The following is a 57,671-nucleotide window of genomic DNA, read 5'->3' on the forward strand; positions in this document are numbered from 1 at the left end:
GAAGCCGAAGCTTCTAATTGGATTATCATCAACGAGTGCCCACACAGATTGATAGGTTTATATTGTTAAAGAGCTTTTCTTCTTTGTGACTCACATCACTTCGGAAGAGGCGGTCATTCTAGCGAGTTAAGTTTTAGTGTCAACCACTTTTTTCAAACTTTTTATCAAGCGTTTCCGCTTGGCTAATTGACCTGCTGGCTTGGCTTTCGTTTCTTTCGAAGCGTTGCCGTGTCAGCGAGGGGGCATTATAGAGATCACCATCACATTGGCAAGCCCTTTTTGCAGTTTTTTTTGATTTTTTTGCTGTTTGAGTATTTTCTATTCAAAAGTACCTATTTTCATTACTTTTCTATGTCGTAATAGGCTAGAACACTACTAATAAAGGATAAAAAATGAGCTCACTACGCAGTTACAAAGGTATCCAACCGCAAATCAGCCAACGCGTATATATAGATAGCAGCGCAGTGTTAGTGGGTGACATTAAAATTGGGGATGATTCTAGTATTTGGCCTTTAGTCGCGGCAAGAGGTGATGTCAACCACATCCACATTGGTAAACGCACTAATATTCAAGATGGCAGTGTCTTACACGTTACTCATAAAAATGAGGAGAACCCTAATGGTTATCCATTGATTATTGGTAATGACGTTACTGTTGGTCATAAAGTCATGCTGCATGGTTGCATCATTAAAGATCGAGTTCTAGTGGGAATGGGGGCAATTGTTTTGGATGCTGCAATTATCGAACAAGATGTGATGGTTGGTGCTGGAAGTTTGGTTCCACCGGGTAAGGTCTTAGAGAGTGGCTACCTTTATGTAGGTAGTCCGGTAAAGAAAGCCCGCCTTTTAACTGACAAAGAACGAGCTTTCTTACAAAAGTCTGCCGACAATTATGTACAAAATAAAGATGATTATTTAAACCAAGTAAAAGAGCTTAACTAACCACCTCAATAACACCTTCCGGTGTAAATACTTCTTCTTCGATCAGTGTTTCGGCAAGCTCCTCAATCTCAAAGCGGTTTTGGTTGAAAATCTCAAGGGCTTGCTGTTCCCCCTCTATTTTTGTACCCGCTATTTTTTCCAGCTCTGCGCTTGTGAGTATGCACTCTATAAGCGCACCACTGTATTGAGCAGGAAATCGGATTGTCCGTAGCTCCGCATCCCATGATTGAATGTCAGGAAATAAGATTGACTGATTCACGTTAAATACCTTCTAAGTTCTTACGCAATTCTCGTAAAACTTGTTTTGTACCTGGCCTTAATCCTCGCCACAACATAAAGCTTTCTGCCGCTTGACCAACTAGCATGCCAAGACCATCATAAGCCGCTCCTGCGCCGCTCTCCAAAGCCCATTGATTAAAGACAGTTTGACCAGAACCATACATCATGTCGTAGGCATAGGTATGTGTAGCGAATATGTGGTTGGAGATCGCTGGTACATCACCACTTAAACTTGCAGACGTCGAATTAATCACTACATCAAAGCTGTCTGTAATGTCTTCCATCGCTACAGCCTCTATTTTCCCGAAAGGGGAGAATAACTCTGCAAGTTGCTGCGCTTTAGCAAGTGTGCGGTTGGTGATTATAATTTGAGATGGTTTTTGATCGATTAATGGTTTGATAACACCTCTTGCCGCGCCCCCTGCACCGATCAGTAATATTCGTGCGCCTTCAAGGGGAACTTGATGTTGTAGTAAATCTTGAACCAACCCTTCCCCATCGGTGTTATCACCAATGATGTCACCATCATCCAGCTTCTTGAGTGTATTCACCGCGCCCGCAAGCTGAGCACGTTCTGTCAGACGGGTTGCAAACTGATACGCTTCTTCTTTAAATGGTACGGTAACATTGCAACCTTTACCGCCCGTAGCAAAAAACATTTTAGCAGCACTGGAAAACTCGCCAACAGGCGCCAACTCAGCACTGTAGATCAATGGTTGATTTGTTTGACGAGCAAATAACGCATGAATAAAAGGCGATTTACTGTGTCCAATCGGATTACCAAAAACGGCATAACGGTCTACTTGCTGTGTCATATCCTTACCTACCAAAATGCAAAAGGGTCAACTTAACTTAGTTGACCCTATCACTATTTCATATCAGGAGGAAAGTGTTACCAATCTCGTGGTTTGAGGTAACGCTCGTAAAGCTCAGCTTCAGCGGAACCTGATTCAACTTGATAACCATATTCCCATCGAGCTAAAGGCGGCATCGACATCAAGATAGATTCTGTTCGTCCACCACTTTGCAAACCAAATAGCGTTCCGCGATCATAGACTAAATTAAATTCCACATAGCGGCCTCGGCGATACAGCTGGAATTGACGCTCACGTTCTCCATAGGGTGTCTCTTTACGGCGGTCAACGATTGGCAGGTAAGCTGCTGTGTAACCATGACCAACGGCTTTTATGTATTCAAAACACTTGTCGAATGGCCACTGATTTAGATCATCAAAAAATAGGCCACCGACACCTCGTGTTTCTTCACGGTGTGGCAAGTAAAAATACTTATCACACCAAGCTTTGTGTTCAGAGTAAACATCATGCCCAAATGGTTCACACAGCTCTTTTGCTGTGTTATGCCAGAATTGGCAGTCTTCTTCAAAGGGGTAGAATGGCGTTAGGTCAAACCCACCACCAAACCACCAAATTGGTGCCTCGCCTTCTTTTTCGGCAATGAAGAAACGCACGTTAGCGTGAGAAGTGGGCACATAAGGGTTTTTGGGGTGCATGACTAAGGAAACCCCCATCGCCTCAAAACGGCGCCCAGCCAACTCAGGACGATGCGCTGTCGCTGAAGCTGGCATTTCTTTTCCAACCACATGGGAAAAGTTCACACCACCTTGCTCAAAAATGGCACCTTCACGCATGACACGAGATCGACCGCCTCCTCCTAGCTTATCTCCCGGCTCTCGATGCCAAGCATCTTCGATAAACTCCGCTTGGCCATCCTCTTGCTCCAATTGATGGCAAATGGTGTCTTGGAGCTCCATTAGAAACTGTTTTACGGCGTGTTTATCGATTGTTGACATGCTTTCCTTACCTTAAAAATGCAGAGTTAACCCTGTCTTAATATTTGGGATGTTTTGGCGTCGCGAATTTCACTGGGTTTGTTACGACCACTGGTTTCACCATGTAAGATCGCCACAAGTCGCTCACCTAATTGCAATTCAACTTCTTCTGTCGTCATACAAGGAGGTTGCCCAGTAAGATTGGCACTGGTAGAGGTTAGCGGCTTTCCAAACGCATTACACATTTTTTGCACCAAAGGATGATCCGTTACGCGCACTGCAATTGAATCAAATTGCCCAGAAACCCAATGAGATACCTTATCACTACATGGCATAATCCAAGTCACAGGGCCAGGCCACGTAGCTTGCACGGTGCTTAGCTGCTCAGCGGTCAACTGGGTTTCATCAATATATGGCAATAGCTGCTCGTAGCTGGCAGCAATCAAAATGAGACCTTTTTCTACTGGACGCTGCTTAAGAGTCAGCAATTTTTGGATGGCTTCAGGGTTGTCCGGATCACACCCTACCCCAAATACCCCTTCTGTCGGGTAGGCAATTACTTCTCCTTGTTGGAGTGCGTTGAGTGCTTGTTCAAAATTATCCACCAAGTACTTCCTATGTCTTTATTCGCTGTTATGTTGTTAAGTTTACAAATAATCAACCAAAGAGACTAAATCTATTTGTTTATAAAATGTATCAACCTAAATTAGACCAAGCACGCAAACGTTTGCTTAAGGCTAAAAACCCCGTATAATGCCCACAAAATTTATCTGCTCACCCAATTTTGTAGCTTGAAGGAGTTTGAGATGAAAGTCGGTATCATCATGGGTTCAAAATCTGACTGGCCAACCATGAAGCTGGCCGCTGACATGCTAGATCAATTTGGCGTACCTTACGAAACAAAAGTAGTTTCTGCACACCGTACTCCTCAACTTCTTGCCGATTATGCTTCCAGCGCTAAAGAGCGTGGTATTAAAGTGATTATTGCTGGCGCTGGCGGTGCCGCCCATCTACCGGGTATGGCTGCTGCATTCACGAGTATTCCCGTACTTGGCGTTCCCGTACAATCACGAGCTTTAAAAGGCATGGACTCTCTACTTTCAATCGTACAAATGCCCAAAGGTATTGCTGTTGGAACTCTTGCCATTGGTGAAGCAGGTGCTGCAAACGCCGGGATCCTAGCGGCGCAAATTCTCGGCATTCATGATGAGGCTATTATGGCTAAAGTTGAAGCTTTCCGAAGTGAGCAAACGGAGACCGTACTTGCCAATCCAAACCCAGCCGAGGATTAATCCCATGCATGTACTGGTTTTAGGTGCTGGTCAACTCGCTCGAATGATGTCATTGGCAGGAGCTCCACTCAATATTCAAATTTCCGCTTACGATGTCACAAGCGGTCATGTGGTTCACCCACTCACTCAACATATTCTCGGTCACAGCCTAGAAAACGCTATTGAACAAGTGGATGTGATCACTGCTGAATTTGAACATATCCCACATGATGTACTTGGTGTTTGTGAAGCGAGTGGTAAGTTTCTACCCAGCACAGAAGCAATTAAAGCTGGCGGCGACCGCCGTTTAGAAAAAGCACTTCTTGATCACGCACATGTGCGTAATGCCAAATACTATGTCATCCAAACACGCGAAGACTTTGATCGTGCGATAGAGCATGTGGGTATGCCTATGGTGCTCAAAAGCGCTTTGGGTGGTTACGATGGTAAAGGCCAATGGCGTTTAAAAGAAGCCACCCAAACCGATGCCATCTGGATGGAAATGGCGGAATGTATCGCAGCGACACCGACACAGGCAATTGTTGCTGAAGAGTTTGTTCCATTTAGTCGAGAAGTCTCTTTGGTGGGCGCACGAGGTAAAGATGGTACCGTTGAAGTCTATCCACTGGCAGAAAATATCCATACAAATGGGGTGTTGAGTCTGTCAACGGCCATCGACGCACCTGAGCTACAGGCTCAAGCACAACAAATGTTTACTGCTGTTGCTGAGAGTTTAAATTATGTGGGCGTACTGGCATTAGAATTCTTTGATGTAGACGGTTCTTTGCTAGTGAATGAAATTGCACCACGCGTACACAATTCAGGTCATTGGACACAACAAGGGGCAGAAACCTGTCAGTTTGAGAACCACCTACGTGCTGTGTGTGGCATGCCTTTAGGCAGCACAAAACTGATCCGTGAAACGTCGATGATTAATATCCTTGGCGAAGATGCGTTACCAGAAGCGGTATATCACCAGCCAGGGGTACACGTTCATTGGTATGGTAAAGAAAAACGTACTGGTCGTAAGATGGGACACATTAACGTATGCGGTGACTATTCTGGTGAGCTTCAACGACGCTTAAATGCATTAGCTCTTTCTTTAGGTATTGATAAATTTCCAGCTCTAAAATAAAGACATCCGTGACATCCAATAAAAAGAGATGCTTTAATTAAAGCATCTCTTTTTTTGTTTAGCGTTGAGATATTTGCTTATAAAGTGCGGCGTAATACGTTTCAGGATCATGATGTTGTTTCATCTTGTCCAATAGCGTATTGGGGTTACTAATGAGACTACGATCATCAAACACAGCTTTCACACGCTCTTTAATACCATCAATGATGATACGTCGGTGCTCTTCTCGCGATTGATTAGAAGTGACCACTATTTCTTTAAATTGATTTTGTTCTACCGGAATCAATAGATCTGAGTAGTTAATTTCAGGTAATGCTCGAACATCCGTAGTAATTACAGGCAAACCTGCAGCTTGCATCTCCAACACAGAATAACCATAAGTATCCGCCCACGTTGGTAACAAACCAACATGATGATTCTTGATCATTTCAATAACCTGTTGATTAGGGACTTCTTTTAGCATTGTCATAGAAGGGTGATTGTCGATTATCTTTTCCACACGACTATGAAACTCAGTGCTATCATCAAATTTACCTAACGCATAGTTACTACGTAAATCAAAGCTACCTATCAAGGTCAACTTAAAATCCGAATGTCCAAGAATTCCCTCATTTACTAATTCATCAAAGGCAAGTACAGCTTCGGCTCCACCTTTTCGGTAAAAATCGCGTCCAATATAGATAAACTCAAGGCAGTCATTAAAATTCTTTTCGACACTATTATGGATTAGTTCTTGAGGTGCATGGGTAACCGTCAGCTTATTCGCTATCTTTTCTTTATATTCAGGATAAAAGTCAAGCAATGCTAACTGTATCTTTTTCGCACTTTCAGATAGCGCATTGATACCGAGACAGCTGTCATTTGCCATCGTAGCAATACGCCCCTTAAGAGAAGCATTCGATAGAAATGCAGCATCAATAGAGTTAAAACGATGAAAATCAATAACAGAGTGATGTCTTGGTATCATGGTCTCAAAGATACTGACCCAGTTTTTACGGGTTGGACTCACGTCGTTAAAAAACAGATAAGCATCAATGTCTTTTCTTTCATAGAAAGGGTGAAATTTATACATATCCTGAGGAATAGATAACTTCTGCTTGATGAAACTGAGATAACGTGCAGCATTAAAGTTCCTAAGGTTCACAGTCTCATAATGTGATGTGCCTGTAATACAACGCTTTTCAGGATACCCAAACCTAGATAAACCAATTCTCATGAACAACTTCCTACACAATTACCCATCTAAATCCACTATTACTCCGCTACATTCGACATAAAAGCATAGGAATCAGGGCGTGTTAAAATTTCGCCATAGGTTATCACTTAGAAGTACTCAATAATAAGACAGCCAATTAGATAATTGCTTATCTCAAGCTAGCAAAAAATATCGTATAGAACTTAGTAGAATTATTGAGCCTGCTGACATTTACGCTTAGCACATTGCAGCTTCACACCGCTTGCTAGCTTCTTCTCAACCAGCAAAGGGAAGCCACATACTTCACAGTGGCCTTTTACTGGGGGCAGGTTCACCGCGAACTTGCATTTTGGGTAGTTATCACAAGCGTAAAAAACTTTTCCAAAACGTGTTTTACGTTCAACTAAATGACCTTTACCACACTCAGGACACATATGGCTTTCTTGAGCCGACTGCTCTGGTTCGGGCTGATTGAGGGATTCAATATGATGGCAGTCAGGGTAATTGCTGCACCCTACAAACATGCCATATCGGCCTTGGCGCAATACGAGTTCATGCTGACACTCCGGACAGGCAACCCCGAGCTCCTTAACAATATGTCCATCATTTTGATGTAAAGGGCGAATGTACTCACAGGTAGGGTATTGATTACAGCCCAGAAAAGGGCCGTGTTTACCATGGCGAAGAGTAAGCTCTCCGCCACAGGATGGACAAGGCTCATGTTCTAGTGCATGTTCGTGAGCACTGAACAAGGTGTTATCGATTTTATGGCTCATAATGGAAAATCAGCTCAATGCAAGATACCTTGCTCTTTGGTGTACAGTAGCTCTTCCATTAGCGTATAAGCGTTTTCATTCCCCGGCACATTGAACAGCACCATCAGAACAATCCACTTTAGATCATCCAATTCAAATTCATCAGTTTCTAACCCCATGACTCGATCAATGACCATTTCTCGAGTTTCTGTGGTAAGTACATTGACCTGCTCAAGGAACATTAGAAAGCCACGGCATTCTATATCCAAGCGTTCACGCTCTCGATTCGTATAAATTCGAGTTGACGCTGCACTGCTGACAGAAATTGCCGAATGCTCATCACTTTGCTGCAACGCAGCCAGCTCTTCAAGCCAGATCAGGGCTTTATAAATGTCTTGCTGGTGAAAACCAGCACGTTGTAGCTCTTCTTCGAGCTCGTCCTGATTTACCTGTAACTCCGCATCGCTATGGATGTAAGTCTCGAATAGATACATAAGAATATCCATCATCATAGCTAGCCCCTCCCCTTTCGAATATAGCCACCTGAAACTGCAACAACATGCCCTAAGAGCTCTAACTCTAAGAGCTGCATCATGACTTCTTGAACAGGTATATGGGTCCTGCTTGCAAGAATATCAACTGGTGTAGCCTTACTTCCTACGTTAGCTAACAGCTGAGGAAATGGCAATTCTTCTTTGCTATCAATTTGTTCAAAAAGTGAAGCTTGAATTGGCACTGTTACTGATTTAGACCACTCTAACAGGTGATCAATTTCATTTAAAATATCTTCAATATTCTGAACGAGGCAAGCACCTTGTTTTATCAATAGGTTACTACCTCGGCTCATCACATTGTGAATAGACCCGGGCACCACAAACACTTCTCGGCTTTGCTCTGCGGCATAGCGCGCTGTAATTAACGAGCCACTTTTTTCTGCCGCTTCTACCACCAGCACCCCCATCGACAAGCCACTAATGATGCGATTGCGGCGCGGAAAGTTCTCTGGTCTTGGCTTAGTATCTGGATGAAATTCAGAAATCAACGCACCGTTTTCTAAAATACGCTGTGCGAGTTTTTTATGTCGTGCCGGATAAATATGATTAAGGCCAGATCCCAATACGGCAATCGTCTTACCTTGGCGCCGCAATGCACCGTCATGAGCAAAGCCATCAATCCCAAGCGCCAGACCGCTAGTCACAATCATATTTTGTTCAACTAATTCTCCAGCAAAGTGGGTTGCCGCTTGCTGACCATCAATACTGGCATTACGGCTACCGACAATACCAATTTGAGGCTGGATTAAGCATTCTATTTGTCCTTGAACGAACAACACTGGTGGCGCAGCAGGAATTTGTTTTAGCAGCGGTGGATATTCTGGTGATTCAAGTGTGATGATGTGGCGATCTGGCATAGCATCCAACCATTGCAATGCTGATGTCACCAGCGCATCAGCTTGAGTATGGATGAATGCGATCTGCTTCTCTTTTAATCCCATAGAACGCAAAATCGTGGCATTAGAAGCCACGATTTTTGTTAATGGATTGGCGCTGCGCAGTTTGCTTATCGTTTTAGGCCCAAGTCCCGGGGTAAAATGCAACGTTAACCAAGCGCTCAACTCCTGCTGATTCATAGCATTAATTGGCACTTTCAGCGACAGGCTCCACTGCAACGGTCTCTGCTTCGATGATTGGAGCACGAGCCTCGGTTGCTTTACCAATCGGTTGGGTACTCTGCGTCACCAGCGCTAAACTGAAATGTGGATATGGGCGGATCACCATCAAGTTACCCACTTTGGTATCTGGTAATTTTAGCTTGTCATCACTTGCTTGACTCAGTTGTTGCGACTGATGCTTTTTACCAACCACATGACTACCGATCTCATACAGCTCAAACATACTGCCTTGACGCAAGTCATCTTCTTCACCACGATCGATCACAACAACCTGATTCTGGCCCACATACTGGCTACCATCCAGAGACCCTAGGATATGGGCCACACTGTTCTCAGGTGATGGTACTGGGTAAAACGTGGTTGAAAGATTGAGGATTTCAATACCCACATCAGGCAGCGCAATATCATCCACCTGAACTTCCTGCACCTGATTGAGTACAGACAAGCCTGTCATTCCCTCGTCCGATTCGACCAATTTGGCACTGGCGACTCGCTTTAATGCGATCATCACCTGCTCATCGCGCTCAAACTCTGCAACCGGACGATAAATGCTCCATTCTGTATGTGTATGACTACCACTGATGTATAGCAGCTCTTGTTGCGTTAGATATTTTTTACCTTTACTTGAACCCAAAACGCGTTCGCTTTTATCCAGCTCAGCTTTGTCGATCAAACGATCCGATTCGAGATAAGGAAGTACAAGACCTTTATTAAGCGTCGGTACCGCTTCTTTTTCCAAAACACGAACTTTGGGGCTTAGCTTCACCATCGACTTTAAGCTCAAGACAGGCTGGCCATTACGCCAAATCAAACTCAGCTTATCTCCGGGATAGATCAAATGTGGATTATCGATATCTGGGTTAACTTGCCACAAGCGAGGCCAGAGCCAAGGGCTATCAAGATACATCGCCGAAATATCCCACAGCGTGTCCCCTTTAATCACGGTATAGGTTTTAGGGGCATCCTCCTTGACGGTTAGAGGTGCTTCACTTTCGCCTGCAAATACTGAGGCGGACATAACTAATGAAAGTAATGTACTGGCGGAATAACTCAAAATACGAGACATACCTGCAAATCCTTGGCTAGCTTAACTACATTGTGAGTAAAAAGGTCTCAGCCCAAACCCGGGCAAAGAAAGAGAAACCTGTTCAAAAAACGTAATGATGCTGTCATTTGGGTTGTAAAATGTCTAGAATTGAGCCAACGAGGTTTATCCTGATTCGGCACAGTTCAACATTTCGAGTGTATATGTCTGTATTACAAGTATTAACATTCCCAGATGATCGTCTTCGTACCGTGGCAAAGCCGGTAGAAGCCGTGACTCCAGAGATCCAAAAAATCGTCGATGACATGCTAGAAACCATGTACGACGAAGAAGGTATTGGCCTAGCAGCAACTCAGGTTGATATTCACCAACGTATTGTCGTGATCGATATTTCTGAAACCCGTGATGAACCACGAGTTCTGATCAACCCAGAGATCACTGAAAAACGCGGTGAAGATGGCATTGAAGAAGGCTGTCTTTCTGTCCCAGGTGCTAGAGCGCTGGTTCCTCGCGCAGCGGAAGTAAGCGTTAAAGCCCTAGATCGCGATGGCAAAGAGTACACCTTTGATGCTGACGATCTATTAGCGATTTGTGTGCAGCATGAGCTTGACCATTTAGAAGGCAAACTTTTTGTCGATTACCTTTCGCCTCTGAAGCGTAAGCGCATTCAAGACAAGCTAGCCAAAATTAAGCGCTACAACGAGAAAAACGCAAACAGAGCTTAACCGCTAACTCACAAAAGGAATGTACCTTGAGCAAACCATTAAAAATTGTTTTTGCTGGTACTCCGGATTTCGCCGCCCGTCATTTGGCGGCGTTGTTGTCTTCGGAGCATGAAGTTATTGCTGTTTACACGCAGCCAGATCGCCCTGCTGGTCGAGGTAAAAAACTGACTGCAAGCCCAGTGAAGAACATTGCCCTTGAGCATAATATTCCGGTTTACCAACCAGAAAACTTCAAATCAGATGAAGCAAAGCAAGCGCTTGCTGACCTCAATGCAGATCTTATGGTTGTTGTGGCTTACGGCCTATTGCTTCCTCAAGCGGTACTCGATACACCAAAGCTTGGTTGTATCAACGTTCATGGTTCTATTTTACCTCGTTGGCGTGGTGCAGCGCCGATTCAACGCTCAATTTGGGCGGGAGATAAAGAGACAGGCGTCACCATCATGCAGATGGATATTGGTCTAGATACTGGCGATATGCTTAAGATTGCAACCTTGCCTATCGAAGCCACCGACACGAGCGCAATCATGTATGAGAAATTGGCTGAGCTTGGCCCAGATGCATTAGTCGAATGTTTAGCAGATATCACGGAAGGTAAAGCCATTCCTGAAAAGCAGAATGATGAGCTGGCGAACTACGCGAAAAAGCTAAGCAAAGAAGAAGCACGCATCAACTGGCACGATGACGCAGAACATATAGAACGCTGCATTCGCGCCTTTAACCCATGGCCGATGAGCCACTTTGAGGCGGCAGAAAACAGCATTAAAGTCTGGCAAAGCCATGTTGCTGAGCAAGACAGCACAAAACCTGCTGGTACCATTATCCAAGCGGATAAAAGCGGTATCTATGTCGCAACGGGTAAAGGTGTTTTAGTGCTAGAGCAATTACAAGTGCCGGGCAAAAAAGCCATGCCAGTACAGGATATTCTCAATGCTCGCGCTAACTGGTTTGAAGTTGGCAGCGTACTTAGCTCCATTGAATCCGAATAATCCTTAATTTATCAGAACTTTTAGAGGGCAGAGATGCCCTCATATTTTTATGGTGATCTTATGAATGTTCGCGCTGCTGCGGCCAATGTCCTTTTTCAGGTTGTCGATAAAGGTCAGTCACTTTCCAACGCTCTTCCTGCGGCTCAACAACACATCAAACCCCGCGATCATGCACTGCTGCAAGAGATTTGCTACGGCGCACTACGCTACCTACCTCGTTTAGAGTCTATCGCTGGTCAATTGATGGATAAGCCACTCAAAGGCAAACAACGCGTTTTCCATCACCTGATCTTAGTGGGAATTTATCAACTCAGCTTTATGCGTATTCCAGCGCATGCGGCCGTGGGGGAAACCGTTGAAGGAACTAAGGCACTGAAAGGGCCTCGATTACGTGGTTTGATCAACGCCGTGCTACGCAACTATCAACGCAGCCAAGAAGAGTTGGATGCATTTGCAGTTAGCCATGATGCAGGCAAATACGGTCACCCAGGCTGGCTACTTAAGCTGCTCAAACAAGCCTATCCAGAGCAATGGGAAAACATTGTTGAAGCCAATAACAACAAAGCACCAATGTGGCTGCGCGTAAACCACCAGCACCATACACGTGATGAGTATGTTCAACTCCTAAGCAATGCAAGCATTGAGCACACCACGCACTCACAAGCTGAAGACGCCATCAAGTTAGCCACGCCATGTGACGTGTACAACCTACCGGGTTTTGAAAAAGGGTGGGTATCAGTACAAGACGCGGCGGCACAGCTGTCGATTGACTACCTAAAGCCACAAGATGGCGAACTTATTCTTGATTGCTGCGCCGCACCGGGGGGCAAGACGGCTCACATATTAGAGCAAACCCAAAATGCTCAAGTTGTTGCGATTGATTGTGATGAAAACCGTTTGAAACGGGTGCACGACAACTTGCAACGCTTAAACCTAACAGCGCAGGTAATTTGCGGTGACGCACGTAAACCAAAAGATTGGTGGCAAGGGGAGCAATTTGATCGCATTCTACTGGATGCGCCTTGCTCAGCGACCGGTGTGATCCGTCGTCACCCAGACATCAAGTGGCTACGCAGAGCAGAAGACATTCAAGCGCTGGCCGAATTGCAAAGTGAAATTTTAGATGCGATGTGGCAACAGCTAAAACCCGGCGGTACTTTGGTTTACGCAACATGCTCCATCACACCACAGGAAAACCGCGATCAGGTTAAAGCATTCCTAGAGCGTACCCCAGAAGCTCAGCTTCAAGGGTCCGAGATCGAAAACCCAGGTCGACAAATTCTACCGGGTGAAGACGATATGGATGGCTTCTACTACGCGGTACTGCGCAAGCAGTAAACCAAACATTGGCGCTCACTCTGAGTGCCTCCCCATGTTTTCTGGGGAATAAACAGTGGTAAACATAGAGAAAACAGTATGAAAATCATCATTCTTGGTGCAGGTCAGGTCGGTGGTACACTGGCTGAGAACCTCGTTGGCGAAAACAACGACATCACCATAGTGGATAAAGACAGTGACCGCTTACGCGAGTTACAAGATAAATATGATTTACGTGTTGTAAACGGCTACGCCAGCCACCCAGATGTGCTGCGCGAAGCAGGCGCACAAGATGCCGACATGTTAGTCGCCGTGACCAACATGGACGAAACCAACATGGCAGCATGTCAGGTCGCCTTCTCTCTGTTTAACACTCCAAATCGCATTGCACGGATTCGCTCACCACAATATTTGACCGAAAAAGAAGCCTTATTCCAATCCGGGGCCGTACCGGTTGATCACTTAATCGCACCAGAAGAGCTTGTAACTAGCTATATTGAGCGCTTAATCCAGTACCCCGGTGCATTGCAAGTGGTCAGTTTTGCGGATCAAAAAGTTAGCCTTGTCGCTGTAAAAGCCTACTATGGCGGACCGCTTGTAGGGAATGCGCTGTCTGCACTGCGTGAGCATATGCCGCATATTGATACCCGCGTAGCGGCTATCTTCCGTCAAGGTCGACCGATTCGCCCTCAAGGCACCACTGTGATTGAAGCTGATGACGAAGTGTTCTTTGTTGCGGCCAGTAACCACATTCGCTCCGTGATGAGTGAGCTGCAACGGCTAGAACGCCCTTATCGCCGAATTATGATCGTCGGTGGTGGTAACATCGGAGCCAGCCTTGCCAAACGCTTAGAGCAAACTTACAGCGTTAAGCTGATTGAACGCAGCTACCAGCGCGCCGAAAAACTTTCTGAAGAGCTGGAAAATACCATCGTGTTCTGTGGTGATGCTGCCGACCAAGAACTACTGACAGAAGAAAACATCGATCAAGTGGATGTGTTTATCGCGCTAACTAATGAAGACGAAACCAACATCATGTCGGCCATGCTCGCCAAACGGATGGGCGCGAAGAAAGCCATGGTATTGATCCAACGCGGAGCCTATGTCGACTTAGTGCAAGGTGGCGTAATTGATGTGGCGATCTCTCCTCAACAGGCCACGATTTCGGCACTGCTCACCCACGTTCGCCGTGCTGACATCGTCAACGTATCTTCATTACGCCGCGGCGCAGCAGAAGCGATTGAAGCCATTGCTCACGGTGATGAAACCACCTCCAAAGTTGTGGGTCGTGCCATTGGCGATATTAAACTGCCGCCGGGTACCACCATTGGCGCTATTGTTCGTGGCGAAGAAGTACTGATCGCTCACGATCGCACCATTATTGAACAGGATGATCATGTGGTGATGTTCCTTGTGGACAAGAAATATGTCCCAGATGTCGAGGCGCTGTTCCAGCCTAGTCCGTTCTTCCTGTAATTGTAAGGTGTTGACGTATGGTCAACTTTCGTCCTGTCTTATTTGTTATTGGGTTAGTGCTTTCCAAACTAGCCCTATTTATGTACATCCCGACACTGGTGGCATTTTTTAGTGGCACCAGTGGCTTCTTAGAGTTTGGTAAAGCCATACTGATCACCCATATCGCGGCTTTCGGCTGTTTAACCTTTGGCCGAACAGAGAACTTTCGCCTAAGTGTGCGTGATATGTTCTTGATCACCAGTTTGGTTTGGACCATTGCCAGTGCCTTTGCTGCCTTGCCTTTTGTGTTTATTAATCACATCAGCTTTACCGATGCTTATTTTGAAACCATGTCTGGCATCACCACAACGGGCTCCACGGTACTCAGCGGGTTAGATAATATGGCGCCGAGTATTTTGCTTTGGCGTTCTATCCTGCAATGGCTAGGCGGTGTGGGGTTCATTGTTATGGCCGTTGCGGTCCTACCGATGCTTAACGTTGGTGGCATGAAGCTGTTCCACACCGAATCATCTGATTGGTCAGACAAATCCAGCCCACGAGCGAAAACCGTCGCAAAAAACATCGTCGCTGTGTATTTGGTCTTAACGCTATTGTGCTTACTCGGTTACTTACTGACGGGCATGAGCTTATTCGAAGCGATTAACCACTCTTTCACCACACTGTCGACCGGCGGTTATTCAACATCAGATGGTTCGATGAACCATTTCTCTAACGGTGCTCACTGGGTTGCAACACTGTTTATGTTCCTCGGTGGTTTGCCATTCTTACTGTTTGTCGCCGCACTGCATAAACGCCGACTCAATGTTTTAGTCAGTGATGCTCAAGTACGTGGTTTTACTTGGCTATTTCTATGCTCAAGCTTGATCGTAGCCGGATGGCTGGTGATCCGAGACGGTTATGCCATGATGGATGCTCTGCGGGTTTCAATGTTTAATATTGTTTCCGTTGTTACGACCACAGGCTTTGGTCTGGAAGATTTTACCGCTTGGGGCGCATTGCCGACGACGTTATTTGCGTTTCTGATGATGGCGGGGGCTTGTTCTGGCTCTACATCGGGTGGTATCAAAGTGTTCCGTTTTCAAATCGCGATGACACTCTTAAACAAGCAAATGATGAAGCTCATCCATCCTTCTGGGGTGTTTGTCCAGCGCTACAATCAACGCCCTGTCAATGATGATATTGTTCGCTCCGTGGTCGCTTTTGGTCTCACCTTCTTCATTACCATCATCGTTTTAGCGGGTGGACTGAGTGCACTTGGACTGGATCCCGTAACCAGCATTTCTGGAGCCATTACCGCTGTCGCCAATGTCGGACCTGGCATGGGGGACGTGATTGGCCCAACAGGCAACTTTGCCCCGCTACCCGATACGGCAAAATGGCTGCTAAGCTTGGGAATGTTAATGGGAAGGCTCGAAATTCTCACATTACTTGTGCTCTTCTTCCCGGCTTTCTGGCGAAGATAAGGAAAATCACAATGAAAAAATGGCTGATACTCGGCACTTGGTTTGCCAGTCAATGCATTTTAGCATCACAAATTGTCACCTTGGCGGATGGTCGCCAAGTTCAACTGAATGATGACTTTACTTGGCAATATATCCACGCGGCATCGGCATCATCTGGAAAAGAGACAAGCCAAGTTGCAGCAATTCCACCAGTAAGCATCACAGCGAATACCACCCTAGTGACGGTGGGCAGCGAAAGAAACACTATGCAACTTTCTGATTACGGTGTGGATGTATTATTGGGAGCAGCTCGCTATGAAGACGGAGAATTACACATCCCCGCGTCTTTAACGAATCAGAGCTCTTCTTCGGTCATTTTCGTTGCCATAGAAGTGACATTAATGAGTGCCGACGGGTATCCACTGGCAACTGAAACGATACCAGTGTGGAAATCCATCAAACGAATGGCGGATACCTACCTTCGACCACAGCAGTCGAAGCAAGGGCAAGAGATCAAACTGCCTGTGAAAAACGCCGAACAATTTAAACTGTCGGCTCGCATTATCGAAGTGATCACCCGTTAAACCGGATCCACATAAAAGTAGATCGCCAAGAAATGGCAAGCGCATCCTGCGAGTACAAAGCCATGCCAAATTGCATGATTAAAGGGAATGCGCTTCGCCACATAAAACACCACTCCAAGTGAATAGGTGATCCCACCCGCCGCCAGTAAGGTGAGCCCGCCGACATCAAGGTTTAATGCCAGCTGATAAATCACGATCAGCGACAACCAACCCATCAAAAGATACGTCATCAACGATAGCTTTTTGAAGCGATAAACAAATGCGATTTTCATGATGATGCCAATTAAAGCAATACTCCAAATCACAATCATCAGACCAATTGCCAATGGCGTGCGCAAACTCACCAACAAGAAAGGGGTGTAGCTGCCAGCGATTAATAAATAAATGGCGCAGTGATCAAAGGTCTTGAGCGCGCGTTTTGTTTTTTCGATAGGAATTGCGTGGTAGAGCGTTGAGGCAAGAAACAGCACAATCATGCTGCCACCATAAATGCTCATACTGGTGATGGTGAGTGCATCAGCGTTGTGTTCAACCGCCTTAAGCAGCAATAAGATTAAACCAACAATGCCAAAAATCATTCCGATACCATGGGTGACGGCATTGGCAATCTCTTCTTTAACACAGTAAGGAGCAGATGAAGATGAGGACATAATCGAGCACTCTGGAGCAAAATTAGAGGGATTACTCCAGAGTATCGCATTTTTAGCTTACACTTGTAAGCTAAAATGTTTTAACTTTTTGTTACGTGGAAGAGTCTAGGTAATCCAGCACCATCTGACCCGCATTCTCTCCAGACGTATGCAATGGAATACTCAATTCACGTTTGAGTTGGCCAATGCCAAGTAGACTCGCCAGCATGCCTTTTGCACCATCGCGATGACGATCAACTTCAAACCATAGCTTTAGCTCTTGCTCCGTCCGATACGCAACAACTTCTAACTCACGCCAACGTCCATGATATGGTCCTGTGGTCGGTACAAATTCAAATTCCTGAACAAAGGGCAGTTCAAAACCATCCACCGCTTCACACTCAACTTGACGGATCCGCAGCCCCTGCTCTTCTAATGCAGTAAAAATCCCATCCATCAATGGATCAGGTCTGACCGTGAGAATATCTTTATCTGTTGGATCGATAGCCATAGCGATATCCAAACCGGTTTCGAGCCAAACTTTGGCATCTCCGATCGTCACTGGCGTATTCCATGGCACATCCAGTTCAACGTTAAAGTCTCTGGTTTCACCAGCACCGATGGTAAACGCATAAGGCAATTTCCAACTGGCCAATACATACGTTTGTGGTGCCCGTTTTGTTCGACCATGACGATCGTTGTCATTGTTGTTGGCCGGCACTTCCTTGATATAACGACAACAGAGTTTGACATCAATGTTGTCTACGTCTTGCTCATCCGAACCACCATACACATGAATAGTGAGTGCGACCTTTTGGCCTGGAAAAAGGGTTTCTTGCTGGAGCACAGAATCTACTTTTGCCGAACCAATACCGAAACTGGCGAGGGTTTTCTTAAAAAACGACATGCTCTCCTCCTTGGTAAACTGACATTCATATCACCAGAGCAATACAACTCATCTCTCTATGCTAATCTGCTTTTCTGTCTCATGGCTACCACTTATCTCACACAATTTTAGTTGCCACACAGCAATATAGCTGACGATATATCGATCAAATTCTTATATGGTGCTAATCTATCCTTGATATGCATGCATATCATCAATCCTGATTGATTACTTTGGATTGGCGAGAGCCAGAAGAGCCACCCTTCAGCGATGAAGCTCAACTCATAATTGATCAGGCCATTACATTGGCAATGGATATGCCTGACAAGTTAGGTAACTTAATGCGCCCAACAGCAGTCAGGTTTTCGCACACAAACCGTAGTGCAATGCGTCGTCGCAGTGGTTTTGCCGCAGCGCCAGTCGCAAAAAAAGTGGCTCCAGCAATGACTTTAGTTGAACGTGATGTCATCTTGGCGTCTACGCAAGACAAAGTGGTTAAAGCTGCATAATTAAAAGCGCAGATCTCTGCGCTTTTTTCTTACCTTCACGGCGGTGATTTGTTACCTTAACCCGCAAATCATTATAACTATTGTGGAGAAAGCTCATGAAATGTCACCGTATCGAGGAATTACTCGAACTGCTCGAGCCAGAATGGCAAAAAGATCAAGATATGAACCTACTGCAGTTCATTGTAAAGCTGGCAAATGAAGCGGGTTACGACGGTAAGCTAGAAGATTTAACCGATGACGTTCTGATCTATCATCTAAAAATGCGTAATAGCAGCAAAGATGAAATGATTCCTGGTTTGAAAAAAGACCAAGAAGACGACTTCAAAACCGCGATCCTTCGAGCGCGCGGCATCATCGAGTAAGCCCCCCCTCTCAGTCAAGCGCGTCACTTATGACGCGCTTTTTATTTCCCCACCTCTCAAATCCCATAAAACTCTATTCCAAGTTTTATTACAGCAGCAGTTCTGTTTTGTTGTTAAAGGTTGATAGCGTTAAAGAAATCAAATTGTTATTAATTGTATAATCGCTCGCCACAACCTTTTCCTAAACTATTAAATAATGTCGCAAAGAGTGTGAACAAAAGAAATCACACCGCATGCCCAAGAAGGAAGCACAATGAGTCAGGATAAAATCGACATCAAAGATGTGACTCCGAAAACGTTTAACCCTAAAGCTCACAAAAGCAAAGGCGACCGTTTTAATCCGAGTAACCGCATCTATGTTCGAGAAAGTAAAGGAACTTTCCAAAAACTTCGCCGCTATGGTGGCTGGTTTTTACTGCTGCTGTTTGCACTCACCCCATGGATTCCCTATGGTGAAAGGCAAGCAATTTTGCTCGATATCGGCCATCAGCAATTCAACTTTTTCGGTACCACCCTGTATCCACAAGATCTTACGCTGCTGGCACTACTCTTTATGATTGCGGCCTTTGGCCTCTTTTTCATTACCACCTTTTTAGGTCGGGTATGGTGTGGTTATCTATGTCCTCAAACCGTTTGGACCTTTATGTACATCTGGTTCGAGGAAAAATTAGAAGGCAGTGCCAACAAAAGGCGTAAGCAAGATTCCAGCAAACCCACATTTAAACTCATCCTTAGAAAAACGGCTAAGCACTTAGCTTGGATAGCCATTGCATTAATCACCGGCCTGACCTTTGTTGGCTACTTTGTGCCAATGAAAGCGCTAGTGGTGAATTTTTTCACTTTCGAGGCAAGCTTCTGGCCAGTGTTTTGGGTGCTATTTTTTGCTGGCTGTACTTACGCCAATGCTGGTTGGATGCGTTCAATCGTCTGTATCCATATGTGTCCCTACGCGCGTTTTCAATCTGCCATGTTCGATAAAGATACCTTTATCGTGGGTTATGACGCCAAACGCGGTGAGGCACGCGGCCCACGCTCACGTAAAGCCGATCCTAAAACCATGGGCTTGGGAGACTGTATTGATTGTGATTTATGTGTACAAGTGTGCCCTACCGGTATCGATATCCGAGATGGTCTGCAATATGAGTGTATAAATTGCGGCGCCTGTATCGATGCATGTAACAACACAATGGATCGCATGGGGTATGAGAAAGGTTTGATCAACTACACCACCGAGCACCGTTTATCTGGCCACCATACCAAGGTCATGCGACCGAAGTTACTTGGCTATGGTGCTGTGTTGTTGGTTATGTTTGCCTTATTCTTCGTCCAAATCGCCAGCGTCGACCCGGCTGGGCTCAGCGTATTACGCGATCGCAACCAGCTGTTCCGAGTCAATTCATCTGGCGAGGTTGAGAATACTTATACCTTAAAAATCATCAATAAAACTCAGCAAGTCCAGCAATATAAGCTAGATGTAACTGGGTTGAGTGATGTTTCTTGGTATGGCAAACAAACGGTGCAAGTGCTGCCGGGTGAAGTATTGAATCTACCAATGAGTCTTGGAGTTCTTCCTGATAGTCTCAACTCACCAATTTCGACAATTCAGTTTATACTGTCGGACAGCGAAGACTTTACAATTGAAGTAGAAAGCCGTTTTATCAAAAAACTCTAGCCTGGCCGACTACCCAAACTTAATGGAAAAGGCTCAGCAATGGGCCTTTTTGTTTTTATGCCAAATACTGCTTTTAACTTTGATGCTTTAACTCCAGATTTCATGTGGTATGCCTTGGAGAGTATCGGTATCCGCGCCGAGTCTGGCTTTTTACCTTTAAATAGCTATGAAAACCGCGTCTATCAGTTCACCGACGAAGAGCGACAACGCTATGTGGTGAAGTTCTACCGTCCTGAACGTTGGAGCCAAGCACAAATTCAAGAAGAGCATGACTTCACGCTAGAATTAGTCGAGTCAGAAATCCCTGTCGCCCCACCCGTGCGCATCAATGGCGAAACCCTGCATCATTATCAAGGCTACTGGTTTGCCCTCTTTACGAGCGTGGGAGGACGTCAATTTGAGGTGGATAATTTCGATCAGTTAGAAGGAGTTGGACGTTTCTTAGGTCGCATCCATAAAGTGAGCAGCCGTACCCAATTTCAACATCGCCCAACCCTTGGTTTACACGAATACCTCTACCAGCCAAAAGAAATTTTACAGCAATCAAGTTTCATTCCGATGCATCTCGAAAATGCGTTCTTCAATGACTTGGATTTGCTGATCAAAGCACTGGAGCAACGCTGGCAAAACAGCAGCCAGATCATTCGCCTCCATGGAGACTGTCACCCGGGCAACATCCTTTGGCGCGATGGTCCCATGTTTGTCGATTTGGATGATTCACGTAATGGTCCTGCTGTCCAAGACTTGTGGATGCTGCTTAATGGTGAACGTCATGACAAACTGGCGCAACTCGACATTATTTTGGAAGCCTACCAAGAGTTTTGTGACTTTGACCACTCAGAGTTGAAACTAATTGAGCCATTGCGTGGTCTACGTATGGTGCATTACATGGCATGGCTAGCAAAACGCTGGCAAGATCCTGCATTTCCTGTCGCTTTTCCATGGTTTGCTGATGCAAAATATTGGGAGAGTCAGGTGTTGGCTTTTAAGGAACAAATTGCGGCATTGGATGAACCGCCATTGTCACTGCTGCCTCAATGGTAAACTGAGGCTCATTGAACCAGGAAGCAGACCAGAATAACTATTATGGAGAAAATAATGAAAAAGCTGTTTGCACTCTTTGCAACTCTCATGATGAGCCTTAGCGCTCATGCCGCTCAATTCAAAGCGGGTGAGCACTACAAAGTGCTTAACCTTGAAGCCTCAAAAAAACCAGTAGTAACTGAGTTTTTCTCATTCTACTGCCCACACTGTAATACCTTCGAGCCAGTGATCCAGCAGTTGAAGAAACAGCTGCCTGAAGGGGTCAAGCTGCAAAAGAATCACGTGTCATTCATGGGCGGGAATATGGGTTTATCCATGAGTAAAGCCTATGCCACTATGGTTGCACTAAAAGTAGAAGATAAAATGGTGCCAGTGATGTTTAACCGCATTCACAACATGCGTAAAGCACCAAAGAATGATGAAGAATTACGTCAAATCTTCTTAGATGAAGGCGTGGATGCGAAGAAGTTTGACGCTGCTTTCAAAGGCTTTGCTGTTGATTCCATGGTTCGCCGCTTTGACAAGCAATTTCAAAACAGTGGTCTCTCTGGCGTACCAGCCGTTGTCGTGAACAATAAGTTTTTGGTTCAACCACCACGTGGGTTCTCAATGGATCAATACTTTGAGCTGGTTAACTACCTACTCACGCAAAAGTAATCAAACAAAAAGGGAGCCAAGGCTCCCTTTTTTATTGCTCATTAATTTGCTTTAACTTTTGGTCTTTCTTGTGCCATACATCCGTCAGCCATAGCTGAAACTGGCGTTTGTATTTCTTATCATTGAAATAATCACCAGTGACTTTCTCATCCACAGGCAGCAGCTCAGTATGCACCACTATTTTCGTCACTTTCCCCATCAACAAATCTTTAAACGGCTTGTTTGTGTTTTTGGGATAAGCCAGAGTGACATCGATAATATGATCAAATTGCTCCCCCATCGCCGCCAATGTATAAGCAATTCCCCCAGACTTGGGTTGTAACAAAAACTCAAAACCCGCTTTACTTTTCGCCTGCTTTTGCTCAGTAAAGCGAGTGCCTTCCACATAATTAACCACCGTTGTAGGCGTATTGCGGAATTTGGCACAAGAACGACGCGTCGTTGCCAAGTCTTGCCCCCGTTTAGCCGGGTTTCGCAGCAAGTATTCACGCGAGTAACGGCGCATAAAGGGCATATCAAGTGCCCAACAAGCCATACCGATAAACGGCACATACAACAATTGCTGTTTAAGAAAAAACTTAGGCATGGGGATGCGGTCTTTAAACACGCAGCACAATACAACAATATCGGTCCAGCTGAGGTGATTAGAGATCATCAAATACCAAGCGTCTTTTTTAAGTCCTTCAACCCCTTGAATATCCCATTCAACACGATTCGAAGCTTTTAAAATCCAAGCATTGACGGTTGCCCACACCCACATCATTTTATTTGCCATCGCTGTGGCATAGGCTTTTAATCGTTGTCCGGGCAATATCAGCTTAAATAAAGCAATGATACAAATAGCGAGAGAACAAAACGCGGAGTTAAGGATAACCAGAGCCGCATTCAATACAAGTAACAGATAAGACAGCATAGAATTTAATAAAGCGCGCGTTAATGATCAATAAAACAGCGTGTAATTATACAAACCCCACCAGAGTTTGGAATCTTTGATGATATGGTCAGATTTGTTGCTTTGATCTATCTATCAAGAGCATTCCATTACAGATGGTGATTATTAAACTATTTGCACGGGTTAGTGATCCACCTTTTATACCGCTTGTGCGGTAAGCTGTTTCAATAAGCGATCCATCGCACGATAACCAAGCGCTTCCGCTAAGTGCTCTCGGCGAATGGCTTCGCTGCCAGCTAAATCGGCAATCGTTCGAGCCACTTTGATGATCCGATGATACGCGCGAATGGAAAGCCCTAAGCGATGTAAAGCGGTTTCTAAAAACTGCGCATCGGTTTTTTCTAGATGACAATAGTGTTCAATTTCTCGACTTCCCAGTAACGCATTAACTTTACCAGCACGCGCTAACATCTGCTCTCGCGCAATCAACACTCGCTCTTTCACCGCTTGTGTAGTTTCTCCGCGATCACCACCTTCTGCCAAAGTGCCTTTCGGTAACGCCGGGATTTCTAAAGACATATCAAACCGATCAAGTAACGGGCCAGACAAACGGCTTAAGTAGCGCAAAATCGTTTGTGGATTTGTCCGAGCTTGAGCGCCTTCATGGTAACCCGTCGGGCTGGGGTTTAAGGCACCAATCAACTGAAAACGAGCAGGAAAACGAGTTTTTCCTTGTGCCCGAGAGATAATGATCTCGCCGGACTCCAGCGGCTCTCGCAACGAATCAAGCACTTTACGTTCAAACTCAGGCATTTCATCAAGAAACAGCAAGCCATTGTGCGCCAAAGAGATCTCACCGGGTCTAGGAATTGTGCCACCACCCACCAATGCCGCCATCGAGCTCGAATGATGCGGCGATCGAAACGGTCGTTGTTTCCAGTTGTTCGCATGGATCTCTTGTTGGGTGAGCGAAGCAACAGACGCCGTCTCCATCGCTTCATCATCACTCATTTCAGGCAGTAAGTCGCACAACCTTGAGGCTAGCATGGTTTTACCCGTGCCGGGAGGACCGAGAAAAAGCAGATTGTGATTGCCCGCCGCTGCGATCTCTAGCGCACGTTTACCTTGCTGCTGACCAATGATGTCTTGCAAGTCTCGCCCCGATGGCGGAGTGGCCTTTGTAGTAGGCTGGATGTGTAAACCTAATGCCTGCTGACCACATAAATCACTGCATACCTCCAGCAATGTTTGTGCAGATTTGTGGCATTCCTTCCCCACTAGTGCAGCCTGATCGCCATTATTATGGGGGACCACTAAACTACGTTGAGTTCGAATCGCCGCTAATGCTGCAGGCAATACTCCCTTGACGGGACGCAATTCACCAGAGAGAGCTAACTCACCAATAAACTCTTTACCTTGTAAGTTCGTTGTTGGTATTTGCTCAGATGCTGCCAAAATACCCAGCGCAATCGGCAAATCAAAACGTCCTCCTTCCTTTGGTAAATCCGCAGGCGCTAAATTCACCGTGATCCGCTTAGCAGGAAACTCAAAACGGGAATTGATAATGGCACTACGCACGCGATCGCGAGACTCTTTCACCGTGGTTTCCGGGAGCCCAACCAAAGTAAACCCCGGCATGCCGTTACTAATATGTACTTCAACCGTCACCTCTGGAGCCTCAACACCTACACTGGCACGACTATGCACTATTGCTAATCCCATCCTATTCCCCATTCATACAGCAGTATTAAATGCGTGATCACTCCGCATACTCAGAGGTTGTTGTATAGCGGATCTAACCAGAAAAATAAGATGGAAAAAGCATGGTTATTTTCTGAACAGCCGACAAAAACACAGAAAACGACCTCTGAAAACGAAAATACAAAAGCCAAAAAAACCAACAAACCATAAACAATTCGTCAATTTATAATTCAAACGTAAAAATCTGCTAACGATATATTCTAAAAATATGCATCAAAAATAAGAATTGCAATTGAGAACAATTTTCATTATTGAATGTTTTGAGAGGATTTGTTTTTTTATTAATAAAGGAAATGACTGCATACCAATTTGGATAGAATCTTATATAGGTATTTTTTTAATTAAGCTCAATTTTAATTGATCTAATTTTTATATTTAATCAATTAATAAAACGGAAATAATATGAAAAACATTAAAGTATTTGTCGCTTCAATTCTTGCCGCTTCTACACTTATGGGTTGTAGTACCATTGAAGAGTCTGCAGCAAAAATGGTGCTTGGTGAAAAGTTTGTTCAAGCAAATGAAGCATTGAACCATTGTGATATGTCAGGTATCGCTTACCTAAAACAAGAAGCAAACAGCGACAATGACTTTATGGCTAGCGCTTCAGCACTAGCACTGGGTGCTCATTATGCTTCTATCGGTGATACCGATAATGTAAATACAATGGCCAATATTCTTGCAAAAGCCTCTGCAGGAAAAACTTCATTTTCACAGGCGAAAAAAGATTTATTAGAAGCTGGGAAATCAACAGGCCAAGATCGCATCAACAATGGCTTTACAGCGTCATGTAAATAATTGATGTAAAAAGTAGCGAGAAGGCTATCCTTCTCGTTATTTTCTCTTCGCTATAAAAATGAATTAGTGAATAACGTTTTATAATTCTTTCAAATAACCCACGCAGAAAACAATAAGTATCTCAAATGCATTAATAGTATTTCTATTTACTCTAGTTAATAACTCTGCTCACTTATTTATCTGATAATAAATGAGGAAATCTCATTTTCTTGCCTCACCATTTACCTTCAACCTTATTTGCTTCGTTTTCAGCTCATATGCATTGCAATGATTAAAAACACGCTATTACATATTGAAGTTGTTATGTGGCATAGGCAGTTGCTGAAAGAATGTGAAAAAAGAATGACTTTTTGCTTGTCATTTAACGGAATTCTGTGTTACCACTAGAGACGCAAACATTTTCGTACCATATTTACGCGACACAACATTAAAGAATAACGATGAACGTTAACACTCGCCTAAACACACTGCTTCTCCTGATTATCGTGGTCATTATTGGCACCGCGCGGGGGCTTGTGGGCGAGAAGTAAACACAAGATTAAAAAAAACCCCCGCACTGAAAAGTCCGGGGGTTTTTTACAACTAGCAGACTTAAAAATACGACTCATTGGGTGTGATTACCCCAAGTGACAGGAAGAATGGGAGCGCACATGACGTGCAAAACAACAAAACAGAACTACAACAGTAGTCTAGGAGGCAAGTAATGACAGGAGCCCAGTTAGTCGTTGCAGCCTTACAGCAACAGGGAATCAAAACCGTATTTGGTTATCCAGGTGGCGCGATCATGCCAATCTACGATGCCTTATATGATGGTGGGGTTGAGCATATTTTATGTCGCCATGAGCAAGGTGCCGCGATGGCAGCTATTGGTATGGCTCGCTCAACTCAAGATGTGGCCGTCTGTATGGCAACGTCAGGACCAGGCGCAACCAACTTAGTGACGGGCCTAGCGGATGCCCTACTCGATTCTGTGCCTATTGTCGCTATCACCGGTCAGGTCGCAAGCTCGCTTATAGGAACGGATGCGTTTCAAGAGATGGATGTGATTGGTATGTCTCTGTCATGTACTAAACACAGTTACCTAGTTACTGATATCAACGAATTAGCACCAACCTTAGCTGAAGCGTTTGAAGTGGCAAAAACGGGTCGTCCCGGTCCAGTGGTTGTCGATATCGCCAAAGATGTTCAGCTTGGTGAAGCACCAGTTTCCATTCTTCCTCCCTTTACTCCCCCAGCTTTACCAGTGGCTAGCGATGAAGATATCGCTAAAGCTCAAGCGTTACTGTCCCAAAGTACTCGCCCGGTGTTGTATGTGGGCGGTGGTGTTCAGTTAGGTAAAGCCACTGATGCAGTTCGTGAGTTTCTGCGCCTTAACCCAATGCCAGCAGTCAGTACCTTAAAAGGTCTCGGAACCATTGAGCGTCATGATCCTCATTATTTAGGCATGCTTGGTATGCACGGCACTAAAGCGGCCAATCTAGTGGTGCAAGAAAGTGATCTGTTGATCGCCGTCGGCGCACGTTTTGATGACCGAGTCACCGGTAAACTTGATACCTTTGCGCCCTATGCAAAAGTCATTCATGTTGATATTGATGCTGCCGAATTCCACAAGCTGCGTCAGGCCAATGCTCCCGTTCGAGGTGATATCAACGATATCTTGCCCAAGCTAGAACTGAGCCAAGATATCACACCATGGGTACAGCATAGTGAAAGCCTACGCAGTGGTTTTAAGTGGCGTTATGATCACCCGGGTGATCTTATCTACGCGCCACTATTACTTAAGCAGTTGTCGGACATGATGCCAGACAGTGCAATCGTCTCTACCGACGTGGGTCAACACCAAATGTGGGCTGCCCAGCACATTCAACCTCGAGAACCACAAAACTTCATCACCTCTGCGGGTTTGGGCACTATGGGCTTTGGACTGCCCGCCGCCATGGGCGCAGCTGTTGCACGACCACAAGATCAGTCGATACTTATATCAGGTGATGGCTCGTTTATGATGAATGTCCAAGAGCTGGGAACTCTCAAACGTCGTCAGATCCCGGTAAAAATCGTCTTATTGAATAACCAACGTTTGGGTATGGTTCGTCAGTGGCAATCGCTCTTTTTTGATGGCCGCCACAGTGAAACCATTCTCGATGACAACCCAGATTTCGTCATGTTGGCAAAAGCATTCGATATTCCGGGTAAAACCATCACCAAGAAAGAAGAAGTTGAACCTGCCCTCAAAGAGATGTTGGCAAGCAAAACATCTTACTTGCTTCATGTTTTAATCGATGAAGAAGAAAATGTATGGCCGCTGGTACCACCCGGCGCATCAAACACGGACATGTTGGAGAACACCTAAAATGGAAAGATATCTACTAGACATCAAAGCCGACGATAAACCGGTACTGTTAGAACGTGTTCTTCGTGTGATCCGCCATCGTGGCTTCATCATCAAACAAGTTGCTGCCACGCAAAACCACGAAAGTAAGGTGGCTAGCGTAGAAATCATCGTCGACAGTGATCGCCCAATCTCATTCATCACAAAACAAATTGAAAAACTATGGGATGTGCGTACCGTCGAAGTCACCCAAATCGCCAGTGACGAACTACCGAATAACAATTTACAACAAAAGATTTGTGCATAAGGAAGGCAATAAATGGCAACAAAATCGACTGCAGATTTTATCTGGTTTAATGGAAAAATGGTTCCATGGGCTGAAGCGAACGTTCACGTATTAACTCATGCAATGCATTATGGAACTTCCGTATTTGAAGGGGTTCGTTGCTATAACACCCCAAAAGGCCCGATTGTTTTCCGTCATTTAGAGCACGCTAAACGCCTAAAAGACTCTGCAAAAATTTACCGCTTCCCAATTCCATACTCAGTGGAAGAAATCATGGAAGCAACGCGCGAAACGCTGCGTCAAAACAAACTCGACAACGCTTATATTCGTCCTCTCGGTTTTGTGGGTAACGTCGGTCTTGGTGTATGTCCTCCCGTTGGTACAGAAATGGATCTCATCATCGCCGCATTCCCGTGGGGGTCTTATCTAGGTGAGGAAGCGCTAGAGAAAGGCGTTGATGCGATGATCTCAAGCTGGAACCGCGCTGCACCAAACACCATTCCTACTGCCGCAAAAGCGGGTGGTAATTACCTATCTTCGCTACTAGTCGGTGGTGAAGCTCGTCGCCACGGCTACGATGAAGGTATCGCACTCAGTGTTGACGGTTACCTATCAGAAGGTGCGGGTGAGAACATCTTTGTGATTAAAGATGGCGTGATCACCACTCCACCAGCAACCAGCGCAATCCTACCTGGCATCACACGCGATTCGATCATGACAATTGCTCGCGATCGTGGCTACGAAGTGCGTGAAGCCAACATTGCACGTGAAGCCCTTTACTTAGCAGACGAAGTCTTCATGACAGGTACAGCAGCAGAGGTCGTTCCTGTTGCGACTATCGACAAGATTGAAGTGGGTACAGGCAAACGCGGCCCAATTACCAAAGAGCTACAAGAAGCTTACTTTGGTCTATTCAATGGCACCACTGAAGATAAGTGGGGTTGGTTGGACTACGTATACCCAGAAGACGCGGCAAAATAAGGAAGTAGTAAGATGCCTAAATATAGATCAGCAACCACCACTCATGGTCGCAACATGGCCGGTGCTCGTGCCCTTTGGCGCGCAACTGGGGTAAAAGACGAAGACTTCGGTAAACCAATCATCGCTGTTGTGAACTCATTCACCCAGTTTGTACCAGGCCACGTGCATCTAAAAGATATGGGTCAACTGGTTGCACGTGAAATCGAAAAAGCGGGCGGTATCGCCAAAGAATTTAACACCATTGCGGTCGATGATGGTATCGCAATGGGTCACGGTGGCATGCTTTACTCACTGCCATCACGTGAACTGATCGCCGACTCGGTAGAGTACATGGTCAACGCACACTGCGCGGATGCGATGGTGTGTATCTCTAACTGTGACAAAATCACTCCGGGAATGCTGATGGCGTCAATGCGCCTCAACATTCCAGTGATCTTTGTCTCTGGCGGTCCAATGGAAGCAGGTAAAACCAAGCTTTCTGATCAAATCATCAAACTCGACCTTGTCGATGCGATGATCCAAGGCGCAGACCCGAAAGTATCGGACGAACAAAGCGAGCAAATCGAGCGTAGTGCGTGTCCAACCTGTGGTTCATGTTCAGGCATGTTTACTGCAAACTCAATGAACTGTCTGACTGAAGCCCTTGGCCTCTCTCAGCCAGGTAACGGCTCAATGCTAGCAACGCACGCAGACCGTGAGCAGCTATTCCTCAATGCAGGTCGACGCATTGTTGAACTGACCCGTCGTTACTACGAGCAAGATGACGAATCTGCATTACCACGCAACATCGCGACGTTTGACGCATTTGAAAACGCCATGGCGTTAGATATCGCAATGGGTGGTTCAACCAACACCATCCTTCACCTGCTAGCGGCAGCGCAAGAGGGTGAAGTCGATTTCGATATGGAAGATATCGATCGCCTGTCTCGCCAAGTGCCACACCTATGTAAAGTGGCACCATCAACGCAGAAATATCATATGGAAGACGTACACCGCGCTGGTGGTGTCATGGCTATCCTTGGTGAGCTTGACCGCGCAGGTCTACTTCATAATGAAGCTCGCACGGTACTTGGTCTTTCAATGAAAGAGCAGCTAGCAAAATACGACATTATCCAAACCGAAGACCAAGACGTACTCAAATTCTACCGTGCCGGTCCTGCTGGTATCCGTACCACTCAAGCTTTCTCACAAGATTGTCGTTGGGATCGCCTTGATGATGACCGTGCGGAAGGTTGTATCCGCACCAAGGAAAATGCCTTTAGCCAGGAAGGTGGCCTAGCGGTACTGTCAGGTAACATCGCACTAGATGGCTGTATTGTTAAGACAGCGGGCGTTGATGAGAGCATTCTTAAATTCACTGGCCCTGCCGTGGTATTCGAAAGCCAAGAAGACGCCGTTGAAGGCATCTTGGGTGGCAAAGTCAAAGCCGGTGATGTAGTGGTTATCCGCTATGAAGGCCCTAAAGGTGGTCCGGGTATGCAAGAAATGCTTTACCCAACCACTTACCTGAAATCTATGGGTCTTGGTAAAGAGTGTGCGCTACTGACTGATGGCCGTTTCTCTGGTGGTACATCGGGCTTGTCTATCGGTCACGCTTCTCCTGAAGCAGCAAACGGCGGTGCTATTGGTCTGGTTAAACAAGGCGATATGATCGCAATTGATATTCCAAACCGTTCAATTTCCCTCGAAGTTTCTGAACAAGAGCTTGCTGAACGCCGTGCAAAACAAGATGAACTAGGCTGGAAGCCTATTGATCGTCAACGTGAAGTTTCATTTGCACTTAAAGCGTACGCAAGTATGGCAACCAGTGCTGACAAAGGTGCAGTACGAGATAAATCTAAGCTAGAGGGCTAGCTTATGACTCTGACATCGCAAACTGGCGCAGATTATCTGCGCCAGATCTTAAGGGCTCCAGTCTACGAAGTGGCAACGGTAACGCCACTTCAGGAGATGCCTCGCCTTGCTGCTCGTATTGGTAACAATGTGCAGATCAAGCGTGAAGACCGTCAACCCGTGCACTCATTTAAATTACGCGGTGCCTACAACATGGTGGCAAGCCTGTCTGAAGCGCAAAAAGCCGCAGGTGTAATTGCAGCATCTGCAGGTAACCACGCTCAAGGCATGGCGCTTTCTGGTACTAAGCTGGGTATTAAAACCACCATCGTGATGCCAAAAACTACACCAGACATCAAAGTCGATGCAGTACGCAGCTTTGGTGGTAATGTTGTTCTGCACGGTAGCAATTTTGATGAAGCGAAAGCGGAAGCAGAACGTTTGTCGGCAGAACATGGCTATACCTTTGTTCCTCCGTTTGACCATCCGTTGGTCATTGCTGGCCAAGGCACGATTGGTATGGAGATGCTGCAGCAAAACGGTCATCTTGATTATATCTTTGTCCCAGTCGGTGGCGGCGGCTTAGCCGCAGGTGTCGCAGTACTGGTGAAACAGTTGATGCCTGAAATCAAAGTGATTGCCGTTGAGCCTGAAGACTCTGCATGCCTGAAAGCAGCACTCGATGCGGGCGAACCAGTCGTTCTCGATCAGGTCAGTATGTTTGCTGATGGTGTTGCGGTTAAGCGCATTGGTGAAGAGACATTCCGTCTATGTCAGAAATACATTGATGGCCATATCTCAGTATCTAGCGATGAAATCTGCGCTGCGGTCAAAGACATCTTTGAGGACACACGTGCGATTGCCGAGCCTTCTGGTGCGCTTGCACTCGCTGGCCTTAAGAAGTTTGCCGAACAAAATGAGCTTAAAGGTAAAAACTTAGGTACGGTTTTATCGGGTGCGAACACCAACTTCCACGGTCTGCGTTATGTCTCTGAGCGTTGCGAACTGGGTGAGAAACGTGAAGGTCTATTAGCCGTAACCATTCCTGAGCGTCAAGGCGCGTTCTTTGAGTTTTGTAACTTGATTGGTGGCCGAGCGGTAACCGAGTTTAACTACCGTTATAACGATGACGCACTGGCGAATATTTTTGTCGGTGTGCGTCTGCAAGGTGGTCAAGAAGAGCTGGATAACATCATTCATGATCTGCGCGAAGGTGGCTACCCAGTTGTCGACCTCTCCGATGATGAAATGGCGAAACTTCATATTCGTTACATGATTGGTGGTAAACCATCCAAACCACTCAAAGAAAGGTTATACAGCTTTGAGTTTCCAGAGTACCCCGGCGCTCTGGTGAAATTCCTAAGTACGCTAGGCACACACTGGAATATCAGCTTATTTAACTATCGTAATCATGGTGCCGACTACGGCCGCGTACTGTGTGGTTTTGAGTTAGATGAGTCGGATCTGTCACAGTTTTCCGCGCACTTACGTGAGTTGGGTTACCAGTGCAAGGATGAAACCGACAATCCGTCTTATAAGTTTTTCCTTTCGTGAATCGATAAAGCCAGTCATCCGACTGGCTTTTTTATTGAATCATCGCCTGGTTAATGCGCCTTATGCATACATATAATGCTAAAGTTTCATTTTAGTCATACCTAATTTCAGACTACACTCATTGTCAGTTTTTAAATGTTTGCTGCCCAGCAGCGGAGACCTGTTATGTTTAACGCTCTGATCTTAAACCAAGAAGAAAAACGTACCATTGCGACCATCGAACAAATCGAAGAAGCGCAATTACCTGAAGGTGACGTGTTGATTGATGTGGATTATTCATCTCTCAATTACAAAGATGGCCTTGCTATCACAGGTAAAGGAAAAATCATCCGTAACTTCCCGATGGTACCAGGTATCGATCTAGCAGGTACTGTGGTGAGCTCTGAAGATGCTCGCTACCAAGCTGGCGATAAAGTCGTCCTTACGGGTTGGGGCGTGGGTGAAAACCACTGGGGTGGTATGGCACAACGTGCTCGTCTAAAAGCGGATTGGTTAGTACCACTACCAAACGGGATCGACAGCAAAAAAGCAATGATGGTCGGTACGGCGGGCTTTACAGCAATGCTTTGTGTACAAGCTCTTCTTGATGCAGATATCAAACCTGAAGCGGGTGAAATCCTCGTTACTGGCGCGAGTGGCGGTGTAGGTTCAGTTGCGGTAACACTTCTGGCTCAACTAGGTTATAAAGTGGCAGCGGTAACAGGCCGTGTTGAACAAAACGGTCCGCTACTAGAAAAGCTAGGTGCTAGCCGCATCATCGACCGTGTTGAATTTGAAGAGCCTGCGCGTCCACTTGAAAAGCAAGTATGGGCTGGCGCAGTTGATACCGTCGGCAGCAAAGTATTATCAAAAGTATTGGCGCAGATGGATTACAACAGTGCAGTCGCAGCTTGTGGTCTTGCTGGTGGCTTTGACCTACCAACCACAGTGATGCCATTCATCCTGCGTAACGTTCGTTTACAAGGTGTGGATTCTGTTTCATGCCCATTTGAAAAACGTACTGCAGCATGGGAAAAATTGGTTGAACTACTACCAGACAGCTACTTCGAACAAGCTTGTACTGAAGTAGAACTAGCAGAAGCACCAAAATACGCTGAAGACATCACAAACGGCCAAGTAACTGGTCGTGTGGTTATCAAGCTATAAGCGTTAACTCTTCGATAGAATAAACAAAGCCGGGTCATTGCCCGGCTTTTTGCTATTTCGATTTTCGGAAAGATCAGTCCAACCCCATGTCTTCTATTCGCTTGGCAATCAGGCGGCTACATTCTTCGCGCACTACTGCACGCAGCCATTCTTGAGCCGGAGAGTGCTCGCAGCGTGCATGCCAAATCATTGAATACTCAAACGGCGTGAACTGAAAGGGTAGCGGCTTCACTACTAAGTCATAGCGCTCGGCAACCAAATACGCTAAATCGGCAGGCACGGTAATAATGATTGGCAAGGTATCGACGATCGCCAGCGCCGCTTCTAAGTGATAAGCACGTAGTACCATTTTACGTTTGGGCTGATCCATTAACGCTTGTTCAATCAACGCCTTAACCCCATCACTGATGGCAATCATTGCATGTGGATGACTGAGGTAATCATCCAAGCTCATCTCTTTTTCGGCTAATGGATGTTGTTTGGAGAGCAAGCACAATACTCCTACACGACCCAGCACTTCACTACGCAGCGGCTCAACCGGCCCTGTCGGGCGACAAATTGCTAAATCAGCCCCTTCATAAGTCAGTTGATCGGATAGACGATCATGCTGCAGTGGTAAAAAGTTAAATGACACATGAGGTGCTTCTTGATAAATGCGTGGCAAAGCGAAAGGCAGAATTGTCTGCATCGCATAGTCGGTCGTTGCAATGGTAAAAGTCTGCTCACAGCTCTTAGGTTCAAACTCAACAGGTGAAAGCAGCTGGCGTAAAGATTCAAGAGGCTCACCAAGCGAACGATCAATCTCAAGTGCTTTTTCAGTCGGAATTAAGTGTTGCCCTTGACGAGTGAAGAGCGGGTCACCTAATAATTCTCTTAGTCTTCCTAATACTCGGCTCATAGCTGATTGACTGAGGTTAAGGCGGTTTGCTGCCTTACTGACACTGCTTTCTTCAATCAATACTCGTAAAGCAACAAGAAGATTGAGATCTCGACGATAAATGTCTTCTAATTCCACAAAGGGTCACTTAGTTAATAGGATGGCATGATGTGATTGTAACTCGTAGGCAAAAAAAATCCCGCCTTTCAGCGGGGAAGCCCAAGAAAACTGGGGATAGTGTCGGAATGTAATCTGGCGTAGTTACAAGTGAAAAAAATAACGCGAATGAGCGACACGCTATCTATCCTTTTTCATGCTCTTCAGATGAACCTCGCCATAGGTGCATCTCGAGCCAAATCCCTACTATCGTTGCACAAACTCCTATGAGGGGCAGCAACGAAGCTTCAGTTGATGAACGTAATACCAGTGCACAAAACGAAATAAAACACAGTACAGAGTAGATGGTCAGTCTATCTAGAGCTGTTAACATAAGCGCACCTCTTTCATTTGTTACCAACTTGTTAACTAAGTTAAAACAAATTGATCACTTTGCCAAGTGGTTATTGAATATTTTTTCTCCACCGTTATCATCTACCCTCTTTAGCAGTCACATTTGACCTGTAGGGTCACGAGATAACACCATGAGCTTTAATCCTGAATTAGCCACCCATACTCTTGAAGCAGAAGGGCTACGCTGCCCAGAACCAGTGATGATGGTCAGGAAGACGATTCGTACAATGAACGATGGTGATGTGTTATTGGTTAAGGCGGATGATCCATCAACTACCCGAGATATTCCGAGTTTCTGTCGTTTTATGGATCATCAGTTGATTGCAGCGCAAATCGATACGCTGCCATATCAGTACTTGATCAAAAAAGGGATGGAATAACCAATACGGTTAGCAAAGAAAAGAAACGGCAGCTCAAGGGCTGCCGTTTTGTTATTCGTCATATTCTAAAGTGCGAACTTCCGATTGCAGTTTCTGGATCTGCTTCTGCATTGCCCGCATTTCTTCATGCATTGGGATAATATGCGCTACCCGAATCCATGATTCTACGGTCAATCCAGTCAAAATAAACGAGCCAGCCACAATCGGTAACCACATATCTGTTAGCGCCATTGCTAAGAGGCAAAGCGCCAGACCAAAAGTAAACAAATAGCTCTGCTTTTTAGGGGACATTCCCATATAACGTGTAAGCATAAATTTGCCCTCTCGCTATCATTCACATTATTAAGGTAGCATGACAATTATGACACTAATATGTCACTGGTCACGCATTAGAGTGAATTTGGCTAACAGTTTGATCTAACGCAGCTTCACTGCAATTTATTGTTCAATAATCCTCAAAAAAGAGCCGCGCCAGATGCCAACAAAAGGAACAATATTGCAGTGATTTTTCTGATCATCGCTAGCGGTAATTTGTCTGCCGATAATTTCCCGATCAATACCACAGGGACATTGGCCACCAGCATACCAATCGTCGTTCCAAGAGTGACCCATAACAATGCTTCTGAGTACTGAGCACCTAGAATAGAGGTCGCTATTTGGGTTTTATCACCTATTTCAGCAATGAAGAATGCAATAAAACTGGCGATGAAAGGACCTCGATTTGAGATGGTTTCATCGTCATCTAACTTATCTGGGATAAGCACCCAACCCGCCATGGCTAGAAAACTCACCACCACAACCCACTTAAGCACTTCTGGAGATAAATAATCCGCAACCACTACGCCAAGCCATGCGGCTAAAGCATGATTTAGCACTGTGGCCAAAAATATAGCGATGATAATAGGTATTGGTTTTCGGTAACGACTTGCCAACAACAGCGAAAGCAATTGGGTCTTATCGCCAATTTCTGCTAATGCTACCGTTGTGATTGAAATAGCTAAAACGCTCACGACATGCTCAAAGGGGGCAGGGATAATTATTTTTACCTAAGACAAACCTCACGCCCCACCCCGGTTCGTGATGTTTATCTAAGGTCTTGCTAAACGCATCTGGCAATGCGTCTCGAGCGCCATGGTGATTTTGCACCAATTATGTTGACGAACGAACCAAATCAACACGCTGTCGATTTAGTAAGCTACTCCCCAAAGATGACGAAATTCTAATGAGGCGAATGCCAAAGCTCAAGTCAGAAATTCATCAAAAACTCCCTTTTAAGAGAAATTGAAACAATAAACGCGATAAATTCCACTAAAAGGTATTTTTGACTATGAATTAAGCAAGATTACCCCTACTCCCATTAACAATATCTGGGTATACTTGATTGTTATTTTATTCAACCGTAATTACTTTGAATCGCCATTGTTGAGGGTAGAAAACCCAGAAAAAGAGACGAATTCACAAGTAATAAGAGAATCGCGCGAACCTGACTTATGCAAAAATACGATATCAAAACCTTCCAGGGAATGATCCTCGCGCTGCAGGATTATTGGGCTCAAAATGGTTGTACCATTGTTCAACCGCTAGATATGGAAGTGGGTGCGGGTACCTCTCATCCAATGACTTGCCTACGAGCGCTTGGCCCAGAGCCAATGTCTACAGCTTACGTACAACCTTCACGTCGTCCTACCGATGGTCGTTACGGTGAAAACCCGAACCGTCTCCAGCACTACTACCAATTCCAAGTAGCGCTAAAACCATCACCAGACAATATTCAAGAGTTGTACCTAGGTTCTCTAGAAGTACTTAGTATTGACCCACTTGTACACGACATCCGTTTCGTAGAAGACAACTGGGAAAACCCAACACTAGGCGCATGGGGTCTAGGCTGGGAAGTTTGGCTAAATGGCATGGAAGTGACTCAATTTACTTACTTCCAACAAGTTGGCGGTCTTGAGTGTAAACCAGTCACTGGTGAGATCACTTACGGTATCGAACGTCTGGCAATGTACATCCAAGAAGTAGACTCAGTTTACGACCTAGTTTGGAACATCGCACCAGACGGCAGCAAGGTGACTTACGGTGACATATTCCACCAAAACGAAGTAGAGCAATCAACTTACAACTTCGAGCACGCAGACGTTGATTTCCTATTTGGTTTCTTCGAACAGTGCGAGAAAGAGTGTAAAGAGCTGCTTGAGCTTGAAAAGCCACTGCCACTACCTGCTTACGAGCGTATTCTAAAAGCTGGTCACGCATTCAACCTACTAGACGCACGTAAAGCTATCTCTGTAACAGAGCGCCAACGTTACATCCTTCGTATCCGCAACCTGACTAAGTCTGTTGCTGAAGCGTACTACGCATCACGTGAAGCGCTTGGCTTCCCAATGTGCCGTAAGGAAGAGGAGAAGTAATCATGGCTAAAGAATTTCTAATTGAACTGGGTACTGAAGAGCTACCACCAACGCAACTTCGCACTCTAGCGGAAGCGTTCGCAGCAAACTTCGAAGCTGAGCTAAAAGGCGCAGACCTAGCACATGAAGGCGTGAAATGGTTCGCGGCACCTCGTCGTCTTGCACTAAAAGTAGCAGCACTAGCAGACAGCCAGTCTGACAAAGTTGTTGAAAAGCGTGGCCCTGCAGTTTCTGCAGCGTTTGACGCGGAAGGCAACCCAACAAAAGCGGCTCAAGGCTGGGCTCGCGGTTGTGGCATCACGGTTGACCAAGCAGAGCGCATGGTAACAGATAAAGGTGAATGGCTACTGTTCAAACAAGAAGTGAAAGGTCAGCCAACGTCTGAGATCGTAGTTGAACTTGCAGCGAAAGCACTAGCAAACCTACCTATCGCAAAACCAATGCGCTGGGGTAACAAAACGACTCAATTTATCCGTCCAGTTAAGACGCTAACCATGCTAATGGGCAGCGACCTAATCGAAGGCGAGATCCTTGGTGTCGCTTCTGACCGCATTATCCGTGGTCACCGCTTCATGGGTGAGCAAGAGTTCACTATCGATTCTGCTGAGCAATACCCTGCGATCCTAGAAGAGCGCGGTAAAGTAATGGCAGATTACGAAGCGCGTAAAGCAATCATCCTAGCTGACGCACAAAAAGCGGCAGCAGCAGTTGGCGGTATCGCTGACCTAGAAGATGACCTAGTAGAAGAAGTAACGTCTCTGGTTGAATGGCCAGTGGTACTAACAGCGAAGTTTGAAGAAGAGTTCCTAAAAGTACCTTCTGAAGCTTTGGTCTACACCATGAAAGGTGACCAAAAGTACTTCCCTGTCTACGATGACAACAAGAAGCTACTACCTAACTTCATCTTCGTATCGAACATCGAATCAAAAGAGCCTCGTTACGTAATCGAAGGTAACGAGAAGGTAGTTCGTCCTCGTCTTGCTGACGCAGAATTCTTCTTCAACACAGACCGTAAGCGTCCGCTTATCGACCGTCTGCCTGAACTAGAGCAAGCGATTTTCCAAAAGCAACTGGGTACGATCAAAGATAAAACAGACCGTATCACAGAACTTGCTGGTTACATTGCTGAGCAAATCGGTGCTGACGTTGAGAAATCAAAGCGTGCTGGTCTACTAGCAAAATGTGACCTAATGACCTCAATGGTATTCGAATTCACGGATACTCAAGGTGTTATGGGTATGCACTACGCTCGCCACGACGGTGAAGCAGAAGAAGTTGCAGTAGCACTGAACGAGCAATACATGCCTCGTTTTGCAGGTGATGAACTGCCATCAAACGGTGTTTCAACAGCAGTTGCAATGGCAGACAAGCTAGACACTATCGTAGGTATCTTCGGTATTGGTCAAGCACCTAAAGGTTCTGATCCATTCGCACTACGCCGCGCATCTCTAGGTGTACTACGTATCATCGTTGAATACGGCTACAACCTAGATCTTGTTGACCTAGTAGCGAAAGCGAAGTCACTGTTTGGCGACCGCCTAACCAACGACAACGTTGAACAAGACGTTATCGAGTTCATGCTTGGTCGTTTCCGTGCTTGGTACCAAGACGAAGGCTTCAGCGTAGACATCATTCAAGCAGTTCTAGCGCGTCGCCCGACGAAACCTGCAGACTTCGACCAACGAGTTAAAGCAGTTTCTCACTTCCGTGAACTAGAAGCAGCTGAGTCTCTAGCAGCAGCGAACAAGCGTGTAGGTAACATCCTGGCGAAATTCGACGGCGAACTAGCAGCAAACATCGACCTAGCACTTCTACAAGAAGATGCAGAGAAAGCACTAGCAGAAAGCGTTGAAGTAATGACAGAAGCGCTAGAGCCAGCATTTGCTACAGGTAACTACCAAGAAGCCCTAAGCAAGCTAGCTGACCTACGTGAACCAGTTGATGCGTTCTTTGATAACGTAATGGTAATGGCAGACGACGAAGCACTTAAGAAGAACCGCCTGACACTACTAAACAACCTGCGTAACCTGTTCCTACAGATCGCTGATATTTCTTTGCTTCAAAAATAAAATCTTCAGGTTAATTCACCGAATAAAAGCCCAACTCCTCGGAGTTGGGCTTTGTTTTTCTTGCTAATCTTAAAATGTGCTTTGACTCGTAAAGTCAATCGGGTATGTTCAAGGATTACTCTTTGGTCGGCCTAGCTCCGACCTTGCACAAATAAAGCAATGACAATAATGAATTAGGTAAAGAAGTAATGCAGTTTTCTAAGTTTGGTGAAAAATTTAATCAGTATTCAGGTATCACACAGTTAATGGACGACTTAAACGATGGTTTACGCACACCTGGCGCCATTATGCTCGGTGGCGGTAATCCAGCCGCCATTCCTGCCATGCTCGACTACTTTCACCAAGCCAGTGAAGATATGCTCACCAGTGGCGAACTGATTGCAGCACTTGCCAACTATGATGGTCCGCAAGGAAAAGATGTCTTTGTAAAAGCATTAGCTAAGCTACTCAAAGAAACCTATGGCTGGAATATCAGCGAGAAAAACATCAGTTTAACTAATGGCAGCCAGAGTGGTTTCTTTTACTTATTTAACCTATTTGCGGGTACTCAACCGGATGGCTCACACAAGAAAATTTTGTTGCCATTGGCCCCTGAATACATCGGCTATGGTGACGCTGGGATCGATGAAAATGTGTTTGTTTCCTACCGTCCAGAAATCGAGCTGTTAGATAACGGTCTGTTTAAATACCATGTCGATTTTGAGCAGCTAACAGTCGATGACTCTGTTGCGGCAATCTGTGCTTCTCGACCAACCAATCCAACCGGTAATGTACTGACCAATGATGAAATCCAAAAGTTGGACAAATTAGCCCGTGAAAACAACGTTCCTTTAATCATCGATAACGCTTACGGTGTGCCTTTCCCCAACATCATCTTTGAAGATGTGAAACCATTCTGGAATGAAAATACCATTTTGTGTATGAGCTTATCTAAGCTTGGTCTGCCTGGAGTGCGCTGCGGTATTATTATTGCCAATGAAGCCATTACCCAAGCACTGACTAACATGAATGGCATCATCAGCTTAGCGCCGGGTAGCGTTGGCCCAGCATTAGCTAATCATATGATTGAAAAAGGCGATCTATTAAAGCTCAGTGAAAATACCATCAAACCGTTTTATCAAAAGAAATCTCTAAGGGCGGTTGAATTGCTACAAGAAGCCATTAAAGACTCTCGATTCCGAATCCATAAGCCAGAAGGGGCCATTTTCTTGTGGCTATGGTTTGATGAATTGCCAATCACCACTATGGAACTCTACAAACGATTGAAAGCACGTGGCGTGTTAATTGTACCGGGAGAATACTTCTTTATAGGTCAAGAGGATGATTGGGCTCATGCACATCAATGCCTACGCATGAACTACGTGCAGGACGATGAGATGATGCAAAAAGGCATTAAGATCATTGCTGAAGAAATCGAGAAGGCTTACCGCGAAAGTAAATAGAGATTCCCTACTCGGTCGTTCCTCCCTCTATGGAATGACACTGTAAATAATCCAATAAAAAAGAGCACCTAGATGGTGCTCTTTCACTCTTCTTCCCGAATATATTGCCATTAACTCTAAATAGTTGGAGTTACAGCTAGGCGACAAAGAAATTCAGCCCTATGAGCATAGGAACCTATGTGATTAGGGGGAATTGTTGCAGTCAACAACGCTGTGGCTTCAAATATGACGAGTTAACCTTCAATAAGGTTTTTGCCATTAATCGCAATCTTGCGTGGCTGCATCGCTTCTGGGATTTCGCGCTCTAAGTCAATGTGTAGTAGACCGTTTTCCATGCTTGCACCCACTACTTTTACGTAGTCTGCTAGCTGGAATTTACGTTCGAAATCACGCTCTGCGATACCTTGGTATACGTAGGTCTTTTCCGCTTCTGTTTTACGCTCACCCTTCACGATCAACATGTTTTCTTTTTGAGTCAGATCGAGTTGCTCTTCAGCAAAGCCAGCAACTGCCATAGTAATACGGTAGTTGTTCTCATCTTTTTGCTCGATGTTGTATGGAGGGTAACCGCCAGAAGTGTTCTTCGAGGTGTTTGCTTCCATCATGTTGAATAGACGATCGAAGCCAATTGCGTTGCGGTAAAGTGGAGTGAAATCTACAGTTCTCATAATGCTATCCTTTTAGTAAGCAATAGTCTTAGTCGTGAGTTTGCGCGGTTCGATACTGTGAACGAGCCTTGCCGACTAAGGGATTTATCCTCTACTCCTCGGGTTCTCATAACGCTGGGACGTAGCAATAAATCAAGTTCAATTGTGTGCCTCTAAAGTCATCCTCTTTTGAGCGATACCTTATCAGCGGTTCGCGAGGTTCTGTTTCTTCTCTCTTGAGCAAGACAGCTTTCCTCTTCAACAATAGATATGTGGTTGGGACAAATTAGTTTCAAGGGATTATTTCCAAATATTTTTATAATTCAATATTTTTCAAACACTTAAAAACAAAAAAGACCGTCATTTCTGACAGTCTTTTAAAATTTTTAGATTACTTTTATCGAAGCTGGATGAACTTAGTTCAAGGAGAAGGCGCGGAGTTTATAAGCATAAATGAGCACCTTCGACACAGAAATCAGTTCATCCAGCGAAGAGAAAACAATCTAAACGTCTAGGTTAGCTACCTTCAGTGCATTCTCTTCAATGAAGTTACGACGAGGCTCAACTTGGTCACCCATTAGCGTCGTGAACAACTGGTCAGCACCTACTGCATCTTCAATCGTGACTTGCATCATGCGGCGCGTTTCTGGGTCCATCGTCGTTTCCCAAAGCTGATCTGGGTTCATCTCACCTAGACCTTTGTAGCGCTGTAGGCTTAGGCCACGACGTGACTCTTTAATTAGCCATTCTAGTGCGTCAACAAAGCTTGAAACAGCTTGAGTACGCTCACCACGTTTGATGTAAGCCCCCTCTTCAATCAGGCCTTCTAGCGCTTCAGAAAGAGAAGCTAGCTTGCCGTATTCTTTCGAGTTGATGAGGTCAATGCTCAATGCATGTTCATGAGTCACACCGTGCGTACGAACCACGATCTTAGGTAGATTTAAACCTAGCTCTTCGTGCTGCTCTACTTCAAAGCTGTATTGGCTTGCTCCCACTTCTTTAGCATTAAGCTGCTCAACAAGTTGCTTGGTCCAAGCTTCTACTGCTGCTGCATCATGACACTGCTCGGCGGTTAGACGCGGCGTGTAGATGAGCTCATGTACTAACGCACGTGGGTAACGGCGGCTCATACGATCCACCAGCTTAATACCTGCGTTGTACTGTTGAACCAGTTTCTCTAGCGCTTCACCCGATAGTGCAGGTGCTTCTGCGTTTACATGCAGAGAAGCATTATCCAGAGCCAATGCTACTTGGTACTGGTTCATTGCATCTTCATCTTTGATGTACTGCTCTTGTTTACCTTTCTTCACTTTGTAAAGTGGTGGCTGAGCAATGTACACGTAGCCACGCTCAATAAGCTCTGGCATTTGACGGTAGAAGAAGGTCAACAGTAGCGTACGGATGTGCGAACCATCGACGTCAGCATCGGTCATGATGATGATGTTGTGGTAACGCAGTTTATCCGGGTTGTACTCGTCACGACCGATACCACAGCCAAGTGCTGTGATAAGCGTTGCTACTTCTTGAGAAGACAGCATTTTGTCGAAACGTGCTTTTTCAACGTTCAGGATCTTACCTTTAAGCGGTAGGATAGCCTGGTTCTTACGGTTACGGCCTTGTTTTGCGGAGCCGCCTGCCGAATCACCCTCCACTATGTAGAGTTCAGAGAGTGCTGGGTCTTTTTCCTGACAGTCAGCCAGTTTACCTGGTAGGCCTGCTAGGTCTAATGCACCTTTACGACGAGTCATTTCACGAGCTTTACGCGCCGCTTCACGAGCACGTGCTGCATCGATGATCTTAGAACACACCATCTTAGCTTCTGCAGGGTTCTCAACTAGGAACTCAGACAGTTTTTCACCCATTGCTGATTCAACCGCAGACTTCACTTCTGAAGAAACCAGTTTATCTTTGGTTTGGCTTGAGAACTTAGGATCTGGCACTTTCACCGAAACAACTGCAGTTAGACCTTCACGTGCATCATCACCTGAAGTTGCTGTTTTCGCTTTCTTTGAGAAGCCTTCTTTGTCCATGAACGAGTTCAGGGTACGAGTTAGGGCTGCACGGAAACCAGCAAGGTGAGTACCACCATCTCGTTGAGGGATGTTGTTAGTGAAACAGTAGATGTTTTCTTGGAAACCATCGTTCCACTGCATCGCAACTTCAACTGAAATACCGTCTTCACGTTCGAAATCGAAGTGGAAAATTTTCTCGATGATAGGCGTTTTGTTGGTGTTTAGGTGATCAACGAACGCTTGGATACCACCTTCAAACATGAAGTGGTCACTCTTGTCTTCTTCACGCTCATCTTTAAGTTTGATAGAAACACCAGAGTTTAGGAATGATAGCTCACGTAGACGTTTTGCTAGAATATCGTAATGGAACTCAGTATTTGAGAAGGTTTCAGCACTTGGCCAAAAACGAATCTGAGTACCCGTTTTGTCGGTATCGCCAATCACAGCAAGTGGCGCTTGAGGCTCACCATGGTGATAGGTTTGAGTATGGATATGACCACCGCGGTGGATCGTTAGCGTCACTTTTTCTGATAGTGCGTTTACTACCGAAACACCTACACCGTGTAGACCACCCGATACCTTGTATGAGTTGTCATCGAACTTACCACCCGCGTGAAGTACCGTCATGATAACTTCTGCAGCTGATACTTTCTCTTCAGGGTGCATTTCCGTTGGGATACCACGGCCATCATCGCTAACAGAAACTGAGTTGTCCTCATGAATTGTCACAATGATGTCTTTACAGTGACCCGCTAACGCTTCATCAATTGAGTTATCTACGACCTCAAAAACCATGTGGTGCAAACCGGTGCCATCGTCAGTGTCGCCGATGTACATACCTGGACGCTTACGTACCGCATCCAGACCCTTCAGTACCTTAATACTCGATGAATCGTAATTTTCAGACATGAGTTTCTCTCTTTTTATCCTTGCTCTATTGCGCCATGTTCCACATGGAACACTTTGCCATGCTCGTCCAACATATCGACAATTTGGCTTTCGGTAATAGAACTTACAAAAACTTGAGCCCCCGTCTCTTTCAAGCAATCAGCAAGACGCTTGCGACGTTGGCTATCTAATTCTGAGGCAAAGTCATCAATCAAATAGATGCATTGCTTACCTGTCATTGTTGTCAGATGTTGTCCTTGTGCCACTCGAAGTGCACACACCATTAACTTCAACTGACCTCGTGATAAAACATCCTCAACCGGCGTTCCATTCACTTTAATCCGCAGATCAGCCTTATTTGGCCCACTAAAGGTGTAACCAAGCGCCTGATCGCGTTCAAAATTCTTTTCAAGGAGTTCCTGATACGGCGTATCTTTGTCCCATCCTCGGTAATACTTTAATTGGATATCAAACTCTGGCAGAAACGCTTGGCAAATCACCTGTGCAACGTCTTTCATCTGCTCAATATAGTGAGCGCGCCATTGACTGATATTCTCTGCTAAGCGCGCCATTTCTTGATCCCAGTAACTGAGTTCCCGATAGCTGGTGGCGGTCTTCAACAACGCATTACGTTGTTTGTTTAAACGCTTAAACCGCCCCCATGCATCATAAAATGCAGACTCAGTATGAAACACGCCCCAGTCAATAAATGCACGGCGATGTTTCGGCCCATCCGTTAGTAGATCAAACCCTTCAGGATGAATCAACTGCAATGGCAGCACTTGCGCTAATTGGGCTAATTTTTGCCCGGACTGACCGCCTATTTTAACCTCTGTTGAGCCATCACGCTGCTTATTAATGCCAATTGGTAGCTCAAATTGATCCGAGGTCAAAAAACGACCGTGAACAAACAGTTCATCACACTCATTTTGGATCACGCGGCCAGTTAGCGTACTTTTAAAAGAACGACCATGACCGAGCAAATAAATGGCTTCCAACACACTGGTTTTGCCACTTCCGTTAGGGCCAATAAGAAAGTTAAAGCCTGCTGATAGGTCAATATCACAGGCTTTAATGTTTCGAAATTGCTGAATAATAAGGCGGGATAGAGGCATTCTATAATCGAATTGGCATAACCACGTACATGGCACTATCGTCATCGGCGTTTTCTATCAACGCACTGGCGTTGGCGTCAGACATCGAGACCCGAACATTATCACAGCGTAAAGTGTTCAGCACATCCAAGACATAACTGACATTAAAACCAATTTCAATCGCGTCCCCTTCAAAGGTTACGTCCAGCATTTCTTCTGCTTCTTCTTGCTCAGGGTTATTGGCAGTAATGCGCATTTCACTACCCGCAAGATTGACGCGAACACCACGGAATTTCTCGTTAGAAAGAATGGCAGCACGAGAGAAGGCTTGGCGTAACTCATCACAGTTAGCAAGCAATGTTTTCGTCGTAGTCTGTGGCAGAACACGGCGATAATCAGGGAAGCGGCCGTCAACTAACTTAGATGTGAAGACAAAGTTGTTCACTTCAGCACGGACGTTTGAGCTACCAATTTGCAATACAACAGGCTGCTCGGGTGCATCCAATAGCTTCACTAACTCTTGAACCCCCTTACGCGGCACAATAATTTGTTGCTGAGCAAAGTCGGCGCTTAATGCTGTTTGTGAAACCGCCATACGGTGACCGTCGGTCGCAACACTGCGCAGTGTTGTGCCATCAATTTCAAACAGCATACCGTTAAGGTAATAACGAACATCTTGGTTCGCCATTGAAAATTGAGTCTTTTCAATTAATGTACGTAATTCGGCCTGCGTTAAAGAGACTTCCACTTCACTCTGCCAATCTTCAATGTTTGGAAAATCATTGGCAGGAAGTGTGGATAACGAAAAACGACTGCGACCAGAACGTACTTGAACGCGGTCGCCTTCCAAAACAAATGTGATAACAGAATCATCGGGTAAACCGCGACAGATATCGAGAAACTTACGTGATGGAACAGTAACACTGCCCGCTTCAAATTCACCTTCTAACGTCACACGACTGATCAATTCCACTTCTAGATCGGTTGCGGTCATAGACAATACGTTATCTTCAACTTTCAGTAGCAAGTTACCTAAAATAGGCAGAGTCGGACGACCACCTAACGCACCTGACACTTGTTGAAGTGGTTTCAGCAGGTGGCTACGTTCAATGGTAAATTTCATATAATGCTCTTAACGGTGTTTGCGGTTTTATCGTGTTAACTGAAACTAAGAATACTCGGTATTTTGGTAATTAAGAAGACAGAGTCCGAATCAGGTTCGAGTAATCTTCTTTTATATCGTGGCTTTCTTCACGTAACTGCTCAATCTTGCGACACGCATGCAGTACCGTTGTATGATCACGACCACCAAAGGCGTCACCGATTTCCGGCAAGCTGTGGTTAGTCAGCTCTTTCGCCAACGCCATTGCAAGTTGGCGAGGACGCGCCACAGAACGCGAACGGCGTTTTGACAGCAAATCAGCCACTTTAATCTTGTAGTACTCAGCGACCGTCTTTTGAATATTGTCGATGGTGACCAGCTTTTCTTGTAAAGCCAGTAGATCGCGCAGCGCTTCACGGACAAAATCAATCGTGATTGGACGGCCGGTAAAGTTTGCGTTAGCAATCACTCGGTTCAAAGCACCTTCAAGCTCACGAACGTTAGAACGCAGACGCTTCGCAATAAAGAAGGCCACTTCATCGGCCAGATGAATTTGGTGATCTTCTGCTTTCTTCATCAAGATCGCGACACGAGTCTCGAGTTCAGGTGGCTCAATCGCAACCGTCAAACCCCAACCAAAACGTGATTTAAGGCGATCCTCTACCCCGCTGATCTCTTTTGGATAACGGTCAGAGGTTAAGATGATCTGCTGGTTACCTTCAAGCAGTGCGTTGAAGGTATGGAAGAATTCTTCTTGCGAGCGTTCTTTATTGGCAAAGAACTGGATATCATCGATAAGCAGTGCATCCACACTGCGGTAGTAACGTTTGAATTCTTCAATCGCATTATTTTGCAGCGCTTTCACCATGTCTTGCACGAAACGCTCCGAGTGCATGTACACCACTTTTGCATTCGGCTTGTTATCCACAATGGCATTGCCCACCGCATGCAATAGGTGCGTTTTACCTAAACCTGTTCCACCGTATAAGAATAATGGGTTATACGCAGCACCAGGATTATCAGACACTTGGCGTGCCGCGGCTAAGCCCAACTGGTTCGATTTACCTTCAACAAAGTTATTGAATTTGTGTTTAGGGTTCACATTTGAACGATGGTTAATATCTGCGACTGCTTGGGCATCATCATCCCAAGTTTTATGTACAGGTTTACGTGCTTGCAGTTGTGCTGGAGCAGAAGACTCTGCTGCGACATCGGCAGGTGTACGTGTTGGTGCTGGTTTTGGCGCAGAAACCGGACGGCTGCCCACTTCAAAACGCAAGCTTGGAATATCGTTACCACAATATTCCTGCAATAGACGATTGATGCTATTGAGGTACTTATCACGAACCCAATCTAGAACAAAACGGTTGGGTGCAAATAAAGTGAGAGTATTGTCATTGAGCTCCGCTTGTAACGGACGAACCCACATACTGAATTCTGTAGCTGGTAGCTCTTCTTGAAGCCGTTGCATGCATTGCAACCAAAGCGAAGATGACACGGTGCCCCCACTCAAAGTAAATGATCTGAAAAGACTGGCAATTTTACCTGTTGATAACCAAGATCGCCAGCAAATGATCGACGATCCAGTGAATAAGATCTAAGTTATTCACAATTTTTTCGATGAATAAGGGGGGATCCCCACACCATGCCCCATTTTTACCCACATATTGATCCACATTTAGGCTATTTTTACGGGATCTTTGTTTTGGTGATAACTCTGTGAATTGTCTTAAGTCGTCTCTATTATTTGAGAGATATTCACGCGTTATCCCCAGTCCTTATTAACTTATTACTCAGTGGACTAGGATATTGCACTTGGTTATTTATCTAAGTGAGCTGAATCACAGTAGTATTTATCTCCATAATATTAAGGAGCTGTACTATGAAAAACTGGATTAAAGCTGCAATTGCAGCAATCGCACTATCTGCCGCAACGGTTCAAGCTGCCACTGAAGTAAAAGTGGGTATGTCTGGACGCTACTTCCCGTTCACTTTTGTGAAGCAAGATAAGCTACAAGGCTTTGAAGTTGACCTTTGGGATGAAATTGGCAAACGTAACGATTACAAAGTTGAATATGTCACAGCAAACTTTTCAGGCCTATTTGGTTTATTAGAAACTGGCCGTATTGACACCATTTCAAATCAGATCACCATGACAGATGCACGTAAAGCAAAATATTTGTTTGCCGATCCGTACGTGGTTGACGGCGCACAGATCACAGTGCGTAAAGGAAATGATGCGATCCAAGGTATCGACGATCTCACAGGAAAAACGGTAGCCGTAAACCTGGGCTCAAACTTTGAGCAGCTGCTACGTGATTATGATAAAGATGGCAAGATCAACATCAAAACCTACGACACAGGTATTGAACATGATGTTGCGCTCGGTCGTGCCGATGCATTTGTCATGGATCGCCTTTCAGCATTGGAACTTATCAAGAAAACCGGTCTACCACTGCAACTTGCAGGTGAACCATTTGAAACGATTCAAAATGCTTGGCCATTTGTAGATAACGAAAACGGCAAAAAGCTACAAGGCGAAGTAAACAAAGCGTTGGCAGCAATGCGTGCAGACGGTACGCTAGCGAAAATTTCTGAAAAATGGTTTGGTGCTGATATCACCAAATAAGCCAACTTTTTTAGTTCGAACAATACAAAGGTGGAATTCAGTTCCACCTTTTCTTTTCTCTCAAAGGTAAGTTATGGGATTTGATTTTAACTACATGCTGGAACTGATGCCGATATTGCTCAAATATCTTGGCACCACGATGGAAATGGCCGTATGGGGATTATTGTTCTCCCTCGCTCTTGCGGTGATCATCGCTAACATCCGCGTTTTCCGTGTCCCTGTGCTTGATCAGCTCAGCCAACTCTACATCAGCTTCTTTCGTGGTACACCGTTATTGGTGCAGCTGTTCCTGCTTTATTATGGCTTACCGCAAATTTTTCCATTTATGGTTGGCCTTAACGCATTCAGTGCTGCGGTAATCGGCCTTACTTTGCATTTTGCCGCATACATGGCAGAAAGCATCCGTGCAGCCATCATCGGTATCGATCGTAGCCAAATGGAAGCGAGTTTGTCTGTGGGTATGACCACCTCTCAGGCTATGCGTCGTATCATTTTGCCACAAGCAACCCGTGTCGCGCTGCCTTCATTGATGAACTATTTTATCGACATGATCAAATCAACATCACTCGCCTTTACGCTGGGTGTTGCAGAGATCATGGCCAAAGCTCAGATGGAAGCATCATCAAGCTTTCGTTTCTTTGAAGCATTCCTAGCGGTGGCACTGATCTATTGGGGCGTAGTCGTCATACTCACCCGAGTACAAATCTGGGCGGAAGCAAAACTGAATAAGGCATATGTACGATGATCAAACTCTCTAATATTCATAAACGCTTTGGCGATACCGAAGTTCTAAAGGGAATCGATATCGACATCAAACAAGGCGAAATCATCGTCATTATCGGCTCCAGTGGTACTGGTAAATCGACGTTGCTACGCTGCGTCAATTTTCTTGAACAAGCAGATCAAGGCCAAATTACGATTGATGACGTCATGGTTGATTGCCAAAAACACAATAAAGCAGAGATCTTAGCTCTTCGACGTAAAACAGGCTTTGTATTTCAAAACTACGCCCTATTTGCTCATATGACCGCTCGTCAGAATATTGCCGAAGGTCTGATCACCGTCCGCGGTTGGAACAAAGAAGAAGCATTAAAACGTGCTCAGCAAATCTTGGATGATATTGGTTTAAGCGACAAAGGCGATAGTTATCCAGCGGCACTCTCTGGTGGGCAGCAACAACGTGTGGGTATCGGCCGAGCGATGGCACTTCAACCCGAATTATTGTTATTTGATGAACCAACATCCGCACTTGACCCAGAGTGGGTTGGTGAAGTTCTTCAATTAATGAAGGAATTAGCGACAAAACACCAGACTATGCTGGTGGTCACTCATGAAATGCAATTCGCACGAGAAGTGGCAGATCGCGTGATCTTCATGGCTGAAGGCAATATTGTTGAGCAGGGATCTCCACAGGATATCTTTGGTAATCCACAGGATCCTCGCTTACAAAAATTCTTACGTCAGGTAGGAATGGAGTAAAGATCCACCATAAGGATCGATCGATCCTTGAGATTTTACTCACACTACGTATAATCGCCCGGCCGGAATTTAGCTGTCGCACAAAGATTGACACTTTATGTGACTGTGATTACAATTCCGCCTCTTTGTTGAGAGGCGTCGGTTGTCCTCTTTATATATAAAGAAGACGAAATGCCCACGCCGGGTTAACTAAGAACCTAAAACTACTGATCAGTAAAGGTAATTATCATGAAACGCACTTTTCAACCTTCAGTTCTAAAGCGCAAGCGTACTCACGGTTTCCGTGCTCGCATGGCAACTAAGAACGGTCGTAAAGTAATTAATGCACGTCGTGCAAAAGGCCGTGCGCGCCTATCAAAATAATCACTAGTTTATTTTGAATACGTACGCGTTCAATCGGGAGTTACGCTTGTTAACTCCCGAGCATTATCAAAACGTCTTCCAGCAAGCTCATCGAGCTGGCTCACCTCATTTCACCATTATTGCTCGTAACAATAGCCTGTCTCATCCAAGACTTGGTTTAGCGGTACCCAAAAAGCAGATTAAAACTGCCGTTGGTCGCAATCGTTTCAAGCGTCTCGCTCGTGAAAGTTTTCGTAACAAACAACATCAACTTCCAAACAAAGATTTTGTTGTGATTGCCAAAAAAAGCGCGCAAGATCTAAGCAATGACGAAATGTTCAAGTTGTTTGATAAATTATGGCAACGCCTGTCTCGCCCTTCTCGTGGTTAGCAATCGGACTTGTCCGACTCTATCAATGGATTATTAGTCCTCTAATAGGACCACGTTGTCGTTTTACTCCAACCTGCTCCACTTACGCAATAGAAGCGTTGAAAGCTCACGGTTTTGTAAAAGGATGTTGGTTATCAGGCAAACGTCTATTAAAATGCCACCCTTTGAATGAAGGGGGCTTTGACCCCGTTCCACCAGTCCAAAAACAAGACAGAGATAAATAACGATGGATTCTCAACGTAATATCCTGTTAATCGCGCTAGCACTGGTTTCTTTCTTGTTGTTTCAACAATGGCAAGTAGCTAAGAACCCTGCGCCTCAGCCGGTTGAGCAGGCACAATCAAGCAGTACTCTACCTGCACCATCTTTTGCTGATGAATTAGACCCAGCACCAGCCCAGCAAGCTTCTGCTAAAACTATTACCGTCACAACGGATGTATTAACTCTGTCTATTGACACGGTAGGCGGTGACGTCGTTCATGCAGACCTAAACCAATATTCAGCAGAGCTAAACTCTGAAGACCCATTCGTATTACTGAAAAACGAAAAAGGTCATCAGTTTATTGCTCAAAGTGGTTTAGTTGGCCCTCAAGGTATCGACCTAAGCAGCTCAAATCGCCCAGCTTACGCAGTCAATGCTGACAGCTTTACGCTAGCTGACGGCCAAGACGAACTGCGTATTCCAATGACTTATTCAGCGAATGGCCTTGAGTACACTAAAACATTCATTGTTAAACGTGGCAGCTACGCGATTGATGTGGAATACAAAGTAGCAAACAACTCCGGTAACAATGCAACCTTTGGTATGTACGCACACTTGCGTCAAAACCTAATGGATGCAGGTGGTAGCATTACGATGCCAACTTACCGTGGTGGTGCTTACTCAACAGAAGATACGCGTTACAAAAAATACAGCTTCGACGACATGCAAGATCGCAACCTTTCTTTGAATCTTGCAAACGGCCAAGGTTGGGCAGCGATGATCCAGCACTACTTTGCGTCAGCTTGGATCCCACGTAACGAACCAGGTGCAAACCTATATACTCGCGTTATCGGCAATCTTGGCGATATCGGCGTGCGTATGCCAAACAAAACCATTGCAAGTGGTGATAGCGCAGACTTCAAAGCAACACTTTGGGTCGGCCCTAAACTGCAAGATCAAATGGCTGAAGTAGCACCAAACCTAGACCTTGTAGTGGACTACGGTTGGTTGTGGTTTATCGCAAAACCTCTTCATTCACTGCTGTCATTCATTCAGAGCTTTGTTAGCAACTGGGGTGTAGCAATCATCTGCTTAACCTTTATCGTTCGTGGTGCAATGTACCCACTAACAAAAGCACAGTACACCTCAATGGCAAAAATGCGCATGCTCCAGCCTAAGCTGCAAGCTATGCGTGAACGCATCGGTGATGACCGTCAGCGCATGAGCCAAGAGATGATGGAACTGTACAAGAAAGAGAAAGTAAACCCACTGGGTGGCTGTCTACCACTTGTTCTACAGATGCCTATTTTCATCGCCCTATACTGGGCACTGATGGAGTCGGTTGAGCTGCGTCACTCACCATTCTTTGGTTGGATTCATGACTTATCAGCACAAGACCCTTACTACATCTTGCCACTGCTGATGGGTGCATCCATGTTCCTAATTCAGAAGATGAGCCCAACAACCGTAACGGATCCGATGCAACAGAAGATCATGACCTTTATGCCGGTTATGTTTACTTTCTTCTTCCTGTTCTTCCCATCAGGTCTGGTTCTATACTGGTTGGTATCGAACATCGTAACCTTGATCCAACAGACTTTGATTTACAAAGCGCTCGAGAAAAAAGGTTTGCACTCCAAGTAAGAGTGAATCATCAAGAAAGGCGGCCAAAAGGTCGCCTTTTTTATTTGAGCTGATTACAATTCAGCTAATTGGAATTTATAAAGGCCAAACCACTTGGCCAAAGCTTGAAAGGCACTCATATGACAACAGATACCATTGTTGCTCAGGCTACCGCTCCGGGTCGTGGCGGTGTCGGTATTATCCGTGTTTCTGGCCCTCTGGCAGCTCAGGTTGCATTGGAGGTAACAGGTAAAAGCCTCAAACCTCGTTACGCAGAATATCTGCCATTCAAAGCCTTAAATGGTAACGAACTGGATCAAGGGATCGCACTTTACTTCCCTAACCCACATTCATTCACAGGGGAAGATGTACTCGAACTCCAAGGCCATGGTGGCCCTGTCGTTATGGACATGCTCATCAAGCGTATTTTAGAAATAGATGGCATCCGCCCCGCTCGACCTGGTGAGTTTTCAGAGCGCGCATTTTTAAATGACAAAATGGATCTGACCCAAGCAGAAGCGATAGCAGATCTCATTGATGCCACTTCAGAAGAAGCGGCTAAATCAGCGCTGCAATCACTACAGGGACAATTTTCAAGACGTATCCAAACGCTGGTGGAATCGCTGATCCACTTACGTATCTATGTCGAAGCTGCCATTGACTTTCCTGAAGAAGAAATTGATTTCCTAGCTGACGGCAAAGTGTCAACCGATCTACAAGCGATCATCGACAATCTCGCGGCTGTACGCCAAGAAGCCAACCAAGGCGCGATTATGCGTGAAGGGATGAAAGTGGTGATTGCTGGTCGTCCAAATGCGGGGAAATCGAGTCTACTCAATGCTCTATCAGGTAAAGAGTCAGCCATCGTGACCGATATTGCAGGAACGACACGTGATGTTCTACGTGAGCATATCCATATCGATGGTATGCCACTACACATTATTGATACCGCAGGTCTACGTGATGCTTCTGATGAAGTGGAAAAAATCGGCATTGAACGTGCGTGGGATGAAATTGCGCAAGCAGACCGAGTACTATTTATGGTCGATGGCACTACGACTGACGCTACCGATCCAAAAGATATTTGGCCTGACTTTGTTGATCGCTTACCAAGTAATATCGGCATGACAGTGATCCGCAATAAAGCCGATCAAACCGATGAAGAAATGGGGATCTGTCATGTCAACGATCCAACCCTAATTCGCCTATCTGCAAAAACAGGGGCCGGTGTAGACGCACTACGAAATCACTTGAAAGAGTGTATGGGTTTTTCTGGAAACAGCGAAGGGGGCTTTATGGCACGTCGCCGCCACCTAGATGCACTAGAGCGAGCCGCTCAACATCTTCAAATTGGACAAGAACAGCTTGAAGGCTTTATGGCTGGTGAGATCTTGGCAGAAGAGCTGCGTATTACCCAGCAACACTTAAACGAGATTACCGGCGAGTTTAGTTCTGATGACCTACTCGGCCGCATATTTTCCTCATTCTGTATCGGTAAATAATCAAAACGCGCGGTGTTAATCATAGAATTAGCACCGCGTTTCTTTTTCTACTAACGCATAGCACTCGTAGTGGCGTTAGTATGACTCAATAAAGGAACAGACATGATCCACATTATCACGGGCAGTACGCTAGGTGGTGCAGAGTATGTAGGAGATCACCTCAACGATCTACTTACAGAGAAAAGCTTGCAAACCACCATTCACAATCAACCCGATCTCAATGATATTCCGCCTCAGGGGACATGGTTGATCGTCACCTCGACTCATGGTGCAGGTGATTACCCCGATAACATTCAGCCTTTCGTTCAAGCGCTACAAAATACACCACCAAATATGACCCAAGTAAAATATGCAGTAGTCGCCATTGGCGATTCAAGCTATGACACGTTTTGTGCCGCAGGCCTTCATGCTCACCAATTACTTCAAGATATTGGAGCAACGCCTCTAACAGAGTGTCTAACGATTGATGTCTTAGCTCATCCCGTACCAGAAGACGCAGCAGAACACTGGCTCTTAGAGCACATCTCAAAATTCTAACTCTTTTAAAAGCGGCAAATTGCCGCTTTTCTTTTCACTGTGAATAACTAATTCCCAATTAACACAAACTGACTGCTGCTTATTTGAGCACTTGGTTTGTGGATAAACATAGAGATATCGAGTGATCAACCTATAGTTATCCATATAATAAGTAAGATCACTTTTCCTACCTGTGTATAAGTAGCTATTTTGATCCCAGCTAATCCTCCGTTAGATCAACGTTAGATCACACAATATGATCTTATTAAGATCCATGATCTTGTTGATCATTTTCCACTTATCCACAGAGATCGACGATCCTAATAATAGATCCAATAAAAGATCTCTATATAGATCTTATATATATTTACTTCTCAGCCCTTTAAGTAAAAAGCTTGAAAAGCGATTTTCTCAGTAGCGGAAAGAAGGTAGAATAGCGCTCTTTTTATCTGTCCATTATTTCGATTGAGTACCTGAGGTCAGTTCATGCTTTATCACGAAACTTTTGACGTCATTGTTGTTGGTGGCGGTCATGCAGGAACGGAAGCCGCTTTAGCGTCTGCACGTACAGGGCAAAAAACTCTGTTATTGACGCATAACATTGATACTTTAGGGCAGATGTCTTGCAACCCTGCGATTGGGGGAATAGGCAAAGGACATCTGGTCAAAGAAGTAGATGCATTGGGCGGTCTAATGGCTGAAGCCATTGATCACGCCGGTATTCAATTTCGAACATTAAATGCTTCGAAAGGCCCAGCAGTTCGAGCCACTCGTGCTCAGGCGGATCGTGCTCTGTACAAGGCATACGTACGCTCAGCATTAGAGAACACACCAAATCTAACTTTATTCCAGCAATCAGTGGATGATCTGATTGTTAAACAAGATCGTGTACTTGGCGTCGTCACGCAAATGGGACTTAAGTTCCAGGCCAAATCAGTGGTATTAACCGTAGGTACTTTCCTTGGCGGTAAGATCCACATCGGTATGGAAAGCTCTTCTGGTGGCCGCGCGGGAGATCCTCCATCGATCGCATTGGCGGATCGATTACGTGAACTGCCGTTCCGTGTCGATCGTCTGAAAACGGGTACACCACCACGTATCGATGCACGCAGCGTGGATTTCTCAGTGTTGGAAGCACAACACGGTGACAACCCAACACCAGTATTTTCATTTATGGGCAAACGTGAGCATCAGCCGCGTCAAATCCCATGTTTTATTACACACACCAATGAGCAAACTCATGAGGTGATCCGCAACAACCTAGATCGCAGCCCAATGTATGCAGGGGTGATCGAGGGGATTGGTCCGCGTTACTGCCCGTCTATCGAAGACAAAGTGATGCGCTTTGCTGATAAAAACAGTCACCAAATCTTCATTGAGCCTGAAGGTCTTACAACGCACGAGCTATACCCGAATGGTATATCCACCAGCTTGCCGTTTGACGTACAAGTACAAATCGTTCGTTCAATGAAAGGTTTTGAGAATGCACACATTGTTCGTCCTGGTTATGCAATTGAGTACGATTTCTTTGACCCACGTGATTTGAAGCAAACCTACGAAACGAAATTCATTAATGGTCTATTCTTTGCGGGCCAGATCAA

General features: G+C 45.4%; 58 protein-coding genes (1 of these 58 running past the window's edge). 36 read left to right on the plus strand and 22 right to left on the minus strand.

Features of this window, described 5'->3' with window-relative positions; translation table 11 throughout:
• The first annotated feature begins 392 nt into the window (after window positions 1-392).
• Window positions 393-941 carry a gamma carbonic anhydrase family protein gene (locus ACQEXS_RS19165; RefSeq protein ID WP_427014868.1) on the plus strand — a complete coding sequence of 183 codons (549 nt, stop codon included), beginning with the start codon at window positions 393-395 and terminating at the stop codon, window positions 939-941.
• Here the strand turns inward: ACQEXS_RS19165 and ACQEXS_RS19170 are convergent.
• From ACQEXS_RS19170 to ACQEXS_RS19185, 4 genes are all read right to left on the minus strand, one after another.
• On the minus strand, window positions 934-1,200 hold the full coding sequence (locus tag ACQEXS_RS19170) for a DUF1488 domain-containing protein (RefSeq protein ID WP_427011747.1): 267 nt from the start codon (window positions 1,198-1,200) through the stop codon (window positions 934-936). The two genes, ACQEXS_RS19165 and ACQEXS_RS19170, sit on opposite strands and share 8 nt — an antisense overlap.
• Window position 1,201: 1 nt before the next feature.
• On the minus strand, window positions 1,202-2,035 hold the full coding sequence (gene aroE / locus ACQEXS_RS19175; protein ID WP_427014869.1) for a shikimate dehydrogenase: 834 nt from the start codon (window positions 2,033-2,035) through the stop codon (window positions 1,202-1,204).
• Window positions 2,036-2,112: 77 nt separating this feature from the next.
• Window positions 2,113-3,030 (minus strand): oxygen-dependent coproporphyrinogen oxidase, encoded by a 918-nt coding sequence (hemF, locus tag ACQEXS_RS19180; RefSeq protein WP_427014870.1) that lies wholly within the window; start codon window positions 3,028-3,030, stop codon window positions 2,113-2,115.
• Between the two features lie 26 nt (window positions 3,031-3,056).
• Window positions 3,057-3,614 (minus strand): L-threonylcarbamoyladenylate synthase, encoded by a 558-nt coding sequence (locus ACQEXS_RS19185; protein ID WP_367987744.1) that lies wholly within the window; start codon window positions 3,612-3,614, stop codon window positions 3,057-3,059.
• A 201-nt stretch (window positions 3,615-3,815) separates the two neighbouring features.
• Between ACQEXS_RS19185 and purE the strand changes: the two genes are divergently transcribed.
• Entirely contained in the window at window positions 3,816-4,301 is a 486-nt protein-coding gene (purE, locus tag ACQEXS_RS19190; protein WP_427014871.1) for a 5-(carboxyamino)imidazole ribonucleotide mutase, read from the plus strand.
• A 4-nt stretch (window positions 4,302-4,305) separates the two neighbouring features.
• Window positions 4,306-5,415, plus strand: a complete 1,110-nt coding sequence (locus ACQEXS_RS19195) for a 5-(carboxyamino)imidazole ribonucleotide synthase (protein ID WP_427014872.1) — start codon at window positions 4,306-4,308, stop codon at window positions 5,413-5,415.
• A 58-nt stretch (window positions 5,416-5,473) separates the two neighbouring features.
• Here ACQEXS_RS19195 and ACQEXS_RS19200 read toward each other — a convergent pair whose 3' ends face one another.
• The 5 genes from ACQEXS_RS19200 to ACQEXS_RS19220 form a co-directional block, all read right to left on the minus strand.
• Window positions 5,474-6,631 (minus strand): glycosyltransferase, encoded by a 1,158-nt coding sequence (locus tag ACQEXS_RS19200; protein WP_427014873.1) that lies wholly within the window; start codon window positions 6,629-6,631, stop codon window positions 5,474-5,476.
• A 191-nt stretch (window positions 6,632-6,822) separates the two neighbouring features.
• Window positions 6,823-7,386, minus strand: a complete 564-nt coding sequence (locus ACQEXS_RS19205) for a topoisomerase DNA-binding C4 zinc finger domain-containing protein (protein WP_427014874.1) — start codon at window positions 7,384-7,386, stop codon at window positions 6,823-6,825.
• A gap of 14 nt (window positions 7,387-7,400) precedes the next feature.
• Complete coding sequence (locus tag ACQEXS_RS19210) at window positions 7,401-7,877, minus strand: DUF494 family protein (RefSeq protein WP_367987740.1); 477 nt, start codon at window positions 7,875-7,877, stop codon at window positions 7,401-7,403.
• A 2-nt stretch (window positions 7,878-7,879) separates the two neighbouring features.
• Window positions 7,880-8,995, minus strand: coding sequence for a DNA-processing protein DprA (gene dprA / locus ACQEXS_RS19215; protein WP_427014906.1), 1,116 nt, complete (start codon window positions 8,993-8,995; stop codon window positions 7,880-7,882).
• Between the two features lie 4 nt (window positions 8,996-8,999).
• A complete protein-coding gene (locus ACQEXS_RS19220; RefSeq protein ID WP_427014875.1) occupies window positions 9,000-10,103 on the minus strand; it encodes a LysM peptidoglycan-binding domain-containing protein in 1,104 nt (367 codons plus the stop codon).
• A 182-nt stretch (window positions 10,104-10,285) separates the two neighbouring features.
• On the opposite strand from ACQEXS_RS19220, the gene def reads away from it, so the two are divergent.
• The 6 genes from def (at window position 10,286) to ACQEXS_RS19250 (ending at window position 16,615) form a co-directional block, all read left to right on the plus strand.
• On the plus strand, window positions 10,286-10,807 hold the full coding sequence (def, locus tag ACQEXS_RS19225) for a peptide deformylase (protein ID WP_427011754.1): 522 nt from the start codon (window positions 10,286-10,288) through the stop codon (window positions 10,805-10,807).
• Window positions 10,808-10,833: 26 nt separating this feature from the next.
• Entirely contained in the window at window positions 10,834-11,796 is a 963-nt protein-coding gene (fmt, locus tag ACQEXS_RS19230; RefSeq protein WP_427014876.1) for a methionyl-tRNA formyltransferase, read from the plus strand.
• Between the two features lie 60 nt (window positions 11,797-11,856).
• Window positions 11,857-13,134: a 16S rRNA (cytosine(967)-C(5))-methyltransferase RsmB gene (gene rsmB, locus ACQEXS_RS19235; protein WP_427014877.1), complete on the plus strand. Its 1,278-nt coding sequence runs from the start codon at window positions 11,857-11,859 to the stop codon at window positions 13,132-13,134.
• 78 nt (window positions 13,135-13,212) lie between these two features.
• A complete protein-coding gene (gene trkA, locus ACQEXS_RS19240) occupies window positions 13,213-14,589 on the plus strand; it encodes a Trk system potassium transporter TrkA (protein WP_367987736.1) in 1,377 nt (458 codons plus the stop codon).
• 17 nt (window positions 14,590-14,606) lie between these two features.
• Complete coding sequence (locus ACQEXS_RS19245; protein WP_367987735.1) at window positions 14,607-16,052, plus strand: TrkH family potassium uptake protein; 1,446 nt, start codon at window positions 14,607-14,609, stop codon at window positions 16,050-16,052.
• Window positions 16,053-16,063: 11 nt separating this feature from the next.
• Window positions 16,064-16,615, plus strand: a complete 552-nt coding sequence (locus ACQEXS_RS19250) for a DUF3157 family protein (RefSeq protein ID WP_427014878.1) — start codon at window positions 16,064-16,066, stop codon at window positions 16,613-16,615.
• Here ACQEXS_RS19250 and trhA read toward each other — a convergent pair.
• Both trhA and ACQEXS_RS19260 read right to left on the minus strand, forming a co-directional pair.
• A complete protein-coding gene (gene trhA, locus ACQEXS_RS19255) occupies window positions 16,612-17,265 on the minus strand; it encodes a PAQR family membrane homeostasis protein TrhA (RefSeq protein ID WP_427014879.1) in 654 nt (217 codons plus the stop codon). The genes ACQEXS_RS19250 and trhA overlap by 4 nt on opposite strands.
• A 91-nt stretch (window positions 17,266-17,356) precedes the next feature.
• A complete protein-coding gene (locus ACQEXS_RS19260) occupies window positions 17,357-18,151 on the minus strand; it encodes a sporulation protein (protein WP_367987732.1) in 795 nt (264 codons plus the stop codon).
• 296 nt (window positions 18,152-18,447) lie between these two features.
• Here ACQEXS_RS19260 and ACQEXS_RS19265 point away from each other — a divergent pair, with 296 nt between their 5' ends.
• From ACQEXS_RS19265 to ACQEXS_RS19285, 5 genes are all read left to right on the plus strand, one after another.
• Window positions 18,448-18,639 carry a hypothetical protein gene (locus tag ACQEXS_RS19265; protein WP_427014907.1) on the plus strand — a complete coding sequence of 64 codons (192 nt, stop codon included), beginning with the start codon at window positions 18,448-18,450 and terminating at the stop codon, window positions 18,637-18,639.
• 95 nt (window positions 18,640-18,734) lie between these two features.
• Window positions 18,735-19,001 (plus strand): YihD family protein, encoded by a 267-nt coding sequence (locus ACQEXS_RS19270; protein WP_367987731.1) that lies wholly within the window; start codon window positions 18,735-18,737, stop codon window positions 18,999-19,001.
• 253 nt (window positions 19,002-19,254) lie between these two features.
• The gene (gene ccoG, locus ACQEXS_RS19275) at window positions 19,255-20,673 is read left to right on the plus strand and encodes a cytochrome c oxidase accessory protein CcoG (protein WP_427014880.1); all 1,419 of its coding nucleotides are present in this window, start codon (window positions 19,255-19,257) and stop codon (window positions 20,671-20,673) included.
• A 57-nt stretch (window positions 20,674-20,730) separates the two neighbouring features.
• Window positions 20,731-21,717 (plus strand): serine/threonine protein kinase, encoded by a 987-nt coding sequence (locus ACQEXS_RS19280; protein ID WP_427011790.1) that lies wholly within the window; start codon window positions 20,731-20,733, stop codon window positions 21,715-21,717.
• Window positions 21,718-21,771: 54 nt separating this feature from the next.
• Window positions 21,772-22,374, plus strand: a complete 603-nt coding sequence (locus ACQEXS_RS19285; protein ID WP_427011760.1) for a thiol:disulfide interchange protein DsbA/DsbL — start codon at window positions 21,772-21,774, stop codon at window positions 22,372-22,374.
• Window positions 22,375-22,405: 31 nt separating this feature from the next.
• Here ACQEXS_RS19285 and ACQEXS_RS19290 read toward each other — a convergent pair whose 3' ends face one another.
• Window positions 22,406-23,287, minus strand: a complete 882-nt coding sequence (locus ACQEXS_RS19290; RefSeq protein ID WP_427014881.1) for an acyltransferase — start codon at window positions 23,285-23,287, stop codon at window positions 22,406-22,408.
• Window positions 23,288-23,464: 177 nt separating this feature from the next.
• Window positions 23,465-24,988, minus strand: a complete 1,524-nt coding sequence (locus tag ACQEXS_RS19295; protein WP_427014882.1) for a YifB family Mg chelatase-like AAA ATPase — start codon at window positions 24,986-24,988, stop codon at window positions 23,465-23,467.
• A 441-nt stretch (window positions 24,989-25,429) separates the two neighbouring features.
• On the opposite strand from ACQEXS_RS19295, the gene ACQEXS_RS19300 reads away from it, so the two are divergent.
• The 7 genes from ACQEXS_RS19300 (at window position 25,430) to ACQEXS_RS19330 (ending at window position 33,954) form a co-directional block, all read left to right on the plus strand.
• Complete coding sequence (locus ACQEXS_RS19300; protein WP_427014883.1) at window positions 25,430-25,825, plus strand: hypothetical protein; 396 nt, start codon at window positions 25,430-25,432, stop codon at window positions 25,823-25,825.
• A gap of 703 nt (window positions 25,826-26,528) precedes the next feature.
• Window positions 26,529-28,175, plus strand: a complete 1,647-nt coding sequence (gene ilvG / locus ACQEXS_RS19305) for an acetolactate synthase 2 catalytic subunit (protein ID WP_427014884.1) — start codon at window positions 26,529-26,531, stop codon at window positions 28,173-28,175.
• A gap of 1 nt (window position 28,176) precedes the next feature.
• The gene (ilvM, locus tag ACQEXS_RS19310; RefSeq protein WP_427011765.1) at window positions 28,177-28,461 is read left to right on the plus strand and encodes an acetolactate synthase 2 small subunit; all 285 of its coding nucleotides are present in this window, start codon (window positions 28,177-28,179) and stop codon (window positions 28,459-28,461) included.
• Between the two features lie 12 nt (window positions 28,462-28,473).
• Window positions 28,474-29,421 (plus strand): branched-chain-amino-acid transaminase, encoded by a 948-nt coding sequence (gene ilvE / locus ACQEXS_RS19315; protein ID WP_427011766.1) that lies wholly within the window; start codon window positions 28,474-28,476, stop codon window positions 29,419-29,421.
• 12 nt (window positions 29,422-29,433) lie between these two features.
• Window positions 29,434-31,275: a dihydroxy-acid dehydratase gene (gene ilvD / locus ACQEXS_RS19320; protein ID WP_427014885.1), complete on the plus strand. Its 1,842-nt coding sequence runs from the start codon at window positions 29,434-29,436 to the stop codon at window positions 31,273-31,275.
• Window positions 31,276-31,278: 3 nt separating this feature from the next.
• Window positions 31,279-32,808 (plus strand): threonine ammonia-lyase, biosynthetic, encoded by a 1,530-nt coding sequence (ilvA, locus tag ACQEXS_RS19325; RefSeq protein ID WP_427011768.1) that lies wholly within the window; start codon window positions 31,279-31,281, stop codon window positions 32,806-32,808.
• A gap of 165 nt (window positions 32,809-32,973) precedes the next feature.
• Window positions 32,974-33,954, plus strand: a complete 981-nt coding sequence (locus ACQEXS_RS19330; RefSeq protein WP_427011769.1) for an MDR family oxidoreductase — start codon at window positions 32,974-32,976, stop codon at window positions 33,952-33,954.
• A 73-nt stretch (window positions 33,955-34,027) separates the two neighbouring features.
• On the opposite strand, the gene ACQEXS_RS19335 is transcribed toward ACQEXS_RS19330, so the two are convergent.
• The gene (locus tag ACQEXS_RS19335; protein WP_367987717.1) at window positions 34,028-34,969 is read right to left on the minus strand and encodes a LysR family transcriptional regulator; all 942 of its coding nucleotides are present in this window, start codon (window positions 34,967-34,969) and stop codon (window positions 34,028-34,030) included.
• Between the two features lie 163 nt (window positions 34,970-35,132).
• Window positions 35,133-35,321: a hypothetical protein gene (locus ACQEXS_RS19340; protein WP_367987716.1), complete on the minus strand. Its 189-nt coding sequence runs from the start codon at window positions 35,319-35,321 to the stop codon at window positions 35,133-35,135.
• Window positions 35,322-35,472: 151 nt separating this feature from the next.
• Between ACQEXS_RS19340 and tusA the strand changes: the two genes are divergently transcribed.
• Entirely contained in the window at window positions 35,473-35,721 is a 249-nt protein-coding gene (gene tusA, locus ACQEXS_RS19345; protein WP_367987715.1) for a sulfurtransferase TusA, read from the plus strand.
• Window positions 35,722-35,772: 51 nt separating this feature from the next.
• Here tusA and ACQEXS_RS19350 read toward each other — a convergent pair whose 3' ends face one another.
• Window positions 35,773-36,033 carry a hypothetical protein gene (locus ACQEXS_RS19350; RefSeq protein WP_367987714.1) on the minus strand — a complete coding sequence of 87 codons (261 nt, stop codon included), beginning with the start codon at window positions 36,031-36,033 and terminating at the stop codon, window positions 35,773-35,775.
• 143 nt (window positions 36,034-36,176) lie between these two features.
• Window positions 36,177-36,731 carry a TMEM165/GDT1 family protein gene (locus ACQEXS_RS19355; protein WP_427014886.1) on the minus strand — a complete coding sequence of 185 codons (555 nt, stop codon included), beginning with the start codon at window positions 36,729-36,731 and terminating at the stop codon, window positions 36,177-36,179.
• A gap of 480 nt (window positions 36,732-37,211) precedes the next feature.
• On the opposite strand from ACQEXS_RS19355, the gene glyQ reads away from it, so the two are divergent.
• From glyQ to ACQEXS_RS19370, 3 genes are all read left to right on the plus strand, one after another.
• Window positions 37,212-38,132, plus strand: a complete 921-nt coding sequence (gene glyQ / locus ACQEXS_RS19360) for a glycine--tRNA ligase subunit alpha (protein ID WP_427014887.1) — start codon at window positions 37,212-37,214, stop codon at window positions 38,130-38,132.
• Window positions 38,133-38,134: 2 nt separating this feature from the next.
• Window positions 38,135-40,201: a glycine--tRNA ligase subunit beta gene (glyS, locus tag ACQEXS_RS19365; protein WP_427014888.1), complete on the plus strand. Its 2,067-nt coding sequence runs from the start codon at window positions 38,135-38,137 to the stop codon at window positions 40,199-40,201.
• Between the two features lie 188 nt (window positions 40,202-40,389).
• Window positions 40,390-41,643 (plus strand): valine--pyruvate transaminase, encoded by a 1,254-nt coding sequence (locus ACQEXS_RS19370; protein WP_427014889.1) that lies wholly within the window; start codon window positions 40,390-40,392, stop codon window positions 41,641-41,643.
• A gap of 233 nt (window positions 41,644-41,876) precedes the next feature.
• Here the strand turns inward: ACQEXS_RS19370 and ACQEXS_RS19375 are convergent, their stop codons facing one another.
• The 5 genes from ACQEXS_RS19375 to dnaA form a co-directional block, all read right to left on the minus strand.
• Entirely contained in the window at window positions 41,877-42,311 is a 435-nt protein-coding gene (locus tag ACQEXS_RS19375) for an Hsp20 family protein (protein WP_053439996.1), read from the minus strand.
• A 482-nt stretch (window positions 42,312-42,793) separates the two neighbouring features.
• A complete protein-coding gene (gene gyrB, locus ACQEXS_RS19380) occupies window positions 42,794-45,211 on the minus strand; it encodes a DNA topoisomerase (ATP-hydrolyzing) subunit B (protein ID WP_427014890.1) in 2,418 nt (805 codons plus the stop codon).
• A gap of 14 nt (window positions 45,212-45,225) precedes the next feature.
• Window positions 45,226-46,305, minus strand: coding sequence for a DNA replication/repair protein RecF (recF, locus tag ACQEXS_RS19385; protein WP_367987709.1), 1,080 nt, complete (start codon window positions 46,303-46,305; stop codon window positions 45,226-45,228).
• Between the two features lies 1 nt (window position 46,306).
• Window positions 46,307-47,407, minus strand: a complete 1,101-nt coding sequence (gene dnaN, locus ACQEXS_RS19390) for a DNA polymerase III subunit beta (protein WP_427014891.1) — start codon at window positions 47,405-47,407, stop codon at window positions 46,307-46,309.
• Window positions 47,408-47,477: 70 nt separating this feature from the next.
• Window positions 47,478-48,884, minus strand: coding sequence for a chromosomal replication initiator protein DnaA (dnaA, locus tag ACQEXS_RS19395; RefSeq protein WP_367987706.1), 1,407 nt, complete (start codon window positions 48,882-48,884; stop codon window positions 47,478-47,480).
• Between dnaA and ACQEXS_RS19400 the strand changes: the two genes are divergently transcribed.
• The 11 genes from ACQEXS_RS19400 to mnmG all read left to right on the plus strand — a co-directional run.
• A complete protein-coding gene (locus tag ACQEXS_RS19400) occupies window positions 48,856-48,987 on the plus strand; it encodes a hypothetical protein (RefSeq protein WP_427011793.1) in 132 nt (43 codons plus the stop codon). The two genes, dnaA and ACQEXS_RS19400, sit on opposite strands and share 29 nt — an antisense overlap.
• Before the next feature lie 281 nt (window positions 48,988-49,268).
• Window positions 49,269-50,015 carry an amino acid ABC transporter substrate-binding protein gene (locus ACQEXS_RS19405; RefSeq protein ID WP_367987705.1) on the plus strand — a complete coding sequence of 249 codons (747 nt, stop codon included), beginning with the start codon at window positions 49,269-49,271 and terminating at the stop codon, window positions 50,013-50,015.
• 73 nt (window positions 50,016-50,088) lie between these two features.
• Entirely contained in the window at window positions 50,089-50,760 is a 672-nt protein-coding gene (locus ACQEXS_RS19410) for an amino acid ABC transporter permease (protein WP_427011776.1), read from the plus strand.
• On the plus strand, window positions 50,757-51,494 hold the full coding sequence (locus ACQEXS_RS19415; protein ID WP_427014892.1) for an amino acid ABC transporter ATP-binding protein: 738 nt from the start codon (window positions 50,757-50,759) through the stop codon (window positions 51,492-51,494). The genes ACQEXS_RS19410 and ACQEXS_RS19415 overlap by 4 nt, the downstream gene beginning before the upstream one ends.
• A 228-nt stretch (window positions 51,495-51,722) precedes the next feature.
• The gene (rpmH, locus tag ACQEXS_RS19420; RefSeq protein WP_006880025.1) at window positions 51,723-51,857 is read left to right on the plus strand and encodes a 50S ribosomal protein L34; all 135 of its coding nucleotides are present in this window, start codon (window positions 51,723-51,725) and stop codon (window positions 51,855-51,857) included.
• A 46-nt stretch (window positions 51,858-51,903) separates the two neighbouring features.
• Complete coding sequence (rnpA, locus tag ACQEXS_RS19425; RefSeq protein WP_367987701.1) at window positions 51,904-52,227, plus strand: ribonuclease P protein component; 324 nt, start codon at window positions 51,904-51,906, stop codon at window positions 52,225-52,227.
• Window positions 52,194-52,451, plus strand: a complete 258-nt coding sequence (yidD, locus tag ACQEXS_RS19430) for a membrane protein insertion efficiency factor YidD (protein ID WP_367987699.1) — start codon at window positions 52,194-52,196, stop codon at window positions 52,449-52,451. Before rnpA ends, yidD begins: the two co-directional genes overlap by 34 nt.
• 2 nt (window positions 52,452-52,453) lie before the next feature.
• The gene (gene yidC / locus ACQEXS_RS19435) at window positions 52,454-54,073 is read left to right on the plus strand and encodes a membrane protein insertase YidC (RefSeq protein ID WP_427011777.1); all 1,620 of its coding nucleotides are present in this window, start codon (window positions 52,454-52,456) and stop codon (window positions 54,071-54,073) included.
• A 119-nt stretch (window positions 54,074-54,192) separates the two neighbouring features.
• Window positions 54,193-55,554 (plus strand): tRNA uridine-5-carboxymethylaminomethyl(34) synthesis GTPase MnmE, encoded by a 1,362-nt coding sequence (mnmE, locus tag ACQEXS_RS19440; RefSeq protein ID WP_427014893.1) that lies wholly within the window; start codon window positions 54,193-54,195, stop codon window positions 55,552-55,554.
• A 102-nt stretch (window positions 55,555-55,656) separates the two neighbouring features.
• Window positions 55,657-56,091, plus strand: a complete 435-nt coding sequence (gene mioC, locus ACQEXS_RS19445) for an FMN-binding protein MioC (RefSeq protein ID WP_427014894.1) — start codon at window positions 55,657-55,659, stop codon at window positions 56,089-56,091.
• A 465-nt stretch (window positions 56,092-56,556) separates the two neighbouring features.
• Window positions 56,557-57,671, plus strand: partial view of a tRNA uridine-5-carboxymethylaminomethyl(34) synthesis enzyme MnmG gene (gene mnmG, locus ACQEXS_RS19450; RefSeq protein ID WP_427014895.1) — the 5' portion only. It continues 781 nt past the right edge of the window; 1,115 of the gene's 1,896 nt are visible here — the first part of the coding sequence; the start codon lies at window positions 56,557-56,559; its stop codon lies off the right edge, out of view.

Source organism: Vibrio sp. TRT 17S01, from assembly GCF_050113695.1.
Classification (GTDB): Bacteria; Pseudomonadota; Gammaproteobacteria; order Enterobacterales; family Vibrionaceae; genus Vibrio.

Coding starts and splice junctions, on each gene's coding strand:
- ACQEXS_RS19165 (WP_427014868.1), top strand. CDS start 393: ATGAGCTCACTACGCAGTTACAAAGGTATCCAACCGCAAATCAGCCAA.
- aroE (WP_427014869.1), bottom strand. CDS start 2,035: ATGACACAGCAAGTAGACCGTTATGCCGTTTTTGGTAATCCGATTGGA.
- hemF (WP_427014870.1), bottom strand. CDS start 3,030: ATGTCAACAATCGATAAACACGCCGTAAAACAGTTTCTAATGGAGCTC.
- purE (WP_427014871.1), top strand. CDS start 3,816: ATGAAAGTCGGTATCATCATGGGTTCAAAATCTGACTGGCCAACCATG.
- ACQEXS_RS19195 (WP_427014872.1), top strand. CDS start 4,306: ATGCATGTACTGGTTTTAGGTGCTGGTCAACTCGCTCGAATGATGTCA.
- ACQEXS_RS19200 (WP_427014873.1), bottom strand. CDS start 6,631: ATGAGAATTGGTTTATCTAGGTTTGGGTATCCTGAAAAGCGTTGTATT.
- ACQEXS_RS19205 (WP_427014874.1), bottom strand. CDS start 7,386: ATGAGCCATAAAATCGATAACACCTTGTTCAGTGCTCACGAACATGCA.
- ACQEXS_RS19210 (WP_367987740.1), bottom strand. CDS start 7,877: ATGATGATGGATATTCTTATGTATCTATTCGAGACTTACATCCATAGC.
- dprA (WP_427014906.1), bottom strand. CDS start 8,995: ATGAATCAGCAGGAGTTGAGCGCTTGGTTAACGTTGCATTTTACCCCG.
- ACQEXS_RS19220 (WP_427014875.1), bottom strand. CDS start 10,103: ATGTCTCGTATTTTGAGTTATTCCGCCAGTACATTACTTTCATTAGTT.
- def (WP_427011754.1), top strand. CDS start 10,286: ATGTCTGTATTACAAGTATTAACATTCCCAGATGATCGTCTTCGTACC.
- rsmB (WP_427014877.1), top strand. CDS start 11,857: ATGAATGTTCGCGCTGCTGCGGCCAATGTCCTTTTTCAGGTTGTCGAT.
- trkA (WP_367987736.1), top strand. CDS start 13,213: ATGAAAATCATCATTCTTGGTGCAGGTCAGGTCGGTGGTACACTGGCT.
- ACQEXS_RS19245 (WP_367987735.1), top strand. CDS start 14,607: ATGGTCAACTTTCGTCCTGTCTTATTTGTTATTGGGTTAGTGCTTTCC.
- ACQEXS_RS19250 (WP_427014878.1), top strand. CDS start 16,064: ATGAAAAAATGGCTGATACTCGGCACTTGGTTTGCCAGTCAATGCATT.
- trhA (WP_427014879.1), bottom strand. CDS start 17,265: ATGTCCTCATCTTCATCTGCTCCTTACTGTGTTAAAGAAGAGATTGCC.
- ACQEXS_RS19260 (WP_367987732.1), bottom strand. CDS start 18,151: ATGTCGTTTTTTAAGAAAACCCTCGCCAGTTTCGGTATTGGTTCGGCA.
- ACQEXS_RS19265 (WP_427014907.1), top strand. CDS start 18,448: ATGCCTGACAAGTTAGGTAACTTAATGCGCCCAACAGCAGTCAGGTTT.
- ACQEXS_RS19270 (WP_367987731.1), top strand. CDS start 18,735: ATGAAATGTCACCGTATCGAGGAATTACTCGAACTGCTCGAGCCAGAA.
- ccoG (WP_427014880.1), top strand. CDS start 19,255: ATGAGTCAGGATAAAATCGACATCAAAGATGTGACTCCGAAAACGTTT.
- ACQEXS_RS19280 (WP_427011790.1), top strand. CDS start 20,731: ATGCCAAATACTGCTTTTAACTTTGATGCTTTAACTCCAGATTTCATG.
- ACQEXS_RS19285 (WP_427011760.1), top strand. CDS start 21,772: ATGAAAAAGCTGTTTGCACTCTTTGCAACTCTCATGATGAGCCTTAGC.
- ACQEXS_RS19290 (WP_427014881.1), bottom strand. CDS start 23,287: ATGCTGTCTTATCTGTTACTTGTATTGAATGCGGCTCTGGTTATCCTT.
- ACQEXS_RS19295 (WP_427014882.1), bottom strand. CDS start 24,988: ATGGGATTAGCAATAGTGCATAGTCGTGCCAGTGTAGGTGTTGAGGCT.
- ACQEXS_RS19300 (WP_427014883.1), top strand. CDS start 25,430: ATGAAAAACATTAAAGTATTTGTCGCTTCAATTCTTGCCGCTTCTACA.
- ilvG (WP_427014884.1), top strand. CDS start 26,529: ATGACAGGAGCCCAGTTAGTCGTTGCAGCCTTACAGCAACAGGGAATC.
- ilvM (WP_427011765.1), top strand. CDS start 28,177: ATGGAAAGATATCTACTAGACATCAAAGCCGACGATAAACCGGTACTG.
- ilvE (WP_427011766.1), top strand. CDS start 28,474: ATGGCAACAAAATCGACTGCAGATTTTATCTGGTTTAATGGAAAAATG.
- ilvD (WP_427014885.1), top strand. CDS start 29,434: ATGCCTAAATATAGATCAGCAACCACCACTCATGGTCGCAACATGGCC.
- ilvA (WP_427011768.1), top strand. CDS start 31,279: ATGACTCTGACATCGCAAACTGGCGCAGATTATCTGCGCCAGATCTTA.
- ACQEXS_RS19330 (WP_427011769.1), top strand. CDS start 32,974: ATGTTTAACGCTCTGATCTTAAACCAAGAAGAAAAACGTACCATTGCG.
- ACQEXS_RS19340 (WP_367987716.1), bottom strand. CDS start 35,321: ATGTTAACAGCTCTAGATAGACTGACCATCTACTCTGTACTGTGTTTT.
- tusA (WP_367987715.1), top strand. CDS start 35,473: ATGAGCTTTAATCCTGAATTAGCCACCCATACTCTTGAAGCAGAAGGG.
- ACQEXS_RS19350 (WP_367987714.1), bottom strand. CDS start 36,033: ATGCTTACACGTTATATGGGAATGTCCCCTAAAAAGCAGAGCTATTTG.
- glyQ (WP_427014887.1), top strand. CDS start 37,212: ATGCAAAAATACGATATCAAAACCTTCCAGGGAATGATCCTCGCGCTG.
- glyS (WP_427014888.1), top strand. CDS start 38,135: ATGGCTAAAGAATTTCTAATTGAACTGGGTACTGAAGAGCTACCACCA.
- ACQEXS_RS19370 (WP_427014889.1), top strand. CDS start 40,390: ATGCAGTTTTCTAAGTTTGGTGAAAAATTTAATCAGTATTCAGGTATC.
- ACQEXS_RS19375 (WP_053439996.1), bottom strand. CDS start 42,311: ATGAGAACTGTAGATTTCACTCCACTTTACCGCAACGCAATTGGCTTC.
- gyrB (WP_427014890.1), bottom strand. CDS start 45,211: ATGTCTGAAAATTACGATTCATCGAGTATTAAGGTACTGAAGGGTCTG.
- recF (WP_367987709.1), bottom strand. CDS start 46,305: ATGCCTCTATCCCGCCTTATTATTCAGCAATTTCGAAACATTAAAGCC.
- dnaN (WP_427014891.1), bottom strand. CDS start 47,407: ATGAAATTTACCATTGAACGTAGCCACCTGCTGAAACCACTTCAACAA.
- ACQEXS_RS19400 (WP_427011793.1), top strand. CDS start 48,856: ATGCATTGCAACCAAAGCGAAGATGACACGGTGCCCCCACTCAAAGTA.
- ACQEXS_RS19405 (WP_367987705.1), top strand. CDS start 49,269: ATGAAAAACTGGATTAAAGCTGCAATTGCAGCAATCGCACTATCTGCC.
- ACQEXS_RS19410 (WP_427011776.1), top strand. CDS start 50,089: ATGGGATTTGATTTTAACTACATGCTGGAACTGATGCCGATATTGCTC.
- ACQEXS_RS19415 (WP_427014892.1), top strand. CDS start 50,757: ATGATCAAACTCTCTAATATTCATAAACGCTTTGGCGATACCGAAGTT.
- rpmH (WP_006880025.1), top strand. CDS start 51,723: ATGAAACGCACTTTTCAACCTTCAGTTCTAAAGCGCAAGCGTACTCAC.
- yidD (WP_367987699.1), top strand. CDS start 52,194: ATGGCAACGCCTGTCTCGCCCTTCTCGTGGTTAGCAATCGGACTTGTC.
- yidC (WP_427011777.1), top strand. CDS start 52,454: ATGGATTCTCAACGTAATATCCTGTTAATCGCGCTAGCACTGGTTTCT.
- mnmE (WP_427014893.1), top strand. CDS start 54,193: ATGACAACAGATACCATTGTTGCTCAGGCTACCGCTCCGGGTCGTGGC.
- mioC (WP_427014894.1), top strand. CDS start 55,657: ATGATCCACATTATCACGGGCAGTACGCTAGGTGGTGCAGAGTATGTA.